Below are 57,197 nucleotides of genomic sequence, written 5' to 3'. Positions count from 1 at the left end.
ACCGCCCGCCACCACCCCTGCCCGCGCAGCTCGCACGCGTGACAGTCGGCCATGGAGTCACGGTCCGCCGCCAGCCACGCGCCGTACGCCCGCTCGGCGCGCTCCAGGTCGCCCAGATGCGAGGCGACGCTGAACTCGGCTCCACGCACGGCCCGTTCGGAGTGACCGGCGAGACGGTAGCGCCGCTCCATCTCGCCGAGCCACTTCTCGATGGAGGCGAGCGGGACGTGCGGCTGGTCGAGCATGCCCGCCGACATCCACTTGAAGACCCAGTGCAGGGAGTGGATCTCGAACTCGTCGAAGTCCTCGGGGTGTTCGTCCCACATGCGCAGCAGACGCGCGAAGGGAACGAACATCTTCCCTTTCTCGGAGCTGTAGTTGTAGACCTTCAGCTGGTGTCCGAGCGCCTCGACGACGGCGAGCGGGACGTCCAGCTTCTCCGCCTCCACGAGCAGCTGCTCCGCGCGCGCGTTGCGGCCGGGCCCCTCGGGCTGCTCGTAGTTGTCCGCCATCGCCCGGCGCAGCGTGTCGAAGTCCATGGCCGGGGTCATCGGCGGTCGTCCTTTCCGGGGTCGGTGTGGGTGGCCCACTCCAGCAGGCCGATGAAGGCGCGGTTGAGGAGCGCGGAGTCCGCGGGCCGCAGCGGGCGCTGCGCCATCAGCAGGGCCTGCCCGTACAGGGACTCCGTGGCGGTGCCGATCAGGTCCGCGTCGCCGAGCGAACTGATCCTGCGGATCAGCGGGTTGAGGTGGTTGAGGACCAGACGCGCGCGCGGGGCGGTGCCGCGCAGCGAGCCGAGAATGCCCGCCCACAGGTCGTCGGCCTGCTCCTCGGCCTCCGCGCGGGCCTGCTCGTGGCGGGCCGTCCGGTCGTCCAGATGCAGGGCGGGCACCGACAGGGGGTGGAAGGAACGCAGGACGACATCGCAGTTCAGCGGGTCGAGCCGGGCCCGCGCGGCCGCGAGGAAGCCCGACAGGGCCAGCTCCTCGGCCGGGTCGACGGTGTCCAGGTGGGCCGTCACGGTGTCCGCGTCCAGTTCCGAGACGGCCGTCCCCGGGCGCACGGCCGGCAATGCCTCGATCAGCTCGCTGTCGTACGTGTAGCCGCCGTTGACGACCCCGATGCCCTGCGCGGAGGCGATCGGCGCGACCTGCCGGTACTCCTCCACGGTCCGCGTGAAGTGCACCACCGGGTGCCGCTGCGCGAACTCCTCCAGGGACAGCCGTCCGTCGGTCGTCTCGAAGGGCAGCCAGGGCAGCATCGTGCGCAGCATCTCCGCGTCGTGCCGCGCCAGGGACTTCACGCCCAGGTGATGCACGGACAGGAACGCGGCGAGCCGCTGCGGATCGCCCGCCGCGAGCCCGGTCAGCCAGGACCGGATGCGCTCGCCCAGCGCATCCCGTACGGCGGCGAGGGTCTCGTCCTCGTACAGCGACTCGCGGGACGCGGTGGGCCGCAGACTGTCCGTGTCGAGGACACAGCGCACGAAGAACGCCCAGTCGGGCAGCAGCTGTTCGGCCCGCTCGGTGAGCAGCATGCCCTTCAGGTGCACGCGATGGCTCGCCCGCTGGGCGGGGGAGACCGCCGTCGGCAGGACGTAGGCCACGCCCCGGATCCCGGCGAGCGGCACGTCCAGGTCGATCGAGTCCAGCGGAGTGAACCCGAACAGCTCGTGGCAGTGCCGGGCCAGGGCGACGCGACGGCCGGCGGGACTCGGATACGGCCGGTCCCAGGGCGCGGGAAGGTCGGCGACCGCCTCGTCGCCGACCCGTACGTCGTACGGCAGCAGCGCCCCGAAGTCGCGCGCCAGCGACCGGACCCGCTCCGGGCTCAGCCACTCGCCGGCACCGGCCCGCGCCACCAGGTGCACGGTGGTGCCCGGTTCGGTGCGCGCCTCGTCGGGCAGGGTGCGCACGGTGTACGAGCCGTCGTCGGCGGCCGTCCACTCGACGGGCGGCGCGTCCGGTGTACGGGCGCTGCGGCTGACGACCCGGATGCGCTCGGCGACGACGAAGCACGCCAGCAGCCCGATGCCGAACTGGCCGAGGAAGTCCGAACGCGCCGACTCCAGGCCGTCGTTCCGCTTGGAACTGCGGCCGATCGTCGCCAGCAGGCTGTGCACGTCGGACTCGGTGAGTCCGACGCCCGAGTCCTCCACGCGCAGGGTGCCGCCCTCGGCGTACAGGCGCACGGTGGCCGGGGCGTCCGGCTGCTCCGCGCGTCGCGCGGTGATCGCGTCGACCGCGTTCTGCAGCAGTTCGCGCAGATAGACCTTGGGGCTGGAGTAGAGGTGATGGGAGAGGAGGTCGACCAGACCGCGCAGGTCGACCTGGAACGTATGAGGTGACGGGGAGGCCTGGGACGGCTGTGAGGTCTGGGAATCCATCGTCGCTGCGCCGGTCGGTGGGGGGACGGGCGACGGCGCGGGGTCGGGCGGTCCCGGGGGCGGTGACCGCGAAGAGGGCCGGGGCGCGTCATCCTAGGCCCGGAACCAGCCGTCTGACCAGCGGATTTCCAGGACGTATACGGCAATGTCAGTGCGGTGGTGTGCAATGGATCTCGTGCCCGTGCTCGAAGAACCACTGAAGAAGGCGCTCGGTCCCGCCACCGCGAAGGTGATGGCCGAGCACCTCGGCCTGCACACCGTCGGCGACCTGCTGCACCACTACCCCCGCAGATACGAGGAGCGCGGGCAGCTCACCCACCTCGCCGACCTGCCGCTGGACGAGCATGTGACGGTGGTCGCCCAGGTCGCCGACGCGCGCCTGCTCACCTTCGCCTCGTCCAAGGCGCCCCGCGGCAAGGGCCAGCGCCTCGAAGTCACCATCACGGACGGCAGCGGCCGCCTCCAGCTGGTCTTCTTCGGGCACGGCGTGCACAAGCCCCACAAGGAGCTGCTGCCCGGCACCCGCGCGATGTTCTCCGGCAAGGCCTCCGTCTTCAACCGCCGCCTCCAGCTTGCCCACCCGGCGTACGAGCTGCTGACCGGGGGCGGCGATGAGACCGTGGAGAGCGTCGACAGCTGGGCGGGCGCCCTCATCCCGATCTACCCGGCCACCGCCAAGCTGGAGTCCTGGAAGATCGCCAAGGCCGTGCAGACCGTGCTGCCGAGCGCCCAGGAGGCCCTCGATCCCCTCCCGGACTCGCTGCGGGACGGCCGTGGCCTGGTCACCCTCCCCGAGGCCCTCCTCAAGGTCCACCGCCCGCACACCAAGGCCGACATCCACGACGCCCGCGCCCGCCTCAAGTGGGACGAGGCCTTCGTCCTCCAGGTCGCCCTGGCCCGCCGCCGCCACGCCGACGCCCAGCTCCCGGCCGTCGCCCGCGTCCCCGCACCGGACGGCCTGCTGACCGCCTTCGACGCCAAGCTCCCCTTCACCCTCACCGACGGCCAGCGGAAGGTCTCCAAGGAGATCTTCGACGGCCTCGCCACCGAACACCCGATGCACCGGCTGCTCCAGGGGGAGGTAGGCAGCGGGAAGACGATGGTCGCGCTGCGCGCCATGCTCGCCGTGGTCGACGCGGGCGGGCAGGCCGCGATGCTCGCGCCCACCGAGGTGCTCGCCCAGCAGCACCACCGGTCGGTCACCGAGATGATGGGGGAGCTGGCCGAGGGAGGCATGCTCGGCGGCACCGAGCACTCGACGAAGGTCGTGCTGCTCACCGGCTCCATGGGGGCCGCGGGCCGCCGGAAGGCACTGCTCGACCTGGTCACCGGAGAAGCCGGGATCGTGATCGGCACGCACGCGCTGATCGAGGACAAGGTCCAGTTCCACGACCTGGGCCTGGTCGTGGTCGACGAGCAGCACCGCTTCGGTGTGGAGCAGCGCGACGCCCTGCGCGGCAAGGGCAAGCAGCCCCCGCACCTGCTGGTGATGACCGCCACCCCCATCCCGCGCACGGTCGCGATGACGGTCTTCGGCGACCTGGAGACCTCCGTCCTCGACCAGCTCCCCGCCGGACGCTCCCCGATCGCCAGCCATGTCGTCCCCGCCGCCGACAAACCGCACTTCCTTGCGCGCGCGTGGGAGCGCGTGCGCGAGGAAGTGGAGAAGGGCCATCAGGCGTACGTCGTCTGCCCACGCATCGGTGACGAGGAGGACGACCCGAAGAAGGGCGGGAAGAAGCCGTCCCCCGAGGACGACGCGGAGAAGCGCCCGCCGCTGGCCGTCCTGGACGTCGCCGCCCAGCTCGCCAAGGGCCCTCTCCAGGGGCTCAAGGTCGAGGTCCTGCACGGCCGTATGCACCCGGACGACAAGGACGCCGTCATGCGCCGCTTCGCCGCGGGCGAGACGCACGTCCTGGTCGCCACGACCGTGATCGAGGTCGGGGTGAACGTCCCGAACGCCACCGCCATGGTGATCATGGACGCCGACCGCTTCGGCGTCTCCCAGCTCCACCAGCTGCGCGGCCGCGTCGGCCGTGGCTCGGCGGCGGGGCTGTGCCTGCTGGTCTCCGAGATGCCGGAGGCGAGCCCGGCCCGTCAGCGGCTGAACGCGGTGGCCTCGACCCTGGACGGCTTCGAGCTCTCCCGCATCGACCTCGAACAGCGCCGCGAGGGAGACGTCCTCGGCCAGGCCCAGTCCGGCGTCCGCTCCTCGCTGCGCATGCTCGCCGTCATCGACGACGAGGAGATCATCGCGGAGGCCCGCGAGGAGGCGACCGCGGTCGTCGCCGCGGACCCGGACCTCGAGGGCCTGCCCGGCCTGCGCGTCGCCCTTGACGCCCTGCTGGACGAGGAACGGGAGCAGTACCTGGACAAGGGCTGAGCGGCGGCGACGGGCCGGACCCGGGCCGGGGTTGAGCGGCGGGGACGGGCCGGACCCGGGCCAGGGCCGAGTGGTGAGGACGGGCCGCACCTGGACCAGAGCCGAGCGGTGGGGACGGGCCGCACCTGGACCAGGGCTGAGCGGCGCCGACCGGCCCACGGCTGAGAGACTGGCAGGAACCGACACACCCCCAGCGCAAAGGACCCTCATGACCCGCGTGATCGCCGGCCGGGCCGGCGGACGCCGTCTGGCCGTCCCGCCGGGCACCGGCACCCGCCCCACCTCCGACCGGGCACGCGAGGGCCTCTTCTCCACCTGGCAGTCCCTGCTCGGCGGCCCCCTGGACGGCGAGCGCGTGCTCGACCTGTACGCCGGCTCGGGCGCCGTCGGCCTGGAGGCGCTCAGCCGCGGTGCCGGACACGCCCTGCTCGTGGAGGCGGAGGCCCGCGCGGCCAAGGTCATCCGCGACAACGTGAAGACGCTGGGCCTGCCGGGTGCCGAGGTCAGAGCGGGCAAAGCCGAACAGATCGTCCGGACGGTGGCGCCCGAGGAGCCGTACGACCTGGTCTTCCTCGACCCTCCGTACGCCGTCGAGGACGACGATCTTCGGGAGATTCTGCTCACACTCCGCACCGGGGGCTGGCTCGCGGAGGATGTGCTCGTCACCGTGGAGCGCAGCACCAGAGGCGGTGTGTTCGGCTGGCCCGAGGGTTTCGAGGCTCTCAGGGCCCGTCGTTACGGCGAGGGCACGTTTTGGTACGGTCGCGCCGCCTCTACGTGCGAAGACGCACGATGACCGGACCGGAGAGCGAGGGACCACTGTTGCGCCGCGCCGTCTGTCCGGGGTCATTCGACCCCATCACCAATGGACACCTCGACATCATCGCCCGCGCCTCCGCGCTGTACGACGTCGTGCACGTCGTCGTGATGATCAATCAGTCGAAGAAGGGCCTGTTCACGGTCGACGAGCGGATCGAGCTGATCCGCGAGGTCACGGCCGAGTTCGGCAACGTCCAGGTCGAGGCCTATCACGGCCTCCTGGTCGACTACTGCAAGCAGCGGGACATCCCGGCCATCGTCAAGGGCCTGCGCGCGGTCAGCGACTTCGACTACGAACTCCAGATGGCCCAGATGAACAACGGCCTCTCGGGCGTCGAGACCCTGTTCATCCCGACCAGCCCGACCTATAGCTTCCTCTCCTCGTCGCTGGTGAAGGAAGTCGCGAACTGGGGCGGCGACATCTCCCACCTGGTGCCGCCGGTGGTCCTGGAGGCGCTCACGGAGCGTCTCGGCAAGGGCTGAGCGACTGACTGTCCGTCACCCGGTGTCGGGCGGTACGGGAGTGGTCGTACAGTCGTCCCGTCCGTCTCCATCACGGCTGTAGAGAGTGGCGAGCACACGGTGGACGTACAGAAGAAGCTCGATGAGATCGTCTCGGCGGTCGGCAGCGCCCGTTCCATGCCCATGTCGGCATCGTGCGTGGTCAACCGCGCCGACCTGCTCTCGATGCTGGAGGAGGTCCGCCAGGCGCTGCCCGGCTCCCTCGCCCAGGCGCAGGAGCTGATCGGCGGACGCGAGGAGATGGTCGAGCGGGCCCGCCAGGAGGCCGAGCGGATCATCGAGACCGCGCACGCCGAGCGCGGTTCGCTCATCTCCGACACCGAGGTCGCCCGCCGCTCGCAGAACGAGGCCGACCGGATCCTCGCCGAGTCCCGCAAGGAGGCGGAGGAGGTCCGCGCGGAGGCCGACGACTACGTCGACTCCCAGCTCGCCAACTTCGAGGTCGTCCTCACCAAGACCCTCGGCTCCGTCGGCCGCGGCCGCGAGAAGCTCCTCGGCACCGGCCCGGGCCTGGACGAGCAGGGGTACGAGGACGAGGACGCCCCCGAGCGCAGCTACGACCCGGAGACCCTGCGCCGCAACGCCGACGACTACGTCGACGCCAAGCTCGGCGCCTTCGAGGCCGTCCTCGCCAAGACCCTGGAGGCCGTCGGCCGAGGCCGGGAGAAGCTCCAGGGCCGGATCGCCAGCGACGACCTCGGCGACCTGAGCTCCTTCGGGGACGACGGAACGCCCGGCGCGCACACCAGCGACGCCGACTACCTGGCCGGCCTCGCGGAGCTCGCCGACGAGCCCGAGCAGGGCGGCCAGAGCCGGGCCCAGGCCCCGGAGCAGGCCGCCCAGCCGTCCTACGGGCAGCAGGACGCGTACGCCTACCAGCAGCAGGCCGACCCGTACGGCTATCAGCAGCAGTACACCCAGCAGCAGGACGCCTACGGCTACCAGCAGGCCGACCCGTACGCCGCCTACCAGCAGCAGGGCTACGACCAGCAGGGCTACGACCAGAACCAGCAGGTCTACGCCCAGCAGCAGGCCCATGCCATGGACCAGCAGAACCACGCCCTCGAAGAGGCCAGCCTCTTCGACACCAGCATGATCAGCGCGGAGCAGCTGAGGGCGTACGAGCAGGGGCGCGGCGGCCACTGACCGCAGGGTCAGCAGGGGTCCGCGCCGCCGGCCGGGGCCCGGGCGCGCACCGGATTGGGCGGGGAGCGAAAGGTCCAGTATCCTGGCTCTTCGGTCGCGTCTACGTCCGCGATCAGCGCTGCCCGAGGAACTCCGAGGGTGGCGTTCCCCCGAGTTCGAAGATCGAAAGCAGGAATGGCTCTGAACGCCCGCCTCGACCACCGCAATCCTCTCGTGTTCGACACACACGAGCTGGGGCGGCGTCCTGGCGCGCTCCAGCGCCTGACTCGCACGATCGACGCTCCCGGGGATCTCGGGATCCAGGACGTCATCGGAGTACCGGAAGGTGCCCCGCTGGAGCTCGAACTCCGTCTGGAGTCGGTCATGGAAGGGGTGCTTGTCACAGGCACCGCCCGTGCATCGGCCAAGGGGGAGTGCGTAAGGTGTCTTGAGCCGCTCGAGCAGGTGCTCGAAGCGGACTTCCAGGAGATGTTCTCGTACCCTGACGCCGACGACCGGAGCCGCCCCAAGGCGGAACCGGCCGACGACGCCGAGGAAGACGAGGACATGCTCCCTCTCGAGGACGGATTGTTCGACCTCGAACCCGTGCTGCGTGATGCGGTGGTGCTCGCACTGCCGATGCAGCCGGTGTGCCAGGACGACTGCCCCGGCCTGTGCTCCGAATGCGGAGTACGGCTCGCGGACGACCCGGAACACCACCATGACGCCGTCGACATCCGTTGGGCGGCACTGCAGGGACTCGCCGGTTCACTCGAAGATGGCGAGAAGGACGATATGAGCGGCGGCGCGCTTCCATCAGCGCACGCCGACGAGAAGCAGGAGAAGTAGCCGTGGCTGTTCCGAAGCGGAAGATGTCGCGCAGCAACACGCGCCACCGCCGGTCGCAGTGGAAGGCTGCGGTCCCCACCCTGGTTGCGTGCGAGCGCTGCCACGAGCCCAAGCTGCAGCACATCGCGTGCCCGGCTTGTGGCACCTATAACAAGCGCCAGGTCCTCGAGGTCTGAGCGGCTGGTGAGAGGTCTGATGTCTGACGCCAAGGCGGATTCAACCGCCAAGAAAAAGGCGGACAACACAGCCTCGTCCCACACGCTTCTGGAAGGGCGGCTCGGCTACAAGCTCGAGTCCGCCCTTCTGGTGCGTGCACTGACCCACCGTTCCTACGCGTACGAGAACGGCGGTCTGCCGACCAACGAGCGTCTGGAGTTCCTCGGGGACTCCGTACTTGGCCTCGTGGTCACGGACACGCTGTACCGCACCCACCCCGACCTGCCCGAGGGCCAGCTGGCCAAACTGCGGGCCGCGGTGGTCAATTCTCGTGCACTGGCGGAGGTGGGCCGCGGGCTCGAACTCGGCTCCTTCATCCGGCTCGGCCGGGGCGAGGAAGGCACGGGAGGCCGGGACAAGGCGTCCATTCTCGCCGACACCCTTGAAGCGGTGATCGGCGCTGTGTATCTCGACCAGGGACTGGAGGTGGCGGGCGAACTCGTCCACCGGCTCTTCGACCCGCTGATCGAGAAGTCCTCGAATCTCGGTGCCGGCCTGGACTGGAAGACCAGTCTCCAGGAGCTCACCGCGACCGAGGGGCTCGGGGTTCCCGAGTACCTGGTCACGGAGACCGGCCCGGACCACGAGAAGGTCTTCACTGCTGCCGCCCGCGTCGGAGGCGTCTCGTACGGCACCGGCACCGGCCGCAGCAAGAAGGAGGCGGAGCAGCAGGCCGCGGAATCCGCGTGGCTCGCCATCCACTCCGCCGCGGACGAGCGTGCCAAGTCGGCCCAGGCCGCCGAACAGGCGGCTCATGCCGCCCGGCAGTCGGCCGAGGACATCGAGGAGAGCACCGACGCCTCCTCGGCGCCCACCACCGACACGGCCACGGCCTGAATCCTTCAGCCCGCTGACGTACCCCGGTACGCGCAGCACCCGAAGCAAGTCGCACCACAGGACCCCGTCACGGCGCACGCGCCGCGGCGGGGTCCGCGCGTTCTCCGGCCCGGGGACGAGTCGCTCCCCGACGGCCGCCGCCGGGTGCGATGTACCCTTCCGGCATCACCCGCCGAGCCCGCCCCTCAGGAGGAATCCCGTGCCCGAGCTGCCCGAAGTCGAAGTCGTGCGGCGGGGTTTGGAGCGCTGGGTCACCGGACGGGTCGTCGGATCGGTGGACGTCCGCCACCCCCGGGCCGTGCGGCGGCATCCGGCGGGGCCCGACGGCTTCGCGAAGACGCTCACCGGGCACCGGGTGGGGCAGGCGATGCGCCGCGGCAAGTACCTGTGGCTGCCGCTGGACGACTCGCCGTACTCCGTGCTCGCGCACCTCGGCATGAGCGGGCAGCTCCTCGTGCAGCCGGAGGACGCCGCGGAGGAGAAGCATCTGCGCATCCGCGTCCGCTTCGAGGACACGCAGGGCACCGAGCTGCGCTTCGTCGACCAGCGCACCTTCGGCGGGCTGTCGCTGCACGAGAACACCGCGGCCGGTCTCCCCGACGTCATCGCGCACATCGCCCGCGACCCGCTCGACCCCCTCTTCGACGACGCAGCGTTCCACACCGCGCTGCGGGCCCGCCGGACGACTCTCAAGCGCGCCCTGCTCGACCAGTCACTGATCAGCGGCGTCGGGAACATCTACGCGGACGAGGCGCTGTGGCGCTCCAAGCTGCACTACGAACGTCCCGCGGGGAGCATGACCCGGCCGCGTACCGCCGAACTCCTCGGTCACGTCCGCGATGTCATGAACGACGCCCTCGCCGTCGGAGGCACCAGCTTCGACAGCCTGTACGTCAACGTCAACGGCGAGTCGGGTTACTTCGACCGCTCGCTCGACGCGTACGGCCGTGAGGGCGAGCCCTGCCACCGCTGCGCGACCCCGATGCGGCGACGGCCCTGGATGAACCGCTCCAGCTACTTCTGCCCACGCTGCCAACGCGCACCGCGCCCGGCGGTCTGACGCCGAGGCTATGCCTGGTCCTGCCGGGCCTCGCGGGCCTCGTCGTAGTGCCCGCGGGCTGCCAGGACGTCGTCCATACGGCCCTCGACGAAGCCGATGAGGGACAGCAGACGTTCGGCGACCTCGCGGCCCAGCGGTGTGAGGGTGTAGTCGACGCGGGGCGGGTTCGTGGGCCGCGCGTCACGGTGCACCAGACCGTCGCGCTCCAGCGCGTGCAGGGTCTGCGAGAGCATTTTCTCGCTGACGCCGTCTACCCGGCGGCGCAGCTCGTTGAACCGGAACGTCCCGTCGTACAGTGCCCCCAGCGTGAGGGAGCCCCAGCGACCGGTGACGTGCTCCAGCGTGCCCCGGGACGGGCAGCCGCGGGCGAACACGTTGTACGCGAGGTCCTTGCCGCCGTCGCACACGGCACCCTCGTCGCTCCCGGAGCGCTCCATGATCCGCGCGGACGATTCCATACACCCAGCATACTCAGCCACAGCGCCAACCAAAGGGTTGCGCTGACTCCTGGTTAGCTCGGTGCGCCGGCGTTCCCGGGCCGACACACGACATGGCCGACCCCCCCGAGCGGGCCGGCCATGTGATCAGCGTTCAGCTCAGTAGCCGAAGTCCTGTGTCCACCAAGGGCCGCCCTCGGCGAAGTGGACTCCGACGCCGAGGGTCTTGAAGTCGCAGTTCAGGATGTTGGCCTTGTGGCCGGGGCTGTTCATCCACGCGTCCATGACGGCTGCCGCGTCGGCCTGGCCGCGGGCTATGTTCTCGCCGCCGAGGCTGGTGATGCCGGCCTTCGCCGCACGGTCCCAGGGGGTGAGCCCGCTCGGGTCGGTGTGGTCGAAGAAGGCCCGTGCCGCCATGTCCTCACTGAAGGTCTGGGCCAGGTCCGTCAGGGCGCTGTTCGCGGCGACCGGGCTGCAACCGACCTTGGAGCGCTCGTCGTTGACGAGCTTGAGCACCTCGGTCTCGGCGGCGGCCTGCGCGGACACGTTCACCGGGGCCTTGGCGACCGGCGCCTTGGTCGCGGTCTTCGAAGGCGCCGGAGCCGCGGGCTCCTTCGTCTTCACGTCCTTGGTGGGCTCGGCGCTCGGCTTCTTCGAGGGCGCCGTCGTGGTCGGAGCGGCCGACGGCGAGGTGGAGGTCGAGGGGGCGACGGTCGAGGGGGTGGTCGCGCGGCCGGAGCCACGGCTCGTCGACGTGCCCTCGCGGGCGTCGGCGCTGCCGGAGGTGCCGCCCTGCTGGGTGTCCACACTGGACGGCGAGCTCGCGGCCTGGATGCTGTCGGAGTTGTTGCTGCCACCGCCGAGCGCGTAGTTGTCGGCGCCCGGCACGACACCGGCCGCGACGGCCACGGTGCCGATGGCCACGGCCGCCGAGACGCCGAGCAGTCCCGTCTTGACGGGGCTCGGACCCCTCCGCTTGCGGTGCGAGCGGGCGGAGGCGGCGGACGGGAGATCGGCGACGGCCGCGTAGCCGTAAAGGTTCTCCGGGCCGTAGCTTTCCGTGTGGGTCCCGCTCGTTTCTGTGACTCCGGTGGCGCGCCCTGTGGCGGCGCGGCCGGCGTCGGAGCGTCGGTGGCGTCCCATCTCTTGGGCCTTCCTCGATCTTGAGTCAGCGATCCTCACCTGAAACTCACCCGGAAGAGTGAGTTTCTAATGAGACTCATTGGGTCGGGACGGTACCCCATGGCAAGAGAGGAGGATGTGCTCCACGAGACATTGTCCGGTTAGCGTGCAGCCATGAACGAGGTTTCACGGCTGGTCGTCTGGGTCCGCGGACGGGTTCAAGGTGTGGGTTTCCGCTGGTTTACGCGGGCGAGGGCATTGGAGATCGGCGGGCTGAGTGGTTTTGCTCTCAATCTCGACGACGGACGTGTCCAGGTGGTCGCGGAGGGCCCCCGGGCCGGCTGCCAGAGTCTGCTCGACTGGCTCCAGGGAGACGACACGCCCGGCCGGGTGGACGGAGTCACTGAGATCTGGGACACGCCCCGCGGAATCTACGACAGCTTCGCCATCCGCTGACGGAGGCGCCCGCGAGGCCTCCAAAAGGTGGCGTGGCGTATGCCAACGGCACCCGTCAGTAGTGGAAACTGCCTGGTGGTTGCCAAGAACGGCTCGAAGTGGCAGGCTCCCGAGATAACGATGATCCCGACGCCCCGAGGGTCCTACCGGAGTCGCAGTGCCGCCGTTTCACAAGCCGCGCGACAGTGGGTTGCCCGCCGATACGGGGCGTGATCGTGTTGACCGTCAAACTTTTTGGTGAGACGCTGAAAGCCCCGCGCACCCTAGCTGTTTGGCATGTGGAACGGCAGCAGGACATCAGCAGTGTCAAGCATCGCGGGTGCGATTCCCTCACGACCCACACCGCTTCGGTCGGTCACTCAGTGTGGAGGACCATCCATCATGGCAAAGGCGCTTCTCGGTTACGTCGGCGGTTCCGACCCGCGACTCATTGCCGAGATGCGACGGCTCCAGCAACGCGTCCAGGACCTCGAATCCGAGCTTGTACGGATCCAGGCCGAGAACGACGCGCTCGCGGCTGCCGCTTCTCACGACTCGCTTCTCGAGAGCATCGACGTACCCCAGGCGGAGCCTGCGCTCACCTGATCACTGCACCGCACCATGACAGCAGTGGTTGGGCAGCCCGAATCAACCGCTAAGTTGTCAGATTTGCAAGGGACGCCCTCCGGCGTCCCTTCTTTCTTTCCCCCGAGCACCCTTCCCCCCCTCTTCAACGTCTGGTGTGCCCTGCGTGTTCATGGGCGAAACCGCGCGTTCATGGAGTGAGACCGGCCCGAAAGGTAGAGTCCAGCGGCGTGCACCTCAAGGCCCTGACCCTGCGCGGGTTCAAGTCGTTCGCCTCCGCGACCACGCTGCGGTTCGAGCCGGGCATCACCTGTGTCGTGGGCCCCAACGGCTCGGGCAAGTCCAACGTCGTGGACGCGCTCAGCTGGGTCATGGGCGAGCAGGGCGCCAAGTCGCTGCGCGGCGGCAAGATGGAGGACGTCATCTTCGCCGGCACCACCGGGCGTCCGCCGCTCGGCCGTGCCGAGGTCTCCCTGACCATCGACAACTCCGACGGGGCGCTGCCCATCGAGTACGCCGAGGTCACCATCACGCGGATCATGTTCCGCAACGGCGGCAGCGAGTACCAGATCAACGGCGACACCTGCCGACTGCTCGACATCCAGGAGCTGTTGTCCGACTCCGGCATCGGCCGTGAGATGCACGTCATCGTCGGCCAGGGCCAGCTCGACTCCGTCCTGCACGCCGACCCGATGGGCCGGCGCGCCTTCATCGAGGAGGCGGCCGGCGTCCTCAAGCACCGCAAGCGCAAGGAGAAGGCGCTGCGGAAGCTGGACGCCATGCAGGCGAACCTCGCCCGCGTCCAGGACCTCACCGACGAACTGCGGCGCCAGCTCGCGCCGCTCGGCCGGCAGGCCGCCGTGGCCCGCCGCGCCGCCGTCATCCAGGCCGACCTGCGCGACGCCCGGCTGCGCCTCCTCGCCGACGATCTCGTACGTCTGCGCGGGGCGCTCCGGTCCGAGATCGCCGACGAGGCCGCGCTCAAGGACCGCAAGGACACCGCCGAGGCCGAGCTCAGGAAGGCGCTCCAGCGCGAGGCCCTGCTGGAGGACGAGGTACGGCAGCTGACGCCGCGTCTCCAGCGCGCACAGCAGACCTGGTACGAACTCTCCCAGCTCGCGGAGCGGGTGCGCGGCACGGTCTCACTGGCCGACGCGCGGGTCAAGAGCGCCACCTCGGTTCCAGCCGAGGAGCGGCGCGGGCGCGACCCCGAGGACATGGAGCGCGAGGCCGCCCGCGTCCGCGAGCAGGAGGCCGAGCTCGAAGCGGCCCTGGAGGCGGCCGAACGGGCCCTCGAGGACACGGTCGCGCACCGCGCCGAACTGGAACGCGAACTGGCGGTCGAGGAGCGCCGGCTCAAGGACGTGGCCCGCGCCATCGCCGACCGCCGCGAGGGCCTCGCCCGCCTGGGTGGCCAGGTCAACGCCGCCCGTTCACGCGCCGCCTCCGCACAGGCCGAGATCGACCGGCTCGCCGCCACCCGCGACGAGGCCCGGGAGCGCGCGGTCGCGGCCCAGGAGGAGTACGAGCAGCTGAAGGCCGAGGTCGACGGACTCGACGCGGGCGACGCCGACCTCGCCGAGCAGCACGAGGCGGCCAGGCGGGCCCTGTCCGACGCGGAGGCCGCGCTCGGCGCCGCCCGCGAGGGAGCCACCGCCGCCGAACGACGACGGGCCGCCACCCAGGCCCGCCGCGACGCACTCGCCCTCGGCCTGCGGCGCAAGGACGGCACGGGAGTGCTGCTCGGCGCCACGGACCGGCTCACCGGAGTACTCGGCCCCGCCGCCGGACTGCTGTCGGTCACCCCTGGTTTCGAGGTCGCGCTCGCCGCCGCGTTCGGCGTGGCCGCCGACGCCGTCGCGGTCACCACCCCCGCCTCGGCCGCGGAGGCCATCCGTCTGCTGCGCAAGCAGGACGCGGGCCGCGCGGCCCTGCTGCTCGCCGGAGCACCCGAGGAACCCGGCACCGGCACCGATACCGGCAGCGCACCGGCGAACGGCGCCTCCACCGGCGTACGCCTTCAGGACCACGGCCCGGACGGGGAAGGCGGCGACGGACCGTCGTACGCCGCCGATCTCGTCCGGGGTCCCACCGAGCTGATGCCCGCCGTACGGCGGCTGCTGCGCGGGATCGTCGTCGTCGGCACCCTGGAGGACGCCGAGGACCTGGTCTACGCACGCCCAGGACTCACCGCGGTGACCGCCGAGGGCGACCTGCTCGGGGCGCACTTCGCGCACGGCGGGTCCGCCGGGGCGCCCAGCCTGCTCGAGGTGCAGGCGGCCGTGGACGAGGCGACGGCCGAGATCGAGGAACTGGCCGTGCGCTGCGATGAGTTGGCCGAGGCGCAGCGACTGGCCACCGAGCTGCGCGGAGAACGGGCCGCGCTCGTCGAGGAGTTGGGGGAGCGGCGACGGGCCGCCGAGCGGGAGAAGTCGTCCGTCGCGCAGCAGCTCGGACGCCTCGCCGGGCAGGCGCGGGGCGCCGCTGGCGAGGCGGAGCGCGGCACCGCGGCCGCCGCCCGCGCGCAGGAAGCGCTCGACCGGGCCATGGCCGAGGCGGAGGAACTCGCCGAACGGCTCGCCGTGGCCGAGGAGATGCCGGTCGAGGAGGAACCCGACACCTCGGTACGGGACCGGCTCGCCGCGGACGGTGCCAACGCGCGGCAGACGGAGATGGAGGCCCGCCTCCAGGTCCGTACGCACGAGGAGCGGGTGAAGGGACTCGCCGGACGGGCCGACTCGCTGGACCGCGCCGCCCGGGCCGAACGCGAGGCACGCGCGCGTGCCGAACAACGGCGCGCCCGGCTGCGCCACGAGGCGGCCGTCGCTTCGGCCGTCGCCTCCGGCGCCCGGCAGCTGCTCGCGCACGTCGAGATCTCGCTGGCCCGTGCCGAGGAGGAGCGCACCGCCGCCGACACCGCCAAGGCCCGTCGTGAGCAGGAGCTCGTGACCGCGCGCGGCCAGGGCCGCGATCTCAAGGCGGAGCTGGACAAGCTCACCGACTCGGTGCACCGGGGCGAGGTCCTCGGCGCCGAGAAGCGGATGCGCATAGAGCAACTGGAGGCGAAGGCGCTGGACGAACTCGGCGTCGAGCCGGCGGGACTCGTCGCCGACTACGGCCCCGACCAGCTCGTACCGCCGTCGCTGCCCGCCGAGGGCGAGGAACTGCCCGAGGACCCCGAGCACCCGCGCAACCAGCCCCGCCGGTTCCACCGCGCCGAGCAGGAGAAGCGGCTCAAGTCGGCCGAACGGGCGTACCAGCAGCTCGGCAAGGTCAATCCGCTGGCCCTGGAGGAGTTCGCCGCGCTGGAGGAACGCCACAAGTTCCTCAGCGAGCAGCTGGAGGACCTCAAGAAGACGCGCACCGACCTTCTCCAGGTGGTGAAGGAGGTCGACGAGCGCGTCGAGCAGGTCTTCACCGAGGCGTACCGGGACACCGCCCGGGAGTTCGAGGGCGTCTTCAGCCGGCTGTTCCCGGGCGGGGACGGGCGGCTCATCCTGACCGACCCCGACAACATGCTCACCACGGGGGTCGACGTGGAGGCGAGGCCTCCGGGCAAGAAGGTCAAGCGGCTCAGTCTGCTCTCCGGCGGCGAGCGGTCGCTGACCGCCGTCGCGCTCCTCGTGTCGATCTTCAAGGCGCGCCCCAGCCCCTTCTATGTGATGGACGAGGTCGAGGCGGCGCTGGACGACACCAACCTCCAGCGGCTGATCATGATCATGCAGGAGCTCCAGGAGGCCTCCCAGCTGATCGTGATCACGCACCAGAAGCGCACGATGGAGGTCGCCGACGCGCTGTACGGCGTCTCCATGCAGGGCGACGGCGTCTCCAAGGTCATCAGCCAGCGCCTGCGCTGACCGCCACCCGAACCCACCCCCGGCCCTGCATCCGCATCCGGAACCGGACCGGGATCGGGACTCGCATCCGCACCCGGACCCGCACCCGGACCCGCACCCGGACCCGCACCCGGACCCGCACCCGCATCCGCGCCGGGAGTTCTCCGGCCGGCTCTGCCCCGCTCACGGCCATCCGGGTCATCGGCCGACGGAGCCCGGGGCGACGCCCAAGGCTTCGTGTCCGCCCATGCGTTCGGCTCCGGGTCCGGGTCCGGCTATGAGTCCGGGTCCGGGTTCGGCTATGAGTCCGGCTCCGGGTTCGGCTATGAGTCCGGCTACTCGTCCGGCTCCGGAAGGTCCGCGCCCACGCCCTCGTCCGCGAGTTCGGCGAGCACCTCGGCGTGGCAGCGCTCGGGGACGCACCAGCAGCCGAGGCGGTGGCCGCGCAGGGCCGGGAGCCGGGCCAGCAGCTCCGGGCGCCCCAGCAGATAGGCGCGGTACATCTCGACGACCTCCTCCCGGGTGCCGTCGTGACCCGGGCGGAACGGGCTCGCCAGCGGGGAGCCGGCCAGATGCCAGCCGCCCCGGTGCATGGCGCGGCCGACATACACCACATCGGCGTACGCGGGATCGTCGCGGTGACCCTTGAGGTTGACGACCGTGGTCTGCGGCATGACCGGATCCTCGTCGCTCGGGCCGCCGCGGGCAACGCGAACACGCCCTGGACCGCGCCTCTCCCACCCTCCGTCCGGACCCACCGTGTGCGGAGCGTCACACCCCGCTCGCCTCGCCCCGTACGCCCCCGACGGAACAGCCCTCGCGGCCGCCGACCGAACGGCGATTTCGGCGGGCCAGATCGCCCGAACGCCCGAACGGCCGGGCCGCGGGCACGCCGCCGTGCTGCGCATTCCGCGGTTCTCACCGGGCGGAACGAGACCGCGGCCGAGCGCGCCCGACAGCTCTCGTTGGTCCATTCAGTGCACTTGATGTTCAAGTCTTGAACACAACTGCGTCACTAGAACCGGGAGAAATTCACAACTACCCCAAGTTTGACTTCGAAACTTGAAGGCATAGTCTCTGCGACGTTGCTTTTACCTTCAGGTGGTGGCCCGCGTGAACCTGTGCGCCACTGGTAACCACCATCGAAGGCTTTCGCCCCCCACCCCCGGCAGCGAGGCCGGTGGCCCGAGGAGTCTTACGTGACCAGCGCATCGCAGGCACCTGTGCCAGGAGCCAGGCCGGCTCCTCCCGAGCATCTCGGGCATGTCATCTTCATCGCGGCGGCGGCCGCGATGGGCGGCTTCCTGTTCGGCTACGACAGCGCTGTGATCAATGGCGCGGTCGAGGCCATCCGCGACCGTTACAACATCGGCTCCGCGGCCCTGGCCCAGGTCATCGCCATCGCACTGATCGGCTGTGCCATCGGCGCCGCGGCCGCCGGCCGCATGGCCGACCGCATCGGACGCATCCGCTGCATGCAGATCTCCGCGAGTCTCTTCACCATCAGCGCCGTCGGCTCGGCACTGCCCTTCGCGCTGTGGGACCTCGCCTTCTGGCGCATCATCGGCGGATTCGCCATCGGTATGGCCTCCGTCATCGGCCCCGCCTACATCGCCGAGGTCTCCCCGCCCGCGTACCGCGGCCGGCTCGGCTCGTTCCAGCAGGCCGCGATCGTCGTCGGCATCGCCATCTCGCAGCTCGTCAACTACGCCATCCTCCAGGCCGCCGACGGTGACCAGCGGGGTACAGTGTTCGGCCTGGAAGCCTGGCAGGTCATGCTCGGCGTCATGGTCGTCCCGGCCGTCCTCTACGGTCTGCTGTCCTTCGCCATTCCCGAGTCCCCGCGCTTCCTGCTCGAGGTCGGCCGCAGGGGCCAGGCCCGCGAGGTGCTCAAGGAGGTCGAGGGCGACAAGATCGACCTGGACGCCCGGGTCGTCGAGATCGAGACCGCCATGAAGCGCGAGCACAAGTCGACCTTCAAGGACCTGCTCGGCGGCGGTTTCCTCTTCCTGCCGATCGTCTGGGTCGGTATCGGCCTCTCGGTCTTCCAGCAGTTCGTCGGCATCAACGTCGCGTTCTACTACTCCTCGACGCTGTGGCAGTCGGTCGGCGTCGACCCGACGGACTCGTTCTTCTACTCGTTCACGACGTCGATCATCAACATCATCGGCACCGTGATCGCCATGATCTTCGTGGACCGTGTCGGCCGTAAGCCGCTCGCCCTCATCGGCTCGGTGGGTATGGCCATCGGTCTCGGCCTGGAGGCCTGGGCCTTCTCCTACGACCTGGTCGACGGCAAGCTGCCGGCCACCCAGGGCTGGGTCGCCCTGGTCGCCGCCCATGTCTTCGTCCTCTTCTTCGCCCTCTCCTGGGGTGTCGTGGTCTGGGTGTTCCTCGGCGAGATGTTCCCGAACCACATCCGGGCGGCCGCGCTCGGTGTCGCCGCCTCCGCGCAGTGGATGGCCAACTGGGCCATCACCGCGAGCTTCCCGTCGCTGGCCGACTGGAACCTCTCCGCGACCTATGTGATCTACACCTGCTTCGCCGTGCTCTCCATCCCCTTCGTCCTCAAGTTCGTCAAGGAGACGAAGGGCAAGGCGCTGGAGGAGATGGGCTGACCGCCCTTGTCACCGGTGGCTCCCCACGGCCGCCGGTGACTCCCCCTGACTCGAGGAGAAGGGCCAAGTCCCCGCTGCCCCTCTCCTCGTACTCGTGAAGAGGGCGTACTGCCCCGGCTCGGACCGTCAGGTCACGCGAGCCGGGGCAGCACGCTTTCGCAGAACAGATGGAGGCTCCGCCAGCCCTCGTCCAGGGGCATCCCGCCGGACAGCGGATGCAGGACCAGGTTGTCCAGGCCCTGCTCCACGCACTGGTCGGGGGTGAGGACGCGGTAGACGCCCTCGGCCCGCAGCTCCCCGACCGTCGTGGCCGCCGACTTCACCGCGGAGCGGATCTCGCCGGACTGCCAGGAGGCGTACGTCCGCGCCTCGTGCAGGAAGTGGCGGCCGTACTCGGCCCAGGCCCGGTCCGGGTCCTCGGCGATGTGCAGCAGTGGCGTCTCGGCGCCGGGCATCATGGTCCAGCCCTCGGTGCCGTACTCGATGAGCCGCTCCTTGTAATAGGCCTCCAGCTCGGGCAGGTGCGCGCTCGGGAAGAAGGGCAGCCCGAGCCGGGCGGCGCGCCGGGCCGCGGCCCTGGAGGAGCCGCCCACCAGCAGCAGGGGGTGCGGGTCGGAGAACGGACGCGGGGTGACCCGTACCGTGCGGCCCCGGTAGGTGAACTCCTCGCCGGTCCACGCCTTCAGCACCGTCTCCAGGAGCTCGTCCTGGAGCTTGCCGCGCCGCTTCCAGTCCACGTCGAACTGCGCGTACTCCTCGGGCCGGTAGCCGATGCCGGCCACCGTCACCAGGCGGCCGCCGCTGAGCAGGTCGAGCACGGCGATGTCCTCGGCGAGACGCAGCGGGTCGTGCAGCGGGCCGATGACCGCCGAGACGGTGACCGCCACACGCCGGGTCGCTCCGAAGACGGCGCCCGCGAACGCGAAGGGCGAGGGCAGCCAGTTGTTGGCGACGCCGTGGTGTTCCTCCGTCTGCACCGTGGTGATCCCGCGGTCGTCGGCGTACGTGGCCATCTCGACGGCGGCCCGGTAGCGGGCGCTGAGCGAGGCGGGGGTGGCGTCGGGTTCGACGAGGTTGAAGCGCACGACCGTCACGGGCATGGGGAGTCCCCCTTCGTGTGTGGAGAGGGACGGTAGCTGACGGAGCGTCAGACAGCCAGAGGCGTGACAGGTGCCACGAAACGCCGGGCCGGGCGTCCCGCGGTTCGTGCGTGGCGCCACGACGGGCATCACCCGGCGCGCACGGACCGGACGACAGCGCGCGCACCGTCATGCCCCGGACGCGAAGACAGTCCCGGGCACACAGGGTCCGGACGACTCGCGCGCCCTCGCTCCGGACGCGAAGGCAGTGCGGGGCGGGCGCGGGCCGGACGAGTCCGCGCTCACCTTCGCCCATGCCCTGGACGCGAAGGCGGTGCCGGGCACACAGGGACCGGCACCACCTCGCGCGCACCCCCGCCCACGCCCTGGACGCGAAGGTGGTGCCGGGTGCGTCACGACTCGGCTTTCCAGGGCTTCCGGCGGAGCGTGTCCGGTCGGCGGGGCGGTGGGCCCCCGTGGGGGCGCGCAGCGCGCGCGGACAGCGGCCCGCGAGCCGGGGCTCACGCATACTGGACCCGTTATGGAAACCATCATCCTTGCTGTAGTCATCGCCGTGGTGGTGATCGGCGCACTCGGTGGGCTCGTCGTCGGCAGTCGCAAGCGGAAGCAGCTGCCCCCGCCGCCCCCCGCCGCCCCCGACATCACCGCCCCTCCGGCCGAACCGCACGTCGGCGACGAGGCCGAGACGCCGCGCGACGAACCGCGCCGCACCCTGGAGGAGGTGGATCTCCCCGACGGCTCGGCCGCCCCGTCGGTCGTCGTCGAGGAACCTCCGGCCGCCCCCCAGATCGAGATCCCGGAGCCGACCGCCGGCCGGCTGGTGCGCCTGCGCACCCGGCTCTCCCGCTCGCAGAACGCGCTCGGCAAGGGGCTGCTCACGCTGCTCTCGCGCGAGCACCTCGACGACGACACCTGGGAGGAGATCGAGGACACACTGCTCGTCGCCGACGTCGGTGTGCAGCCCACCCAGGAACTGGTCGAGCGGCTGCGCGAGCGCGTGAAGGTCCTCGGCACGCGCACGCCGGACGAGCTGCGCGGCCTGCTGCGCGAGGAGCTTGTCCAGCTGCTCGTCCCGGAGTTCGACCGCGAGGTCAAGACGGACTCGAACCTCGACACCCCGGGCATCGTGATGGTCGTCGGAGTCAACGGCACCGGCAAGACCACCACCACAGGCAAGCTCGCGCGCGTGCTCGTCGCCGACGGCAAGAACGTCGTGCTCGGCGCGGCCGACACCTTCCGTGCCGCCGCGGCCGACCAGCTCCAGACCTGGGGCGACCGCGTGGGCGCCCGTACCGTCCGCGGCCCCGAGGGCGGCGACCCCGCCTCGATCGCGTTCGACGCGGTCAAGGAAGGCATCGAGGAGGGCGCGGACGTCGTCCTCATCGACACGGCGGGCCGGCTCCACACCAAGACCGGCCTCATGGACGAGCTCGGCAAGGTCAAGCGCGTCGTGGAGAAGCACGCCCCGCTCGACGAGGTGCTGCTCGTCCTCGACGCGACCACCGGCCAGAACGGTCTGGTGCAGGCGCGTGTGTTCGCCGAGGTCGTGGAGATCACCGGCATCGTGCTGACCAAGCTCGACGGCACGGCGAAGGGCGGCATCGTCATCGCGGTGCAGCGCGAGCTGGGCGTCCCGGTCAAGCTCGTCGGGCTCGGCGAGGGCGCGGACGACCTGGCGCCGTTCGAGCCGGAGGCGTTCGTTGACGCCCTTATCGGCGACTGACCACCCGCGTGAACGCGTAGGTGAACGAAGAAGCGCCCGCCCCCGCGGCACTGCCGGGGGGACGGGCGCTTCGTCGTGTACGGCGTGTGCCGGTGGCTCAGGCCCGTGAACGGTGCGCCACGTAGGCGAGCGTGCCCAGCAGCAGCCTGGCCGGCGGCGGCTTCGTGGCGGAGTCGAGGACGGGGGAGCGCAGCCAGCGGACCGGGCCGAGCCCCCCGCGGTCGGAGGGCGGGGCGGTGATGAACGTGCCAGGGCCGAGGCCGTGCAGGTCGAGGGAGGCGTCGTCCCAGCCCATGCGGTAGAGCAGCTCGGGAAGTTCGGCGGCGGAACCGGGGGAGACGAAGAAATGGGCGCGGCCGTCCGCGGTGGCCGTGACGGGACCGAGCGGCAGCCCCATGCGCTCCAGCCGGACGAGTGCGCGGCGCCCCGCAGGCTCGGCCACCTCGATCACGTCGAAAGCCCGGCCGACCGGCAGCATCACCGCGGCCCCCGGGAAGCCGGCCCAGAGGCCGGTCGCCTCGTCCAGTGTCGTGCCCGCCGGGATCGTCGGGGCGAAGGAGAGGGGATGCGCGCCCGGAGCCGGGCAGTCGGCCCGGCCGCACGAGCACGCCCCCGCGGCGGCTCGGGCACCCGGGACCACGTCCCATCCCCACAGTCCGGTGAACGCGGCGACGGCGGTGCCCTCCGACGAGCGGCCGCGGCGACGAGCACCGGTCCGGATGTCGCGCATCGCCCGACTACTGCCGATCGTGAAGCCCATGCCCCCTCCAACGGGTTCGATGCGCCCGTGGTTACGTGACGGAACCGGATTGTCACCCTCTGTTCCTGGCTGCCCGGTATCGCGCGATCCAGGCGGCGCCTTGTCGTGCATGGGGTGGTGCGCCCGGCTCGACGCGCCCTGGAGTGCGCCTCTTCGCCCACCCTCGGTCGTTCCGTGTCAAGTGAATCGCGAGCAGGGCGACTGGAGTTCATTCGAAGGGGTGGCGAATGGTGGCGATTCATCGATCGCCATGGCCGGACGCGTGATCGTAGGATTACTTTGTGTGCACGAGCCCTTGGGCTTGTTTACTCGTGAGTATGCCAAGGGCAAGCCGGGTTCCCGTTCGAAGGGTGACAACTACCGGACGCGCGGCCGCGTTTACGGGCATTCTGATAGGGCTTGGCGCAGAGCGGCGACAAGTGGTCTCGGGGAGTGGGGGCGTTCCAGTGGGCGGCAACGGCGGAGGCGGGACGAACGCTGACAAGCGCCCCAACGAGCTGCTCGGCTCGTGGTTCGTGCGCAGTGGCTGGTCGAAGGGCGAGCTGGCGCGCCAGGTGAACCGCAGGGCCCGCCAGTTGGGGGCCAACCACATTTCGACGGACACCTCGCGGGTGCGCCGCTGGCTGGACGGGGAGAACCCGCGCGAGCCCATTCCGCGGATCCTGTCGGAGCTGTTCTCCGAGCGGTTCGGCTGTGTCGTCGCGGTGGAGGACCTCGGTCTGCGCACGGCCCACCAGGCACCCTCCGTGTCCGGCGTCGACCTGCCGTGGACCGGCCCCCAGACCGTCGCCCTGATCAGTGAGTACTCGCGCAGCGACCTGATGCTGGCGCGGCGCGGCTTCCTCGGCAGTTCGCTGGGCCTCGCCGCGGGCCCGGCGCTCATCGAGCCCATGCAGCGCTGGCTCGTCCCCACGCCCGGGGGGCAGTACGAGGCGACCGAGCCGCCGGCCTCGACGCGCCGCGGCGGCAGGCTCTCCCAGCCGGAGCTCGACCTCCTGGAATCAACCACCGTGATGTTCCGTCAGTGGGACGCGAAGTGCGGCGGCGGACTGCGCCGCAAGGCCGTCGTCGGCCAGCTGCACGAGGTGACGGACCTCCTCCAGGAGCCGCAGCCCGCCGCCACCCAGAAGCGGCTGTTCAAGGTCGCCGCCGAACTGGCCGAGCTGGCGGGCTGGATGAGCTACGACGTGGGCCTCCAGCCCACCGCCCAGAAGTACTTCGTGCTCGCGCTGCACGCCTCGAAGGAGGCGGGCGACAAGCCGCTCGGCTCGTACATCCTCTCCAGCATGAGCCGTCAGATGATCCACCTCGGGCGGCCCGACGACGCGCTGGAGCTGATCCACCTCGCCCAGTACGGCAGCCGGGACTGCGCCGGCCCGCGCACCCAGTCGATGCTGTATGCGATGGAGGCCCGCTCCTACGCCAACATGGGCCAGCCCGGAAAGTGCAAGCGGGCCGTGCGCATGGCCGAGGACACCTTCGCCGACGTGCACGAGTGGGACGAGCCGGACCCCGACTGGATCCGCTTCTTCTCCCGGGCCGAGCTGTACGGCGAGAACTCGCACTCCTACCGCGATCTCGCCTACGTCGCCGGACGCAGCCCCACGTACGCCTCCATGGCCGAGCCCCTGATGCAGCAGGCGGTCGACCGTTTCGGCAAGGACTCCGAGCACCAGCGGTCGTACGCGCTCAACCTCATCGGCATGGCCACCGTGCACCTTCTCCAGCGCGAGCCCGAGCAGAGTGCGGTCCTGGCCAAGGAAGCCCTCAGGATCGGCAAGAAAGTGCGCTCCGAGCGCGTCAACACTCGTATCCGAAAGACGGTCGACACCGCGGTACGCGAGTTCGGGGATCTCGCCGAGATCATCGACCTCACCGACCAGCTCGCCGTCGACCTGCCCGAGACCGCCGAGGCGGTCTGACCCCCGGCCGCCGCGGCGGCCCCGCCCAGAACCCCGGCTGCGGCCGGCCGTCCCGAACTGACCGACTCGGCTCCCCCATGCCAGGTCATCGGACGGCCCGCCGTGGCCGGTTCCGCTGTGTGCGGCCCCGGCCCGCGCCGCTCCCGCGAAAGCGGCCGGCCGCGGGCGGGACGTTCCCCACGGCTGCTCCCGCCCCGGACGCCGTGAGCGCCCTGCCGGGGATTGCGTCACGATAACGATCGCTTCGACCGCAATGGGGCAGTTCATGAACGTGTAACACACGGAGCGCCTTCGTCACGGGCGCGAAACATCGAGGGGCGTCGACGGAAACCGCGCTGCGTCAATCTCATGGCGCATAACCGGCCCACCCCTCACGACCCACTCAGGCTTCGCCCGCACGGGGCCGTACCAACGACGAGGAGACGCCGATGGCACCAGCCATCACCCTTGCCGCAGAGGCACCCAAGCTCTCTGCCGCCAACACAGGGTTCATGCTCATCTGTTCCGCCCTGGTGCTCATCATGACGCCCGGCCTCGCCTTCTTCTACGGAGGCATGGTCCGCGTCAAGAGCACCCTCAACATGCTGATGATGAGCTTCATCAGCATGGGGATCATCACCATCCTGTGGGTGCTGTACGGCTTCTCCCTCGCCTTCGGCACGGACAAGGGATCGTTCATCGGCTGGACCTCGGACTGGGTCGGCCTGAGCAACATCGGCCTGACGGAGCTGTGGCCCGGCTACACCATCCCGGTGTTCGTCTTCATGGTCTTCCAGCTCATGTTCGCGATCATCACGCCCGCGCTGATAAGCGGTGCTCTCGCGGACCGCGTGAAGTTCGGCGCGTGGTCGCTCTTCATCACTCTGTGGGCCACGCTCGTCTACTTCCCGGTAGCCCACTGGGTGTGGGGCACCGGCGGCTGGGCCTTCGACCTCGGTGTGATCGACTTCGCCGGTGGAACGGCAGTCCACATCAACGCGGGCGCCGCGGCGCTCGGCGTGATCCTGGTCATCGGCAAGCGCGTCGGCTTCAAGAAGGACCCGATGCGCCCGCACAGCCTTCCGCTGGTGATGCTCGGCTCCGGTCTGCTGTGGTTCGGCTGGTTCGGATTCAACGCCGGCTCGTGGCTCGGCAACGACGACGGCGTCGGCGCGCTGATGTTCGTCAACACGCAGGTCGCCACCGCGGCCGCCATGCTGGCTTGGCTCGTCTACGAGAAGATCCGGCACGGCGCGTTCACCACACTGGGCGCCGCCTCCGGCGCGGTCGCCGGTCTGGTCGCCATCACCCCCTCCGGCGGAGCGGTCTCCCCGCTCGGCGCCATCGCGGTCGGTGCCATCGCCGGTGTCCTGTGCGCCATGGCCGTGGGCCTGAAGTACAAGTTCGGCTACGACGACTCCCTGGACGTCGTCGGTGTCCACCTCGTCGGCGGTGTCATCGGCTCCCTGCTGATCGGCCTCTTCGCCAGCGGCAAGGGCCAGTCGACGGTCGAGGGCCTCTTCTACGGCGGCGGCCTGACCCAGTTCTGGAAGCAGTGCGCCGGCGTGTTCGCCGTCCTCGGCTACTCCCTGGTCGTCTCCGCGATCCTCGCCTTCCTCATCGACAGGACCATGGGCATGCGGGTCACCGAGGACGAGGAGATCGCCGGCATCGACCAGGCCGAGCACGCCGAGACCGCATACGACTTCAGCGGCGCCGGCGGCGGCGCCGTCCGGACCGCCGTGCCCGCCCCGGCCGACACGGACGCCAAGAAGGTGGACGCATGAAGCTCATCACCGCCGTCGTGAAGCCTCACCGGCTCGACGAGATCAAAGAGGCGCTCCAGGCCTTCGGGGTCCACGGACTGACGGTCACCGAGGCGAGCGGCTACGGTCGGCAGCGGGGACACACCGAGGTGTACCGCGGCGCCGAGTACACGGTCGACCTCGTCCCCAAGATCCGCATCGAGGTGCTGGTCGAGGACGACGACGCCGAACAGCTCATCGACGTCGTCGTGAAGGCGGCCCGTACAGGCAAGATCGGTGACGGCAAGGTGTGGTCCGTACCGGTCGACACGGCGGTCCGGGTCCGGACCGGCGAGCGCGGCCCGGACGCACTCTGACCGGATCGGCCCGCACGAAAAGAAAGACAGGAGTCGCTGGGTGACGAGCACGGACACGCGAGTGGAAGCAGAGGACTCGGGACCCAGCGGCTACGCGGCGGCCCGGCTGCGCCTCCTCCAGGAGGGGGCGCGGTCCGGGCCGCCGCGCCGTGCCGCCCTCGCGGAACTGACGGACGACTGGCTGAGCGGCCTGTTCACCGCCGGATCGAAGGGCCTGCGCGGGGTCTCCCTCGTCGCCGTCGGCGGCTACGGCCGCGGCGAGCTCTCACCCCGCAGCGATCTCGACCTGCTCCTCCTGCACGACGGCACCGACTCCGGCGCCGTCGCCGCCCTCGCCGACCGCGTCTGGTACCCCGTATGGGACCTCGGCCTCGATCTCGACCACTCGGTCCGCACTCCCGCCGAGGCCCGCAAGACCGCCGCCGACGACCTCAAGGTCCAGCTCGGCCTGCTCGACGCCCGCCACATCGCCGGCGACCTCGGCCTCACCGCCGGACTGCGCACCGCCGTCCTCGCCGACTGGCGCAACCAGGCACCGAAGCGGCTGCCCGAACTCCAGGAACTGTGCGCGGAGCGCGCCGAACGCCAGGGCGAACTCCAGTACCTCCTCGAACCCGACCTGAAGGAGGCCCGCGGCGGACTGCGCGACGCCACCGCGCTGCGCGCCGTCGCCGCGTCCTGGCTCGCGGACGCACCCCGCGAGGGCCTCTCCGACGCCCGGCGCAGGCTTCTGGACGTCCGTGACGCCCTCCACCTCGCCACCGGCCGCGCCACCGACCGTCTCGCCCTCCAGGAACAGGACCAGGTCGCCGCCGAACTCGGGCTGCTCGACGCCGACACCCTGCTGCGCCAGGTGTACGAGGCCGCCCGCGTCGTCTCGTACGCCAGCGACGTCACCTGGCGCGAGGTCGGACGCGTCCTGCGCTCACGCGCCGTACGCCCGCGGCTGCGCGCCATGCTCGGCGGCGGCAAACCCGTCGCCGAACGGTCCCCCCTCGCCGAGGGCGTCGTCGAACAGGACGGCGAGGTCGGGCTCGCCCGCGCCGCCCGGCCCGAGCGCGACCCCGTGCTCCCGCTGCGTGCCGCCGCCGCCGCCGCGCAGGCGGACCTCCCGCTCTCCCTGCACGCCGTACGGCGCATGGCCGCCGCCGTACGTCCCCTCCCCACGCCCTGGCCCGCCGAGGCCCGCGAACAGCTGGTCACCCTGCTCGGCTCGGGCCGCCCGACCATCGAGGTCTGGGAGGCGCTGGAGGCGGAGGGGCTGATCACCCGGCTGCTGCCCGACTGGGAGCGGGTGCGCTGCCGGCCGCAGCGCAACGCCGTCCACATCTGGACCGTCGACCGCCACCTCATCGAGACGGCCGTCCGCGCCTCCGAACTGACCCGCCGTGTCGGCCGCCCCGACCTCCTCCTCGTCGCCGCCCTGCTCCACGACATCGGCAAGGGCTGGCCCGGCGACCACTCCGTGGCCGGCGAGATCATCGCCCGTGACGTGGCCGCCCGCATCGGCTTCGACCGCGTGGACGTGGCCGTGCTCGCCACCCTCGTACGCCACCATCTGCTGCTCGTCGACACCGCGACCAGGCGTGACCTGGAGGACCCGGCCACCGTCCGCTCGGTCGCCGAGGCCGTCGGATCCCAGGGCACCCTGGAACTGCTGCACGCGCTCACCGAGGCGGACGCGCTGGCCACCGGGCCGGCGGCCTGGTCCTCCTGGCGCGGCTCCCTCGTCGCCGACCTGGTCAAACGGGTCTCGGCGGTGCTCTCCGGCGACGCTCCCGAGGAACCGGAGGCCGCCGCCCCGACCGCCGAGATGGAACGCCTCGCGATCGAGGCGTGCCGCACGGGCGGACCCGTGCTGTCCCTGCGCGCCCAGACGGAAGCCCTCGACACCGAGGCCGAATCCGACGGCGACCAGGACGACCCGGAGCCGCTCGGTGTGGAGCTCCTCATCGCCGTCCCCGACCAGCCGGGCGTGCTCCCCTCGGTGGCCGGCGTCCTCGCCATGCACCGGCTGACCGTCCGCACCGCGGAACTGCGCGCCCTTGACCTGCCCGACGGTGTCGAGGGCTCCGTCCTGCTCCTCAACTGGCGGGTCGCCGCCGAGTACGGCTCCCTGCCGCAGGCCGCCCGGCTGCGCGCCGACCTCGTACGCGCCCTCGACGGCTCCCTCGACATCACCGCCCGCCTCGCCGAGCGCGACGCCGCCTATCCGCGCCGCCGGGGCGTCGTCGCGCCCCCCGCGCGGGTCACCGTCGCGCCCGCGGCCTCCCGGCTGGCCACGGTCATCGAGGTCCGCGCCCACGACGCCCCTGGCCTGCTGCACCGCATCGGACGGGCCCTGGAGAACGCGCGGGTGCGGGTACGGAGCATGCACGTCTCCACGCTCGGCGCGAACGCCGTGGACGCCTTCTATGTGACAGGCGCGAAGGGGGAACCCCTGCCGGGGGAGGAGGCGGCCTCGGTGGCCCGCGCCCTGGAGGAGGCGCTGCGGGCCTGATTTCGGGGCCGTCGGGGCCGTGCTGCTGCCGTCAGCCGTCAGCCGTCAGCCATCTGCCATCGCCGTCGGCCCCGCGCTCGTTCCGTGCTGCGGTCTGCGGTCTGCCGGGTGCGGTCCGCCTTTCTGCCGTCCGGCCGCTGTCGAGTGCCGGGCGGATATGTGATCTCCGCGACCCGGGGAGCCGTCCGATGGCCGAAAGCCGGTCCGGCAGGGGCCGCGGACCGCTTCCGAGGCGCTGCGGACCTCGTCCTCGCACGCCGAATGCGGTGTGCGGGGACGAATCGCTTGCGGGGACAGATACCCTGGAGGGCAGCCCGAAACGACCCCGACTCCGAGGACCGAAGCCACCGTGTTCGATACCCTCTCCGACCGCCTCAGCGCGACGTTCAAAAACCTCCGCGGCAAGGGGCGCCTCAGTGAGGCGGACATCGACGCCACGGCCCGCGAGATCCGCATCGCGCTCCTTGAAGCCGACGTCGCCCTGCCCGTCGTCCGGACGTTCATCAAGAACGTCAAGGAGCGGGCCATGGGCATCGAGGTCTCCAGGGCCCTCAACCCCGCCCAGCAGGTCCTGAAGATCGTCAACGACGAGCTCGTCACGATCCTCGGCGGTGAGACCCGTCGTCTCCGGTTCGCCAAGAACCCGCCCACCGTGATCATGCTCGCGGGCCTCCAGGGCTCGGGAAAGACCACGCTCGCCGGAAAGCTCGGCAAGTGGCTCAAGGACCAGGGACACTCCCCGATCCTCGTCGCCGCCGACCTCCAGCGCCCGAACGCGGTGAACCAGCTCAGCGTCGTCGCCGAGCGCGCGGGCGTCGCCGTGTACGCCCCCGAGCCCGGCAACGGTGTCGGCGACCCGGTCAAGGTCGCCAAGGACTCCATCGAGTTCGCCAAGGCCAAGGTCCACGACATCGTGATCGTGGACACCGCCGGCCGCCTCGGCATCGACCAGGAGCTGATGCAGCAGGCCGCGGACATCCGCGACGCCGTCAGCCCCGACGAGATCCTCTTCGTCGTCGACGCGATGATCGGTCAGGACGCGGTCAACACGGCCGAGTCCTTCCGCGACGGCGTCGGCTTCGACGGCGTGGTGCTCTCCAAGCTCGACGGTGACGCCCGCGGTGGTGCCGCCCTGTCGATCCGGCAGATCACCGGCAAGCCGATCATGTTCGCCTCCAACGGAGAGAAGCTCGACGACTTCGACGCCTTCCACCCGGACCGGATGGCTTCCCGCATCCTCGACATGGGTGACCTCCTCACCCTGATCGAGCAGGCGGAGAAGACGTTCAGTCAGGAAGAGGCCGAGAAGATGGCCTCCAAGCTGGCGTCCAAGAAGGGCCAGGACTTCACCCTGGACGACTTCCTGGCCCAGATGGAGCAGGTCCGGAAGATGGGCAGCATCAGCAAGCTGCTCGGCATGCTCCCGGGCATGGGCCAGATCAAGGACCAGATCAACAACCTGGACGAGCGGGACGTCGACCGCGTCGGCGCGATCATCAAGTCGATGACCCCGGGTGAGCGCCACGACCCGACGATCATCAACGGCTCGCGCCGCGCCCGTATCGCCAAGGGCTCGGGCGTCGAGGTCAGCGCGGTCAAGGGCCTGGTCGAGCGCTTCTTCGAGGCCCGCAAGATGATGTCCCGCATGGCCCAGGGCGGCGGGATGCCGGGCATGCCCGGGATGCCGGGCATGGGCGGCGGCCCCGGCCGCGCCAAGAAGAAGCCGAAGCAGGCCAAGGGCAAGCAGCGCTCCGGCAACCCGATGAAGCGCAAGCAGCAGGAGGACGAGGAGGCCGCTCGCCGCGAGGCGGGCGCGCAGGGCGGCAACGCCTTCGGCCTCCCGCAGCAGGGCGCCCAGGAGGACTTCGAGCTGCCGGACGAGTTCAAGAAGTTCATGGGCTGACGCCCGTGGCCTGACCTCCCGTCCCGTACGGGAGCGCATTCGTGACGCCCGCTGGGGGCGCCCCTCACCGCGAGGGGCGCCCCCAGCGGCATGAGCGCGGGTGCCGCTGTCCGCCATCTGTCGTAACGTCCCCTTATGAGCAATCCCGTGCCGCCGCGCAAGGCACCGGACCAGCCGTGGCGTACCGAGGGCACTCCGCCCGAGCCGACACCGCCGCCGGGCGGCCGGCGGAAGCTGCCCGGCGGCTGGTGGAGCCTGGCCCTCGCCGCGCTCATCGTGTTCCTCGTCGCCAACCTGGTGCTGTCCTTCTACAACCAGGGCAACGAGCCGACGATCTCGTACACGGAGTTCAGCCGGCAGGTCGGCGACGGCAACGTCACCAAGATCTACGCCAAGGGCGACGCGATCCAGGGGCAGCTCAAGAACTCCCAGGAGAAGCCCGGCGGCGACGGGAAATACACCAAGTTCAAGACCCAGCGCCCGGTCTTCGCCGACGACAAGCTCTGGGAGAACCTCCAGAAGCACGACGTCACGGTGACCGCCTCGCCGGTGGTCCAGGAACGCAGCTTCCTGTTCAACCTGCTGATCTCGCTCGCCCCGATGATCCTGCTCGTCGTCCTGTGGATCTTCATCGCCCGGCGGATGGGCTCCGGCATGGGCGGCGCGGGTGGCATGCTCGGCCGCAAGACGCCCCCGAAGCCCGTCGAACTCGTGCCGGGCGGCAAGCGCACGACCTTCGCCGACGTGGCCGGCATCGACGAGGTGGCCGGCGAGGTCGACGACGTCGTGGACTTCCTCAAGAACCCCGACGCGTACCGCCGGATGGGCGCGAAGATGCCGCGCGGGGTGCTGCTGGCGGGCCCGCCGGGCACCGGAAAGACCTTGCTGGCCCGGGCGGTCGCGGGGGAGGCGGGTGTCCCCTTCTTCTCCGCCTCCGCCTCCGAGTTCATCGAGATGATCGTCGGCGTCGGTGCCTCACGCGTCCGCGAACTGTTCGCCGAGGCCCGCAAGGTGGCCCCGTCCATCATCTTCATCGACGAGATCGACACCATCGGACGGTCACGGTCGGGCGGCTCCGCCATGGGCGGCCACGACGAGCGCGAGCAGACGCTCAACCAGATCCTCACCGAGATGGACGGCTTCTCCGGCGCGGAGGGCGTCATCGTCATCGCGGCCACCAACCGCGCGGACGTCCTGGACCCGGCGCTCACCCGTCCCGGCCGCTTCGACCGCGTCGTCAGCGTCTCGCCCCCCGACCGCGGCGGCCGGGAGGCGATCCTGGAGATCCACACCCGCGAGATCCCCCTGGCCCCGAACGTGGACCTGACCCAGGTGGCCCGTACGACCCCGGGCATGACCGGCGCGGACCTCGCCAACCTCGCCAACGAGGCGGCCCTCCTCGCCGTGAAGCGCAAGCAGGACCAGGTGACACAGAGCGACCTCTCCGAAGCGCTCGAAAAGGTCCAGCTCGGTGCCGAACGCTCCCTGGTCATGCCCTACGAGGAACGACGCCGCACCGCGTACCACGAGAGCGGCCACGCCCTCCTCGGGATGCTGCGGCCCGGCGCCGACCCGGTCCGCAAGATCACCATCGTCCCGCGCGGCCGCGCCCTCGGCGTCACCCTCTCGACGCCGGACGCGGACCGGTACGCGTACACCGAGGAGTATCTGCGCGGCCGGATCATCGGCGCCCTCGGCGGCATGGCCGCCGAGCACGTCGTCTACGACGTCGTCACCACGGGCTCGGAGAACGACCTGGAACAGGTCACGAACCTGGCCCGCGGCATGGTGGCCCGCTGGGGCATGAGCGAACGCGTCGGCAGGCTCTCCGCACTGCCGGGCGACGCCCAGCAGGCGTACGGCCTCTCGGCTGCCCCGGGCACCCTCGACTCCATCGACCACGAGATGCGCCGCATCGTCGACGAGTGCTACGAGGAAGCCTGCCGCAAGCTCCGCGACCACCGAGGACAGCTGGACGCCCTCGCGGAGGCGCTACTCGCGAACGAGACCCTGGAGGAGGCCGAGGCCTACCGGATCGCCGGGGTGCCCCGGACGGTCAAGGAGGACTGAACGCCCGGCCCGGGACCGGCCCCCGTGTGTCCGACTGGTCCGGGGGCCGCCTCAGGGCGTACGGGCGATCAGATACCGGAACACGTTGGGCATCCAGACGGTCCCGTCCCGCCGCAGATGAGGATGCAGCGCCTCGGCCACTTCCTTGTCGACCTGGGCCTGGTCGGTGGCCTGGACCGCGGCGTCGAAGAGCCCCGTGGAGAGCAGCCCTCGTACGGCACTGTCCACATCGGCGTAGCCGAACGGGCAGGCCACCCGCCCCGAGCCGTCCGGCCGCAGCCCGGCCCGCTCGGCGACCTCCTCCAGGTCGTCCCGGCAGGCGGCGCGCCAGCTCGCCGCACCGCGCAGGGGATCGGCCAGCTTGGTGGCCACCCGCAGCACGGCCGAGGTGGCGCACCGCTCCGGCGGCCCCCACCCGACCAGCACCACGGGCGTTCCCCGGCCGGCGAGCGGTGCCGCCTCCGCGAGCAGCGAACCGAGCCCCTCGGAGTCGCCGGCCGCGCAGCCGATCGGCTCGAACGCGGTCACCAGGGTGTAGTCCGGTGCCGCCCCGGCCGCCGTGTCCCGGGGGGACCCGGCCACGATCCGGGCCTCGGCGCGCGGGCCGGTGTCCCCGTCCCGCGGCCCCAGACGTTCCCGTGCCAGGGCCAGCCGTTCGGGCGACGAGGAGTCGACACCCGTGACCGCGGCGCCGCGGGAGGCCGCCATCAGCAGGGCGAGCCCCGACCCGCAGCCGAGCCCGAGCAGCCGTGTCCCGCCGCCCACTTCGAGCCGGTCGTAGACCGCCTCGTAGAGCGGCACCAGCATCCGCTCCTGGATCTCGGCCCAGTCACGCGCGCGTGCACCCCGGTCCGCGCGGGGCGATGGGCCCGCATGAGGAAGGTGCTGCCGCACGAGCGTAGGTGTCATCGAAAGTGCCCCAATCCGCCGAGAGTTGCCGCCGGGCCTCCTTTCCTCCGCCCCCGCGCGAAAGGCCCGCACTCCCCCCGTATGTCAGGTAACTCCGCCCTCGACGTGCCGTCCAGGGGTTGCGGGGGCCCGTTTGTGCCCCGGCCGCGAAAGGCGCAAGAATTCACATACCGGCAACGTGTGCCCGTAGCATCACCCGCATGGCAAAGGCACCCGTTCTCACGCCCAGGGCGGACGATTTCCCGCGCTGGTACCAGGACTTGATCAACAAGGCCGAGCTCGCCGACAACGGGCCGGTGCGCGGCACCATGGTCATCCGGCCCTACGGGTACGGGCTGTGGGAGCGGATGCAGCAGGAGATGGACGCCCGCATCAAGGAAGCGGGTGCCCAGAACGCCTACTTCCCGCTGTTCATCCCGCAGTCGTACCTGACCCGGGAGGCGGAGCACGTCGAGGGCTTCGCGCCCGAACTCGCGGTCGTCACGCACGGCGGCGGCAAGGAGCTGGAGGAGCCGGTCGTCGTCCGCCCCACCTCCGAGACGATCATCAACGCCTCCTTCTCCAAGTGGGTGCAGAGCTACCGCGATCTGCCGCTGCTCATCAACCAGTGGGCGAACGTGGTCCGTTGGGAGATGCGCCCCCGGGTGTTCCTGCGGACGACCGAATTCCTCTGGCAGGAGGGCCACACCGCGCACGCCACGTACGAGGACGCCCGGGACTACGCCGCGTACATCCACAAGGAGGTGTACGCCGACTTCATGGTGAACGTCCTCGGCATCGATGTCGTCCTTGGCCGGAAGACGGCGAGCGAGCGGTTCGCGGGTGCCGTCAACACCCTCACCCTCGAAGGGATGATGGGCGACGGCAAGGCACTCCAGCTGGGCACCAGCCACGAGCTGGGCCAGAACTTCGCGAAGGCGTTCAACACGCGGTACCTGTCGAAGGACGGGAAGCAGGAGCTCGTCTGGCAGACCTCCTGGGGGTCCTCGACCCGCATGGTGGGTGGCCTGATCATGTCGCACGGCGATGACAGTGGGTTGCGGGTGCCGCCCCGGCTCGCCCCTGTACAGGTCGTCGTCCTCGCGATCAAGGGCGACGAGGCGGTTCTGGCCAAGGTCCACGAGATCGGCGACCGGCTGACCGCGGCGGGTGTGAGGGTTCGCGTCGACGACCGTACGGACACGCCGTTCGGGCGCCGCGCCGTCGACTGGGAGCTCAAGGGCGTCCCCGTACGGGTCGAGGTCGGCCCCCGTGACCTGGAGAACGGCACGGCGATGCTGGCCCGGCGCATCCCCGGGGGCAAGGAGCCGGTGGCCGTCGACGCGCTGGCGGCCCTGATCCCCGCCGTCCTCGAAGAGGACCAGGCGCTGCTCCTGAAGCAGTCCCGCGAGCGCCGCGAGTCGCGTACGTCGGACGTCTCGACGGTAGAGGCTGCCGTGGAGGCGGCCGTCGCGGGTGGCTGGGCGCGCATTCCCTGGGCCGACCTCGGCGAAGAGGGCGAGGCCCGGCTCGCCGAGCACGCGGTGACCGTACGGTGTCTGGTCGCCGAGGACGGGTCGGTGCCCGACGCCGACGACGCACCCGGTAACGTCGCCGTCGTCGCCCGCGCCTACTGAGCGGAACACGAGGGCGGCCGAAAGACCTCTTGCGCATCTGCCCGCCACAGGTGCCCCGGCGTGCTGATCCCGCCTACGCGCCGGGGCGTACGTGTGCCTACGTACCGCCTTGGTATGAGCTGTGACGCTTCTCCGCAGATCAGCGCACCCGCCCTCGTCGGGACGCATCAGTGCCAACTGACGGGTACGTGCAAATTATTTGGGATGCCCCGTAATAGGAACACGGAGGCACTCCCGCTCGTTCTCATTACGTGAGCACGACACCACCTGTTCTCGCCGCAGAGCTGGCAGGCGCGTGGGCCGACATTCAGCGGCACCACCCCGAACTGCCCGATCTTGCCGCGCCAGAGTCCCTGATCGGGGAGTCGTCGTCCGCCTGCGGACACGAACTCTCCTTCGAACGACTGCTTCACGAAGCAGTCCACGGCATCGCCGCCGCCCGCGGAGTCCGCGACACCTCGCGCGCCGGCCGGTATCACAACCGCAGATTCCTCGCGATCGCCGAGGAGCTGGGCCTCGACCACCCCGAGGAGCCGCATCCCAGCAGTGGCTTCTCGCTGGTCACGCTCAACCCCGAGGCGAAGCGCCGCTACCGCCCGACCATCGAGCGGCTCCAGCGCGCGCTGAAGGCGCACACGGCCGCCACGTCCGCTGACACCGCCCGCTCGTTCCGCGGCCCCGCCGCACGCCACGGCTCCTCAGGAGGAGGTGTCCGCGTCAAGGCTGTCTGTGACTGCGGGCGCAACGTGCGCGTGGTCCCGTCCGTCCTCGCGCAGGCGCCGATCGTCTGCGGAGGGTGCGGCAAACCCTTCCGGATTCCGGAGGTGGTCGGAGCGGCCGCCGGCTGAGGTCCGTGCTCCGCCGGCGTCTCGTGGGTGCCGGAAGAGTTCGCGTGGCCCGTGAGCAGTCGTGCCTCCCTCACCGTCTTTCGGCGCGTGGGGGAATTCAGGAGGCACGAGTGCGCACGGGCGGCACCTCTCCCGCGCCCCGGCGGCCGGTCCGAGCCGTCCCGTTCCTGACGGGCACCCGGAACGCCGGGTGCCCGTCAGGCATGGGCTCGTCCCGGCGCCCCGCCGGTCCGGGCGCCCGCTCGTCCAGGGTGGGCACGTCCAGGTGCGGGCTCGTCCGGATGTGGGCCCGGGCACCCTCGGTCCGTGCGGACCGCAAGATGTGGCAGAATGGTGCGCTGTACTCGACAGCCGCATAGGACCCCTCTCTCCTCCGGCTGACGCGTCCATCGGGCACTCGGGTACCGCAATCCCCACGCGGCCATCTCTGCGTGCCCAACCCCGTCAAGACCAGGAGACACCACTTCCGTGGCAGTCAAGATCAAGCTGAAGCGTCTGGGCAAGATCCGTTCGCCTCACTACCGCATCGTCGTCGCCGACTCCCGTACCCGCCGTGACGGCAGGGCCATCGAGGAGATCGGTCTGTACCACCCGGTGCAGAACCCTTCGCGCATCGAGGTCGACTCGGACCGTGCGCAGTACTGGCTGGGTGTAGGCGCGCAGCCGACCGAGCCCGTGCTCGCCATCCTGAAGCTGACCGGTGACTGGCAGAAGTTCAAGGGCCTGCCGGCCCCGGCTCCGCTGCTCGTCGCCGAGCCGAAGGCCGCGCGCCCGCTGTTCGACGCCCTCGGTGGCGACGACTCGGGCAAGGGTGAGGCCATCACCCAGAAGAAGAAGGCTGAGAAGAAGGACGAGGCTTCGGCCGAGTCCGAGTCGACCGAGGCCTGAGCATGCTCGAGGAGGCTCTCGAGCACCTCGTGAAGGGCATCGTCGACAACCCCGACGACGTGCAGGTCGCCTCGCGCAACCTGCGCCGCGGGCGCGTTCTCGAGGTCCGGGTCCACCCGGACGACCTCGGAAAGGTGATCGGCCGCAACGGCCGCACCGCGCGCGCTCTGCGTACCGTCGTGGGCGCCATCGGCGGCCGCGGTGTCCGCGTCGACCTCGTCGACGTGGATCACGTCCGCTGAGGTAACAGGCAGCACCGGCTCGGGCCGGGGAGGGCTTACGAGCCGTCCCCGGCCCGTAGTCGTCTGCGAACCCCTCCGGGCGGCGCCGGACCAGGCCGTCCGCGCACCCTCGCCGACGGCCCAGGACCGCGCGGACATCCGCGCCCCCCGGACGCCCGCGCCCCGCGGTCGTCCATGAAGCATTGCCGTCGGTACACGACAGGAGATCAAGCACAGTGCAGCTGGTAGTCGCTCGCGTCGGCCGTGCCCACGGCATCAAGGGCGAGGTCACCGTGGAGGTCCGCACCGACGAGCCGGAGCTGCGGCTCGGCCCCGGTGCCGTCTTGCTCACCGATCCGGCCTCCACCGGACCACTGACCATCGAGACGGGCCGCGTCCACAGCGGCCGTCTCCTGCTGCGCTTCGCGGGCGTGCGGGACCGCAACGCCGCCGAGGCCCTGCGCAACACCCTGCTGATCGCCGAGGTCGACCCGGACGCGACGCCCGAGGACCCGGAGGAGTACTACGACCACCAGCTCATGGACCTGGACGTGGTCACCACGGACGGCACCGAGGTCGGACGCATCACGGAGATCTCGCACCTGCCCTCGCAGGACCTGTTCGTGGTCGAGCGGGAGGACGGCACCGAGGTGCTGATCCCGTTCGTCGAGGAGATCGTCGTCGAGATCGACCTGGAGGAGCAGCGGGCCGTCATCGACCCGCCGCCCGGACTGATCGACGACCAGGCCGAGATCGTCTCCACCAGGGACGCCGAGAACGGTTCCGCCGAGGCCGGCGAGGACGCCACGGGAGCCGACGCCTGATGCGGCTCGACGTGGTCACGATCTTCCCCGAGTACCTGGAACCCCTGAACGTCTCGCTCGTCGGCAAGGCCCGCGCGCGCGGGCAGCTGAACGTGCACGTGCACGACCTCCGGGACTGGACGTACGACCGTCACAACACGGTCGACGACACGCCCTACGGCGGCGGCCCCGGCATGGTCATGAAGACGGAGCCCTGGGGCGAGGCCCTGGACTCCGCCCTGGCGGACGGATACGAGACGGGCGCCCACGGCCCCGCCCTCGTGGTCCCCACCCCCAGCGGGCGCCCGTTCACCCAGCAGCTCGCCGTCGAGCTGTCCGAGCGTCCTTGGCTCGTCTTCGCGCCCGCGCGCTACGAGGGCATCGACCGCCGTGTCATCGACGAGTACGCGACGCGGATGCCGGTCTACGAGGTGTCCATCGGCGACTACGTGCTCGCCGGCGGCGAGGCGGCCGTCCTCGTCGTCACCGAGGCCGTGGCCAGGCTGCTGCCGGGCGTCCTCGGCAACGCCGAGTCCCACCGGGACGACTCCTTCGCCCCCGGCGCCATGGCCAACCTCCTGGAGGGCCCGGTGTACACCAAGCCCCCCGAGTGGCGCGGCCGTGAGATCCCCGACGTGCTGGTCAGCGGCCACCATGGGAAGATCGCCCGCTGGCGCCGCGACGAGGCCCTGCGCCGCACCGCGGCCAACAGGCCCGACCTCATCGAGCGCTGTGAGGCCTCCGCCTTCGACAAGAAGGACCGTGAGATGCTCTCGATCCTCGGCTGGCAGCCGGAGCCCGGCGGCCGATTTTGGCGCAGACCCGAGGCCGTGGAAGAATAGGCCGCTGCTCTACGTCGTCCGGCGTGCGCCCCTGCCACGGGGGGACACGACGCCCGTCCCGACGAGGCAGCATCATCTTCGAACCTCTCTCCCGTTGATGACCTGTGGCATCAGCGAAGAAAGCAGACAAAATGACCCACCTTCTCGACTCCGTCGACGGCGCGTCGCTGCGCACCGACATCCCGGCCTTCCGCCCGGGTGACACCGTCAACGTCCACGTCCGCGTCATCGAGGGCAACCGCTCCCGTGTGCAGCAGTTCAAGGGCGTAGTCATCCGCCGCCAGGGCGCCGGTGTCCGCGAGACCTTCTCGGTCCGCAAGGTCTCGTTCTCCGTCGGCGTCGAGCGCACCTTCCCGGTGCACACCCCGATCGTCGAGAAGATCGAGATCGTCACCCGCGGTGACGTGCGTCGCGCCAAGCTGTACTACCTCCGTGAGCTGCGCGGCAAGGCCGCGAAGATCAAGGAGAAGCGCGACCGCTGAGCCCGTGCCGCCGCGGTGATCCGTCGGCGACCGAGCCGGTAGGACGGTGTCTCAGGAGGGCCGGATAGCATCTGGCCCCGATGGACACCGAAGCACAGCCTGTGGAGCGCGACCGCTCCTCCCGCCCTTCCGCTTCCGAGGAGATCTCGGACACAGCGGGGCCGGAGGGGCGGTCGCGTTCTGCGTTCGCCGACAAGGTCGCCGAGTGGCTCCCCGGGGGGCGGATCACCCTGACCGTGCTGATCTGTCTGGTATTTCTGCTGCTGTTCAGCCGCTTCGTGATGCAACCGTTCGAAATTCCCAGCGGCTCCATGGAGTCGGGATTGAGGATCGGGGACCGCGTTCTCGTAAACAAGTTGGCGTACCGTTTCGGTTCCGAGCCGCAGCGGGGCGATGTCGTCGTCTTCGACGGCACCGGTTATTTCGGGAACGCGGACTACGTCAAACGCGTCGTCGGAGTAGGGGGAGACCACGTGGTCTGCTGCGACAAGGAGGGGAGACTCGAAGTGAACGGCCGATCGGTCGACGAGTCGACATTTCTCTATCGGGGCGACAGCCCGTCCGAGGTGCCCTTCGACATCGTCGTACCCGAGCGGTCCCTGTTCCTCCTGGGCGATCACCGCAGCCGCTCCCGCGACTCCCGTGATCATCTGGGCTCGCCCGGCGGTGGCATGGTCCCCGTCGGCGATGTCATCGGCAGGGCCGACTGGATCGCCTGGCCCGCGGGCCGCTGGACCCGTCTGACACGTCCCGACGCCTACGCGGGTGTGCCTGCCGCCGGAGGTGCCCGTGGGTAACCGTGGGCGGGCACGCGGGGTCTCCGCCGAGGCCGCAGACAATCCGCTGCCCACCGGGGCCCGGCGCGCCTCCGGAGGGGCCGCGAGGCCCAGCCGGGTCGAGCGGCGCAAGCTCGCTCGCAAGATCAAGCGGCGCAGACGGCGCTCGGCGGTCAAGGAGATACCTCTCCTCGTCGGCGTCGCCGTGCTGATAGCGCTCGTCCTCAAGACCTTCCTCGTCCAGGCCTTCGTGATCCCGTCGGGCTCCATGGAGAACACGATCCAGATCGGCGACCGCGTCCTGGTGGACAAGTTCACCCCCTGGTTCGGCTCCCAGCCCAAGCGTGGTGACGTCGTCGTCTTCAAGGATCCCGGAGGCTGGCTCACCGCCGAGGACACCCAGAAGAAGAACGACCCCGTGGTCGTCAAGCAGTTCAAGGAGGGGCTGACCTTCATCGGACTGCTGCCCTCCGACAACGAGAAGGACCTGATCAAGCGCGTCGTCGGGCTCGGCGGGGACACGGTGAAGTGCTGCGACGCACAGGGCCGCGTGACCGTGAACGGCACCCCGTTGACCGAGCCGTACATCTACGCCGGGGACAAACCGTCGGAGTTCTCCTTCGAGGTGAAGGTGCCGGCGGGCCGCCTGTTCGTGCTGGGTGACCACCGGGGCAACTCGGCGGACTCCCGCTATCACCGCAGCGACAAGTTCAGCGGCACCGTCTCCGAGAAGTCGATCGTGGGCCGGGCGATGGTCATCGGTTGGCCCATCGGACACTGGACCCGGCTACAGGAGCCGAACACGTTCTCGACGGTGGCCGACGCGCCTGGAGGGTCGGCCTCCGCTCTGTCGCTGTCGCATAGGGTGGCCTCTGCGGATCCAGATGGATTGATCCCGCTCCCGAGCCCTGCGGAACTCCCGCTCGTTATGGGAGTGGTGGGCCTGCGCCGAATACGGCGCGGGCGGCGGCACGGAGTGAGGAGTGGATGTGGGGGATGTGGCGGTCGGCGCGCGGTCTGGGCACGAAGGTCCCGAGGGACAGCCGGAACGGCCCGAGGATGCGGCTGCCCCGGCCGTAGAGCCCGACTCGGGCTCTGGGAGCGGCTCCGAGGACGGTGACGCCTCGACCGGGCGTTCCGGACGGGACCCGAAGTCCACGAAGCAGCGCTCCTTCTGGAAGGAGCTGCCGATCCTGATCGGCATCGCTCTGGTACTCGCGCTGATCATCAAGACTTTCCTGGTGCAGGCGTTCTCGATTCCCTCGGACTCGATGCAGAACACCCTTCAGCAGGGTGACCGCGTCCTGGTCGACAAGCTGACTCCGTGGTTCGGCTCGGAGCCGCAGCGTGGCGAGGTGGTCGTCTTCCACGACCCGGACAACTGGCTGGCGGGCGAGCCCACGGTCAACCCGAACGCCCTTCAGACGGTCCTCAGCTGGATCGGCCTGATGCCGTCCGCGGAGGAGAAGGACCTCATCAAGCGGGTCATCGGCGTCGGCGGCGACACGATCGAGTGCAAGAACACCGGTCCGCTGAAGGTCAACGGCAAGGCGCTGAACGAGTCTTCGTACGTGTACGCCGGGAACACCCCGTGCAGCCAGGACGAGGACGGCGGCCAGTTCAAGGTCAAGGTTCCCAAGGGCATGATCTGGGTGATGGGCGACCACCGCCAGAACTCGCGGGACTCGCGCTACAACCAGACGGACAAGCACCACGGCATGGTGCCCGTGAACGATGTGGTCGGCCGTGCCATCGTCAAGGCCTGGCCCATCAACCGCTGGGGCACCCTCCCGGTCCCGGACACCTTCGGCCAGCCCGGCCTGAGCGACCATGCGGCCGCGGCGGTCACCTCGCCGGGCTCCGTGGCCCTTCTGGGTGCGGTGCCGCTCGTGCTGGTGCGCCGCAGGCGCAGGACGTCCAAGGACGACTGAGCCGTCCTACGGCTTTTGGGGCCGGCCTCCTCGGACACGTCCGGGGCGGCCGGCCCCGCTCGTTGTCGGCGCGGGCGGATCCGGTCCGCTCCGGCGATCGTGATCCGGAGGGGGCTGACCCCGGACCGTACCCCCGGGTAAGGTGCGGGCCCATGGGTGGCGAGAGCGCAACACGTACGGCCCCGCGCAGCGGCGGCACAGGCAAGGCCCCGGTGGGGAGCAGGACAGGACAGCGGCTTTCCGGGCTCGCTGTCGCGCTGGGTCTGGTGCTGTTCCTCGGCGGCTTCGGCTGGGCGGCGGTCGTCTACCGGCCGTACACCGTCCCCACGAGTTCGATGGCACCGACGATCAAGATCGGCGACCGGGTGCTGGCGCAGCGCGTCGACGGCACCGAGGTCCGACGCGGTGACGTCGTCGTCTTCGACGACAAGACCTGGGTCACGGGCTCGTCCGTGGTCAAGCGTGTGGTCGCCGTCGGCGGCGACACCGTCTCCTGCTGCACCGAAGGCAAGCTGACCGTCAACGGCAAGCGGATCGACGAATCGTATCTGCCCGAGGGAAGCCTCGCCGAGCTCACGGACTTCCCGACGGTGAAGGTCCCCGCGGGGCGACTGTTCCTGCTCGGCGACGAGCGGCGGGGCTCCCTGGACTCCACCGCGCATCTGACGGACGCGGCGCGCGGCACCGTGGCGCGCGACGCAGTGAGGGCCCGGGTGGATGCCATCGCGTGGCCGATGAACGGCATGCTCGCCCGCCCCGACGGCTTCAAGACGCTCGGTGCCCTGTCCCGGCCGGGACCGCTCTCCACGATGATCGCGCTGGTGATCGCCGGTGCCGTCCTCGTGCTGGGCGGAGCGGCGTACGGACCCGTCGCCAAGCTGGCCGGGCGGTCCCGGAGGCGCACGGAGTCCGCCGGTGCCCGCTGAGGCGGCCGAATCGGACGAGGCGCCCGGCCGGGGCAGGCTGCGCAAGGTGGCCCGGGTCGTACTGCTCGACCCGCGGGACCGCGTACTGCTGCTGCACGGCCACGAGCCGGACGATCCCTCCGACGACTGGTGGTTCACGCCCGGCGGGGGTGTGGAGGGCGACGAGACCCGGGAGCAGGCGGCCCTGCGGGAACTCGTGGAGGAGACCGGTATCACCGAGGTCGAACTGGGCCCCGTGCTGTGGCGGCGGGTCTGCTCGTTCCCGTTCGCCGGGAGGCGCTGGGACCAGGACGAGTGGTATTTCCTGGCCCGTACGACCCAGACCGCGACCGCCGCCACGGGGCTGACGGAGCTGGAGCGGCGCAGCGTCGCCGGAGCACGCTGGTGGACGTGCCGGGAACTGACCGAGGCACATGAGACGGTGTATCCGACCAAGCTCGCCGGGCTGCTGCGCAGGGTGCTCGACGAGGGTCCCCCGGCCACGCCCGAGGTCCTCGACACGGAAATCGTCTAGGGGCTCCCGGTGCTGGCGCACAATAGGGGAACGCACGGCTGAAGGGGAACATGCCATGAGCGCCGAGGACCTCGAGAAGTACGAGACCGAGATGGAGCTGAAGCTCTATCGGGAGTACCGCGATGTCGTCGGTCTGTTCAAATATGTGATCGAGACCGAACGGCGCTTCTATCTCACCAACGACTACGAGATGCAGGTGCACTCGGTCCAGGGTGAGGTGTTTTTCGAGGTGTCCATGGCGGATGCCTGGGTGTGGGACATGTACCGGCCCGCCCGATTCGTGAAGCAGGTGCGCGTCCTGACATTCAAGGACGTGAACATCGAGGAGCTGAACAAGAGCGATCTCGAGCTGCCGGGCGGCTGAGGCCCGGGCGGCCGGCCCGCCGTGGACGAGGGGTGACCGGGGCGGCCCCGGGGCGGTGACTCGTTCGGGTGACCGGGTTCTCCACAGTCACCCGCCCGTCCACCAAGATCCAACAGCTGGGCGGGATGGCCTCAGTGTCGGTGCCGGAGGTGGTGCCGACATGAAGACATCCGAGGCACGCAACGCACTGGGCGCCTACGGCGAGGAACTGGCCGCGCGAGGGCTGACCGAGGCCGGCATGACGGTCCTGGCACGCAACTGGCGCTGCGACAGGACCGGCGAGATCGACATCGTGGCCCGGGACGGCGACGCACTGGTCGTCTGCGAGGTCAAGACCCGCAGGGCGGGCTCGTTCCAGCATCCGATGGAGGCCGTCACACCGGCCAAGGCCCGCCGGCTGCGCGGCCTGGCCGAACGCTGGCTCCAGGCACACGGCGGAGCCCCACCCGGCGGCGTCCGCATCGACCTGGTCGGCGTCCTGCTCCCCGAACGCGGCGCGCCCGCGGTCGAGCACGCGCGGGGGGTGGCCTGAGATGGGATTCGCGCGTACGTGTTCGGTGGCCCTGGTGGGCGTGGAGGGCGTCGTCGTCGAGGTCCAGGCGGACCTGGAGCCGGGCATTGCCGCCTTCACGCTGGTCGGGCTCCCCGACAAGAGCCTGACGGAGAGCCGGGACCGGGTCAGGGCGGCGGTGGTCAACTCCGGCGCGGCCTGGCCGCAGAAGAAACTGACGGTGGGCCTCAGCCCCGCCTCCGTGCCCAAGGGGGGCTCAGGCTTCGACCTCGCCGTCGCGATCGCCGTACTGGGCGCGGCCGAGCGGATCGACCCGCGTGTGCTCGCCGACATCGTGATGATCGGGGAGCTCGGGCTCGACGGCAGGGTCCGGCCGGTCCGGGGCATCCTGCCGGCCGTCCTCGCCGCGGCCGGGGCCGGTTACGAACAGGTGGTCGTGCCGGAGTGCGCGGCCGCAGAGGCCTCACTCGTGCCGGGAGTCTCGGTGCTGGGCGTCCGCAGCCTGCGCCAGCTGATCGCGATCCTGGCCGACGAACCGGTGCCCGAGGAGGACCCGGACGAGCGGGGCCGCCCGGACCCGCTGACGGCCGGACTGCGCCTGCCCGGCACGGGCGAGGCCACCGGCCTGTGCGGCGTCGCGGTGCCGGAGCACGACCGGGGCCACGACCTCGGGGACGTCGTCGGCCAGCTGTCGGCACGCACCGCCATCGAGGTGGCGGCTGCCGGCGGCCACCACCTCTTCCTCCAGGGACCGCCGGGCGCGGGCAAGACCATGCTGGCCGAGCGGATGCCGCTGATCATGCCGCGCCTCACCCGGCAGGAATCCCTCGAGGTGACGGCGGTCCACTCCGTCGCGGGCCTGCTGCCGCCCGGCAAACCGCTGGTGGACGTCGCGCCCTACTGCGCGCCGCATCACTCCGCGACCATGCAGGCGCTCGTCGGCGGCGGCAAGGGGCTCGCCCGGCCCGGCGCGGTCTCCCTGTCGCACCGCGGCGTGCTCTTCCTGGACGAGGCACCCGAGTTCAGCGGCTTCGCGCTGGACGCCCTCAGGCAGCCGCTGGAGGCCGGACACGTCGTGATCGCGCGCAGCGCCGGTGTCGTACGGTTCCCCGCGAAGTTCCTGATGGTGCTGGCCGCCAACCCCTGCCCCTGCGGGCGCTTCAGCACGGCGAACGACTTCTGCGAATGCCCGCCCTCCGTCATCCGGCGCTATCAGGCGAGGCTCTCCGGGCCGCTGCTCGACCGGGTCGATCTGCGGGTGAACGTCGAGCCGGTCACCCGGGCCGAACTGACCGCGGTCGGTGCGCGGGGCGAGTCGACGAAGGCGGTCGCGGACCGGGTGCTCGCCGGCCGCGAGCGGGCCGCCGAGCGGCTGAAGGGAACGCCCTGGCACACCAATAGCGAGGTGCCGGGACGCGAGCTGCGCGGGCGCTGGCAGGCGCGGGCCGGAGCGATGGACGAGGCCGAGCGGGGCCTGGAGCGCGGGCTGCTGACGGCCCGCGGGCTGGACCGGGTGCTGCGGGTCGCGTGGACGGTCGCCGACCTGTCCGGACACGACCGGCCGGACGCCGGGGACGTCGCCCTGGCCCTCCAACTGCGCACCGGCGTCCCGCGCGGGGTACCGATGGCGATCGGCTCACCGGCATGACGGCCGCCGAGCGCGGGGCCCGTGTCACGCTGTCCCGGGTCGTCGAACCGGGTGACGAGGTCTGCGGGCGCTGGATCCGGGAGGTCGGGGCGCCGGAAGCGGTGCGATGGCTGCACGGGGACCGGGGGCAGCCTCGGGGGATGACCGACGGAAGATGGGCCGGGCTGAGGGCCAGGGCCGCCCGGGCCGACCCGGAGCACGATCTCGCCCTCGCCAGGGACACCGGGGTGAGGTTCGTCTGTCCCGGTGAATCCGAATGGCCCGCCCAGCTGGACGACCTGGGGGACGCCCGGCCCGTCGGACTCTGGGTGCGGGGGCGGATGGGGCTGCGGCTGTGGGCACTGAGGTCGGTCGCCGTCGTCGGCGCCCGCGCCTGCACGGAGTACGGCGCGCACATGGCGGCCACCCTCGGCGCCGGGCTCGCGGAACGGGGCTGGGTGGTGGTGTCCGGCGGCGCCTACGGCATCGACGGCGCCGCTCATCGGGGCGCCCTCGGGGCGGGCGGCGCCACCGTCGCGGTGCTCGCCTGCGGCGTCGATCGCCCCTATCCGCGCGGACACGTCCAGCTGATCAGCAGAATCGCGGAACAGGGACTTGTCGTGGGGGAGTTGCCGCCGGGCGAGCATCCGACACCGAGCAGATTCATCCTCCGCAACCGGGTCATCGCGGCGCTCACCCGGGGCACGGTGGTGGTCGAGGCGGCGTACCGCAGCGGAGCGCTCGTCACCGCGCGCGCGGCACAGCGGCTGGGCCGGTTCACGATGGGCGTGCCGGGCCCCGCCACCAGCGCGCTGTCCGCAGGCGTGCACGAACTGCTGCGCGGGGAGGCCGTCCTGGTGTCCGATGCCGCGGAAGTCGCCGAACTGGTGGGCGACATGGGGGAACTGGCCCCGGACCGGCGCGGCCCCGTGCTGCCGCGCGATCTGCTGGACCCGGGTGCGGGGCGGGTCCTGGACGCTCTGCCGGCGCGGGATCCGGCCGGGGCCGAGGAGGTCGCCCGGCGGGCGGCGACCAGCACGGACGACGCGGTCGGGAGACTGTACGAACTCCGAGCACTTGGATTCGTCGAACGACACGGCGATGGCTGGAAGTTGACACGCCAGGCGACGGCCCCCGTCCGAAGCGATCGGGAGGGACGCTGACGGAGCGTGTTCGGCCGTCCGGGGGAACGCCGACACGCCTGCGAATCAGCACAGTTGGCGCCCCTGACGGTCACGCAGGGCGACCGTCGTGACTCCGGGAGACGTCCCGGGGAAAGGTTGCGCGTGCGGGTGACAGCCTGCTCTTCGCGCACTGCGACAGCTCAGTCACGCTACGCTCACAAGAATCCGAAGCACGCACGCGATCTCGGCATGACGCCGACAGGACGCCCGGGTAATCCCAGTTCACGGCAGAACGGCACAAGGCGACGAATGCCCCAGCACACCTCCGGGTCCGACCGGACGGCGATCCCGCCAGCCGCCCGCGACGGCGGCAGCGTGCGCCCGCCCGCGCCCTCGACAGTCGACGAGCTGTGGCGGTCGTACAAGTCGACCGGTGACGAACGGCTGCGGGAGCAGCTGATCCTGCACTACTCACCGCTGGTGAAGTACGTCGCGGGCCGCGTCAGCGTGGGTCTGCCGGCCAATGTCGAGCAGGCCGACTTCGTCTCGTCGGGGGTGTTCGGGCTGATCGACGCGATCGAGAAGTTCGACATCGAACGGGAGATCAAGTTCGAGACGTACGCGATCACCCGCATTCGCGGCGCGATGATCGACGAACTGCGGGCGCTGGACTGGATCCCGCGGTCGGTGCGGCAGAAGGCGCGCAATGTGGAGCGCGCCTACGCGACGCTGGAGGCGCGGCTGCGGCGCACCCCGTCGGAGGGCGAGGTCGCCGCCGAGATGGGCATCGGTGTGGAAGAACTCCACGCGGTGTTCAGCCAGTTGTCGCTGGCCAACGTGGTCGCACTGGAGGAGCTGCTGCATGCCGGCGGCGAGGGTGGCGACCGGCTGAGTCTCATGGACACGCTGGAGGACACCGCCGCCGACAATCCGGTCGAGGTGGCTGAGGGCCGGGAGCTGCGAAGACTGCTGGCGCGGGCGATCAACACCCTGCCCGACCGGGAGAAGACCGTGGTCACGCTGTACTACTACGAAGGCCTCACGCTCGCGGAGATCGGCAATGTGCTCGGGGTGACCGAGAGCCGGGTGAGCCAGATCCACACCAAGTCGGTGCTTCAGCTGCGCGCCAAGCTGGCCAGTTTCGGACGCTGAGCCGGTTCCTCTCCTGGCGCCCGGCGGTGCCGCCGTGCCGTCCCGGCGACGCGGGCGGTGCGGCGCACGCCACCTGGGCGGGCTCGCCGGAGTGGTTCCCGTTGTCGGCACCGCGTCCGTACAGTGGTTGACGTGCCAAGGATTCGAGCGGCCTCCGTGGCCGAGCACCGGTCGATGCAGCGAGCCGCCCTGCTGGACGCGGCGCGGTCCCTGTTGTCCGAGGGCGGGACGGAGGCGCTGACCTTCCCCGCGCTCGCCGAGCGCACGGGCCTCGCGCGATCGTCCGTGTACGAGTACTTCCGGTCCAGGGCGGCCGTCGTCGAGGAACTGTGCGAGGTCGACTTCCCCGTCTGGGCGGCCGAGGTCTCGGCCGCGATGGGCGCCGCGGACGGCCCCGAGGCCACGGTCGAGGCCTATGTGCGCCGCCAGCTGGCTCTGGTCGGGGACCGCAGGCACCGTGCCGTGGTCGCCATCTCCGCCGGCGAACTCGACGCGGGGGCCCGGGAGAAGATCCGGGCGGCGCACGGCGGGCTGGTCACCATGATCGGCGAGGCGCTCACGGAGATGGGGCACGCCGAGCCGAGGCTGGCCGCGATGCTCCTCCAGGGCGTGGTGGACGCCGCGGCGCGGCGCATCGAGCTGGGCGCCGCCGAGGACCCGACCGCGATCACGGAGGCGGCCGTGGCGATGGCCCTCCGAGGCGTCGGAGGCTGAGCTCGCCTCCGCACGCTGGCCCGGCCTCCTTCGGCTGGGGCCTCATTACCCGCTGGACCGTCGCCTTCGGCCGGGGTCCCTCGCCTGCCGGACCCGTTTCCTTCGGCCGGGGCCTCTTGTCCGCCGGACCTGTCTCCTTCGACCGGGGCCCCTTGCCTGCCGGGACCGTCTCCTTCGGCCAGGGTCCCTCGCCCGCCGGACCCGTTTCCTTCGGTCGGGGCCCTTTGCCTGCCGGACCTGTCTCCTTCGCTCTGCCGGACCGCCGGCCTCGGCACGGGATCTCGCCTCACTCGGTGTGGGTTCCCCGCTACCCCGGATCGCCGTCCTCGGTATGGCTCCTCGTTCGCCGGACCGCCGCCCCGCCCGTCGCTCTTCGGCCTGTCAGGGGCGTATGCCCGGTGCCGCCGTCGGGTCGAGCGGGAGCAGGCGGGACGGGCCCGAGTTCAGGAGCCAGGGGGGAAGCAGTGACAGCGGGTTCAGATAGACCGTGCCTCTGAGCAGGCCCCAGTGCAGACAGGACGTCGGCCCGCAGTGCGCCCCCGCCGCTTCCAGGGTGCCGAGGACCGCCCCCGCGAGGACGTCGTCGCCCTTGTGCACCGAGGCCCGCACCGGGCCGTACGTCGTCCGCAGAGGGGGCGCCCCCGTGTCCGACAGCTCCACCGAGACGACCCCGCGACCCGCGACCCGGCCCGCGAAGGACACCCGGCCGGGTGCGACGGCCCGCACCGGGGTGCCGGGCAGGGCCGCGAGGTCGACCCCGCGATGCCCCCGGGAGTAGGCCGTCGCCGGCGGTTCCCAGCCTCGTAGGACGAAGGGCCTGACACCCACGGGCCAGGCGCGGGCGAGGGCGGGCACGGAGGGATCGGCCGCCGGCGGGGACACCGGGGCTCTCGGTGGGCCCGCCCCACGGGCCGGCGCCGCCGGGGCCGGGGCGCCGAGAAGGGTCAGGGCCAGGCCCAGCAGGATCCCCTGCCACATACGCGCACATCGGTTCACTCGCATGCGGGAACCGTCCCGCATCGAGCGGATCATGGCCGGGATCTGTGGAGTACCGGCCGGTTGTGGACAGCGGCGTCACCTGGCCCCTCTCGGGTCCCGTACACTTCTGATGGCGACCCGGGTCATCGGGTCGACTTCGCACGCCCCGACATCTGGTCACCACGGTGTCAGCGCCTCTCGGTCCTTTGTGGCAAGGCGCGTCGCGGGCGTCAGGCGCGGGTGCCGTCCGGCACACGCGGTACAACCGAGAAACCGAGGAGAACGGCCATGGCCGTCGTCACGATGCGGGAGCTGCTGGAAAGCGGCGTCCACTTCGGTCACCAGACCCGTCGCTGGAACCCGAAGATGAAGCGCTTCATCTTCACCGAGCGCAACGGCATCTACATCATCGACCTGCTCCAGTCGCTGTCGTACATCGACCGCGCCTACGAGTTCGTCAAGGAGACCGTCGCCCACGGCGGCACGGTCATGTTCGTCGGCACGAAGAAGCAGGCGCAGGAGGCCATCGCCGAGCAGGCCACCCGCGTCGGCATGCCCTTCGTCAACCAGCGCTGGCTGGGCGGCATGCTCACCAACTTCTCCACCGTCTACAAGCGTCTGCAGCGCCTCAAGGAGCTCGAGCAGATCGACTTCGAGGACGTCGCGGCCTCGGGTCTCACCAAGAAGGAGCTTCTCGTGCTCTCGCGCGAGAAGGCCAAGCTGGAGAAGACCCTCGGTGGTATCCGCGAGATGCAGAAGGTGCCCAGCGCCGTCTGGATCGTGGACACCAAGAAGGAGCACATCGCGGTCGGCGAGGCCCGGAAGCTCAACATCCCGGTCGTCGCCATCCTCGACACCAACTGTGACCCCGACGAGGTCGACTACAAGATCCCGGGCAACGACGACGCGATCCGCTCCGTCACCCTGCTCACCCGCGTGATCGCCGACGCCGTCGCCGAGGGCCTCATCTCCCGCTCCGGCGCCGGCAAGGCCGCGGGCGACAAGGCCGCCGGCGAGCCGCTGGCCGCGTGGGAGCGCGACCTGCTCGAGGGCGAGAAGAAGGCCGACGACGCCGAGGTCCAGACCTCCGCCGAGACGGAGAAGGTCGCCGACGCCGAGCAGGCCGAGGTTCCGGCCGCCGAGGCCGAGGCTGTGGAGGCGCCTGCCGCCGAGACGGAGGCCGTCGAGGCCCCCGCCGCCGAGACGGAGGCCGTCGAGGCCCCCGCCGCCGAGGCTCCGGCCGCGGACGCCGAGCAGGCCTGACCCCTCACCCCTTCGGGTTTGTGAACGGCGGGGGCCCACAAAGCCCCCGCCGTTCGTCCCGTAGATCTTCAGACTTCGAGAGAGACTCCAGAAATCATGGCGAACTACACCGCCGCCGACGTCAAGAAGCTCCGTGAGCTCACGGGCGCCGGCATGATGGACTGCAAGAAGGCGCTGGACGAGTCCGACGGCCACGTCGACAAGGCCGTCGAGGCGCTGCGGATCAAGGGCCAGAAGGGCGTCGCCAAGCGCGAGGGCCGCTCCGCCGAGAACGGCGCCGTGGTCTCCATCATCGCTGACGACAACACCTCCGGTGTCCTGGTCGAGCTGAAGTGCGAGACGGACTTCGTCGCCAAGGGCGAGAAGTTCCAGGCCGTCGCCAACGAGATCGCCCAGCACGTCGTCAAGACGTCGCCGGCCGACATCGAGGCGCTCCTCGCCTCCGAGATCGAGCCCGGCAAGACGGTTCAGGCGTTCGTCGACGAGGCCAACGCCAACCTGGGTGAGAAGATCGTCCTGGACCGCTTCGCCCAGTTCTCCGGCGCGTTCGTGTCCGCGTACATGCACCGCACCATGCCCGACCTGCCCCCGCAGATCGGTGTTCTGGTCGAGCTGGACAAGGCCGACGCCGACGTCGCCAAGGGCATCGCGCAGCACATCGCCGCCTTCGCGCCGAAGTACCTCTCCCGTGAGGACGTTCCGGCCGAGGTCGTCGAGACCGAGCGTCGCGTCGCCGAGGAGACCACCCGCGCCGAGGGCAAGCCCGAGGCCGCGCTCCCGAAGATCGTCGAGGGTCGCGTGAACGGCTTCTTCAAGGAGGCCACGCTCCTCGGCCAGCCGTACGCGCTCGACAACAAGAAGTCCGTCCAGAAGGTTCTGGACGAGGCCGGTGTCACCCTGAAGCGCTTCTCGCGCATCAAGGTCGGCATCTGAGTCCGTACCGCGATCGACGCGCGACCCCTATAGGGTCGACAGCAGTCGTCCGCGTACGCCGGCATCCACGCGTGTGTGCCGGACGACAGCAGATCTGACGAGGAGGCCATTGCCGAGCATGGGATGCGAACACACCCCACCGGCAATGGCCTTCTTCGTATGTGCACCATGAGGAGATCTCCATGACCACCACCCAGGCCGACAAGGGCGAGAAGAGCGACGACGGCAAAGGCGCGGGCCGCTTTCTGCTGAAGCTTTCAGGTGAGGCGTTCGCCGGTGGCGGCGGACTGGGCGTCGACCCCGACGTGGTGCACAAGATCGCCCGCGAGATCGCGGCCGTCGTGCGCGGCGGTGCCCAGATCGCCGTCGTCATCGGCGGCGGCAACTTCTTCCGCGGGGCCGAACTCCAGCAGCGCGGCATGGACCGGGCCCGCTCCGACTACATGGGCATGCTCGGCACCGTCATGAACTGCCTCGCCCTCCAGGACTTCCTGGAGAAGGAAGGCATCGACAGCCGCGTCCAGACCGCCATCACCATGGGCCAGGTCGCGGAGCCGTACATCCCGCTGCGCGGCGTACGGCACCTGGAGAAGGGCCGTGTGGTCATCTTCGGCGCCGGTATGGGCATGCCGTACTTCTCCACCGACACCACCGCCGCCCAGCGGGCCCTGGAGATCGACGCCGAGGCGCTTCTCATGGGCAAGAACGGCGTGGACGGTGTCTACGACTCCGACCCGAAGACCAACCCCGAGGCGGTCAAGTTCGACGCGCTCAGCTACGGCGAGGTCATCACCCGGGACCTCAAGGTCGCCGACATGACCGCGATCACGCTGTGCCGTGACAACAAGCTGCCGATCCTGGTCTTCGAACTCCTGGCGGAGGGCAATATCGCGCGGGCGGTCAAGGGTGAGAAGATCGGCACACTCGTGGGCGACCACAGCGGCCGAGCCTGACGGGGAACGCTCCGGACCGGGCAGGACTCCCGGTCCAGGACGGACCCCGACCGGGGGATGGACAATGCCCTGCCGGTCCGGAACCGTGCAGGAACAAGACGCGACGCAGCCGGCTGCCGAAACCCGACGAGGAAACAGCTGCCGGGCCTACTCAAGACACGCAGGAGCAAGTGGTGATCGAAGAGACCCTCCTCGAGGCCGAGGAGAAGATGGAGAAGGCCGTCGTGGTCGCCAAGGAGGACTTCGCCGCGATCCGCACCGGCCGTGCGCACCCGGCGATGTTCAACAAGATCGTGGCCGACTACTACGGCGCGCTGACGCCGATCAACCAGTTGGCCTCGTTCTCCGTTCCGGAGCCGCGCATGGCCGTGGTGACCCCGTTCGACAAGAGCGCGCTGCGCAACATCGAAACGGCGATCCGCGACTCCGACCTGGGCGTCAACCCCAGCAATGACGGCAGCATCATCCGGGTGACGTTCCCCGAGCTGACGCAGGAGCGCCGCAAGGAGTACATCAAGGTCGCGCGGACCAAGGGCGAGGACGCCAAGGTCTCGATCCGCGCCGTGCGCCGCAAGGCAAAGGACGCTCTCGACAAGCTCGTCAAGGACAAGGAGTCCGGCGAGGACGAGGTCCGCCGTGCGGAGAAGGAACTCGACGACACCACGGCGAAGTACGTCGCCCAGGTGGACGAGCTCCTGAAGCACAAGGAAGCGGAACTGCTCGAGGTCTGATGAACGACTCTTCCTGGGGGGCGCCGCCACAAGCCGGGTACTGGGGGCCGCCAGAGCAGGGGCCTGTCCAGGGGGCGGCCCCGGCGGGTCCCACGTACGATGCGCATGACGCGCAGCACACTCGGCCCATGCCCACCGCGCCCGACGTACCCGCACATGGCGGAGACCAGGATGACGACAGGGGGGCCGCTCGGCTGAGCGGTCCCTCGGTCCGAAACGACACGCCGCCGGCGGCGCCCTTCGGGGATCCGTCGCACGACCCGCAGAGCCCGCAGGAGCCCATGCCCAGCACCGCACCCGAGCCCGCCCCCGCACCCCAGAAGAAGAGTGCGGGACGCGACCTGGGCGCGGCCATAGGAGTGGGCGTCGGGCTCGGCGCGGTGATCGTCGCGTCGCTGTTCGTCGTCAAGGCCGTCTTCGTCGGCGTCATAGCGGTCGCCGTGGTGGTCGGGCTCTGGGAGCTCACCTCACGGCTGGAGGAGCGCAAGGGCATCAAGGCGCCCCTCGTGCCGCTCGCGCTCGGAGGGGCCGCCATGGTCGTCTCCGGGTACGTGCGCGGCGCCGAGGGTGCCTGGGTGGCCATGGCGCTCACCGCGCTGGCCGTTCTGGTCTGGCGGATGACGGAACCGCCCGAGGGCTACCTCAGGGACGTCACGGCGGGGGTCTTCGCGGCCTTCTACGTGCCGTTCCTGGCGACCTTCGTGGCCATGATGCTCACGGCCGACGACGGCCCGCGCCGCGTGCTGACCTTCCTGCTCCTGACGGTCGTCAGCGACACGGGGGCGTACGCCGTCGGCTGGCGCTTCGGCAAGAACAAGCTGGCACCGCGGATCAGCCCCGGAAAGACCCGCGAGGGTCTGTTCGGAGCGGTCACCTTCGCGATGGCGGCGGGTGCGCTGTGCATGCAGTACCTGATCGACGACGGCGCCTGGTGGCAGGGTCTGATCCTCGGCCTCGCGGTCGCGGCCAGTGCCACGCTCGGCGACCTCGGCGAGTCCATGATCAAGCGGGACCTCGGCATCAAGGACATGGGCACCTTGCTTCCGGGCCACGGCGGGATCATGGACCGGCTGGACTCCCTGCTCCCGACGGCTCCGGTCGTCTGGCTGCTGCTCGTGCTCTTCGTCGGATCCGGCTGATCGTTTTTTCGCACGCGTTTACGGCGCACGTATCCGCGAAACGCATTCACCACGCACATCCACGACACCACCCCTTCGGGTCATCCGATCACCTCACCGTGATCCCCGTGACCCGGAGGGGTGGTGTCGTAGGTGCGGGGCCGGCCGTCCTGCCACTCCACCCAGTGCGGATCGTCCAGGTACTCCCACGCGTCGGGCAGGCCCGCGCGGCGCAGGAACTCGACCACGTCGGCGTCACTGTGGGCGAGGCCGGCGCTCCGGCCGCGGATCGTCACGCGGCGGCCTCCGGTACCGGCCGGGCGGCCTACGGTGATCGGTGCGACGGGTGCCTGCGCGCCGTCGGGCGGTGTCCCTTCACGACCGGCCCGCTCCGCGTCCTCGTCGGGCTGTGTGTGCTCGTGGTTCGGCTTGTGCTCGTGGTTCACAGGACACCCAGATCCGTGTCGGGGCGGCAGTACGGACATGCCGTGACGCCGTCTTCGGTGATCGCCCGGAGAGCCTGCTCGCGGGCGAGCGGCTTCGTGTTCTTCCCGGCCATGCCGCAGTCGCCCATGTGGACGGCGTCGGGGCTCGCGCCGGTACCGCCACCGCCGGCCCGCCGCATCGCGAGCTTCCACCCGCGCGGCGGCGGGGGCGAGGTGCGGGCCGCGCGGGTGGCGGCGACCTCCTGGCGTTCCAGCTCGGCGATGGTGTCGTCGGTGCGGCGCAGTTGCCAGAGCAGCCAGGCGCGGACGGTGCGCAGATGCTCCAGGCGGGACACTTTTTCGTACACGCATTCGATTCTAGGCCTTGGGGTCAGGTCGTGACAGCACCGGAGCGTGTCCGTCCGCGTCCGGGACCCTCTCGGCGGGTTCTCACCGGGTTCTCCCGGAGTGCCGAGCGAAGGCGTCGCTCCCCGCCGCCGCCCTTGCTGCCTCCTCCGGGGGAGGCGCAGGCGAGGGAGACGCAGGTCACTTTCACGTCGGTCACATCGTGCCGGGCTGTTCCGTCATCCAGGTGTAGCCACGAACACGACACAGGGAGCGCACCGTGGAAGCTCGTCTCAACCTCTTCGCCGGCCGGACGTCGGCCAAGTTCCTCAAGCACATCGTCGCCGCGGGCAGGCCCCTCGCGGAATCGACGCTGCCGCTCGCGACGCAGGAACTCGTGAAGCTTCGCGCCAGCCAGATCAACGGCTGCGGATTCTGCACCGACATGCACAGCAAGGACGCGGAGGCCGCGGGTGAGACCTCCGTGCGCCTCAACCTGGTCGCGGCCTGGCGGGAGGCGACCGTGTTCACCGACGCCGAGCGTGCCGCCCTGGAGCTGACGGAGCAGGGCACGCGCATCGCCGACGCGGCCGGCGGCGTCACCGACGAGTGCTGGGCGAATGCCGCCAAGTACTACGACGAGGAGGAGCTGGCCGCCCTGGTGTGCTGTATCGCGCTCATCAACGCCTTCAACCGTATGAACGTCATGGTCCAGCAGCCCGCGGGCGACTACCGGCCCGGCCAGTTCGCGTAACCGGCCGTAGCCGGCGGCAAGGCGGGTACGGCGGGTGCGTCCGGGGTCACGAGGCGTGGGTGCCGGTCCCTTTCGAAAGGGACCGGCACAGTGACGGTCTCCAGCCCATCCCGCTGTCGGGCGTGAAGGGGAAGATCGGC

The 57,197-nt window shown here is 70.7% G+C and carries 53 protein-coding genes and 1 pseudogene (1 of these 54 only partly in view); 43 read left to right on the top strand and 11 right to left on the bottom strand.

What is annotated here, in order from left to right; genetic code table 11:
• Positions 1–551, bottom strand: the 5' end (the start) of a protein-coding gene (locus ABZV42_RS25160) for a tetratricopeptide repeat protein (protein WP_356053633.1). It extends 2,530 nt beyond the left edge of the window; 551 of the gene's 3,081 nt are visible here — the first part of the coding sequence; it begins with the start codon at positions 549–551; its stop codon lies off the left edge, out of view.
• Complete coding sequence (locus ABZV42_RS25155; RefSeq protein WP_356053631.1) at positions 548–2,386, bottom strand: HSP90 family protein; 1,839 nt, start codon at positions 2,384–2,386, stop codon at positions 548–550. Before ABZV42_RS25155 ends, ABZV42_RS25160 begins: the two co-directional genes overlap by 4 nt.
• Positions 2,387–2,552: 166 nt before the next feature.
• Between ABZV42_RS25155 and recG the strand changes: the two genes are divergently transcribed.
• From recG to mutM, 8 genes are all read left to right on the top strand, one after another.
• On the top strand, positions 2,553–4,769 hold the full coding sequence (gene recG / locus ABZV42_RS25150; protein WP_355986651.1) for an ATP-dependent DNA helicase RecG: 2,217 nt from the start codon (positions 2,553–2,555) through the stop codon (positions 4,767–4,769).
• A 169-nt stretch (positions 4,770–4,938) separates the two neighbouring features.
• On the top strand, positions 4,939–5,565 hold the full coding sequence (rsmD, locus tag ABZV42_RS25145) for a 16S rRNA (guanine(966)-N(2))-methyltransferase RsmD (RefSeq protein WP_355986753.1): 627 nt from the start codon (positions 4,939–4,941) through the stop codon (positions 5,563–5,565).
• A gap of 26 nt (positions 5,566–5,591) precedes the next feature.
• Positions 5,592–6,071 carry a pantetheine-phosphate adenylyltransferase gene (coaD, locus tag ABZV42_RS25140; RefSeq protein WP_355986750.1) on the top strand — a complete coding sequence of 160 codons (480 nt, stop codon included), beginning with the start codon at positions 5,592–5,594 and terminating at the stop codon, positions 6,069–6,071.
• A gap of 99 nt (positions 6,072–6,170) precedes the next feature.
• Positions 6,171–7,256 carry an ATP synthase F0 subunit B gene (locus ABZV42_RS25135; RefSeq protein ID WP_356053629.1) on the top strand — a complete coding sequence of 362 codons (1,086 nt, stop codon included), beginning with the start codon at positions 6,171–6,173 and terminating at the stop codon, positions 7,254–7,256.
• A 174-nt stretch (positions 7,257–7,430) separates the two neighbouring features.
• Positions 7,431–8,084 (top strand): DUF177 domain-containing protein, encoded by a 654-nt coding sequence (locus tag ABZV42_RS25130; protein ID WP_355986645.1) that lies wholly within the window; start codon positions 7,431–7,433, stop codon positions 8,082–8,084.
• Between the two features lie 2 nt (positions 8,085–8,086).
• Entirely contained in the window at positions 8,087–8,260 is a 174-nt protein-coding gene (gene rpmF, locus ABZV42_RS25125; protein WP_006139588.1) for a 50S ribosomal protein L32, read from the top strand.
• Between the two features lie 19 nt (positions 8,261–8,279).
• On the top strand, positions 8,280–9,137 hold the full coding sequence (gene rnc / locus ABZV42_RS25120; protein WP_355986642.1) for a ribonuclease III: 858 nt from the start codon (positions 8,280–8,282) through the stop codon (positions 9,135–9,137).
• Positions 9,138–9,336: 199 nt separating this feature from the next.
• Entirely contained in the window at positions 9,337–10,197 is an 861-nt protein-coding gene (mutM, locus tag ABZV42_RS25115) for a bifunctional DNA-formamidopyrimidine glycosylase/DNA-(apurinic or apyrimidinic site) lyase (protein WP_356053627.1), read from the top strand.
• A gap of 8 nt (positions 10,198–10,205) precedes the next feature.
• Here the strand turns inward: mutM and ABZV42_RS25110 are convergent, their stop codons facing one another.
• Positions 10,206–10,634 carry a helix-turn-helix domain-containing protein gene (locus ABZV42_RS25110; protein WP_355986746.1) on the bottom strand — a complete coding sequence of 143 codons (429 nt, stop codon included), beginning with the start codon at positions 10,632–10,634 and terminating at the stop codon, positions 10,206–10,208.
• Between the two features lie 159 nt (positions 10,635–10,793).
• Positions 10,794–11,777: a CAP domain-containing protein gene (locus ABZV42_RS25105; protein WP_355986638.1), complete on the bottom strand. Its 984-nt coding sequence runs from the start codon at positions 11,775–11,777 to the stop codon at positions 10,794–10,796.
• Between the two features lie 153 nt (positions 11,778–11,930).
• Between ABZV42_RS25105 and ABZV42_RS25100 the strand changes: the two genes are divergently transcribed.
• From ABZV42_RS25100 to smc, 3 genes are all read left to right on the top strand, one after another.
• On the top strand, positions 11,931–12,212 hold the full coding sequence (locus tag ABZV42_RS25100) for an acylphosphatase (protein WP_328671683.1): 282 nt from the start codon (positions 11,931–11,933) through the stop codon (positions 12,210–12,212).
• Positions 12,213–12,593: 381 nt separating this feature from the next.
• On the top strand, positions 12,594–12,797 hold the full coding sequence (locus ABZV42_RS25095; RefSeq protein ID WP_028802434.1) for a hypothetical protein: 204 nt from the start codon (positions 12,594–12,596) through the stop codon (positions 12,795–12,797).
• 209 nt (positions 12,798–13,006) lie between these two features.
• Positions 13,007–16,633 carry a chromosome segregation protein SMC gene (smc, locus tag ABZV42_RS25090; RefSeq protein ID WP_355986636.1) on the top strand — a complete coding sequence of 1,209 codons (3,627 nt, stop codon included), beginning with the start codon at positions 13,007–13,009 and terminating at the stop codon, positions 16,631–16,633.
• A gap of 314 nt (positions 16,634–16,947) precedes the next feature.
• Here the strand turns inward: smc and ABZV42_RS25085 are convergent, their stop codons facing one another.
• Complete coding sequence (locus ABZV42_RS25085) at positions 16,948–17,286, bottom strand: DUF4326 domain-containing protein (protein WP_355986634.1); 339 nt, start codon at positions 17,284–17,286, stop codon at positions 16,948–16,950.
• A gap of 525 nt (positions 17,287–17,811) precedes the next feature.
• Here ABZV42_RS25085 and ABZV42_RS25080 point away from each other — a divergent pair.
• Entirely contained in the window at positions 17,812–19,230 is a 1,419-nt protein-coding gene (locus tag ABZV42_RS25080) for a sugar porter family MFS transporter (RefSeq protein ID WP_356053625.1), read from the top strand.
• 131 nt (positions 19,231–19,361) lie between these two features.
• Here the strand turns inward: ABZV42_RS25080 and ABZV42_RS25075 are convergent, their stop codons facing one another.
• A complete protein-coding gene (locus tag ABZV42_RS25075) occupies positions 19,362–20,330 on the bottom strand; it encodes an LLM class flavin-dependent oxidoreductase (protein WP_355986630.1) in 969 nt (322 codons plus the stop codon).
• A gap of 520 nt (positions 20,331–20,850) precedes the next feature.
• On the opposite strand from ABZV42_RS25075, the gene ftsY reads away from it, so the two are divergent.
• Positions 20,851–22,053: a signal recognition particle-docking protein FtsY gene (gene ftsY / locus ABZV42_RS25070; protein ID WP_355986628.1), complete on the top strand. Its 1,203-nt coding sequence runs from the start codon at positions 20,851–20,853 to the stop codon at positions 22,051–22,053.
• 97 nt (positions 22,054–22,150) lie between these two features.
• Here the strand turns inward: ftsY and ABZV42_RS25065 are convergent, their stop codons facing one another.
• Positions 22,151–22,813: a bifunctional DNA primase/polymerase gene (locus ABZV42_RS25065; RefSeq protein WP_355986625.1), complete on the bottom strand. Its 663-nt coding sequence runs from the start codon at positions 22,811–22,813 to the stop codon at positions 22,151–22,153.
• Positions 22,814–23,259: 446 nt separating this feature from the next.
• Between ABZV42_RS25065 and ABZV42_RS25060 the strand changes: the two genes are divergently transcribed.
• The 6 genes from ABZV42_RS25060 to ftsH all read left to right on the top strand — a co-directional run bounded on the left by ABZV42_RS25060 (position 23,260) and on the right by ftsH (position 33,309).
• Positions 23,260–24,735: a hypothetical protein gene (locus tag ABZV42_RS25060; RefSeq protein WP_355986623.1), complete on the top strand. Its 1,476-nt coding sequence runs from the start codon at positions 23,260–23,262 to the stop codon at positions 24,733–24,735.
• Between the two features lie 428 nt (positions 24,736–25,163).
• Positions 25,164–26,501 (top strand): ammonium transporter, encoded by a 1,338-nt coding sequence (locus ABZV42_RS25055; RefSeq protein ID WP_355986621.1) that lies wholly within the window; start codon positions 25,164–25,166, stop codon positions 26,499–26,501.
• Positions 26,498–26,836: a P-II family nitrogen regulator gene (locus tag ABZV42_RS25050; protein WP_142192909.1), complete on the top strand. Its 339-nt coding sequence runs from the start codon at positions 26,498–26,500 to the stop codon at positions 26,834–26,836. Before ABZV42_RS25055 ends, ABZV42_RS25050 begins: the two co-directional genes overlap by 4 nt.
• 40 nt (positions 26,837–26,876) lie before the next feature.
• The gene (locus ABZV42_RS25045) at positions 26,877–29,336 is read left to right on the top strand and encodes a [protein-PII] uridylyltransferase (RefSeq protein WP_356053623.1); all 2,460 of its coding nucleotides are present in this window, start codon (positions 26,877–26,879) and stop codon (positions 29,334–29,336) included.
• Between the two features lie 349 nt (positions 29,337–29,685).
• Complete coding sequence (gene ffh, locus ABZV42_RS25040) at positions 29,686–31,239, top strand: signal recognition particle protein (protein ID WP_355986617.1); 1,554 nt, start codon at positions 29,686–29,688, stop codon at positions 31,237–31,239.
• Between the two features lie 135 nt (positions 31,240–31,374).
• Complete coding sequence (ftsH, locus tag ABZV42_RS25035; protein ID WP_355986615.1) at positions 31,375–33,309, top strand: ATP-dependent zinc metalloprotease FtsH; 1,935 nt, start codon at positions 31,375–31,377, stop codon at positions 33,307–33,309.
• Positions 33,310–33,360: 51 nt separating this feature from the next.
• Here the strand turns inward: ftsH and ABZV42_RS25030 are convergent, their stop codons facing one another.
• On the bottom strand, positions 33,361–34,218 hold the full coding sequence (locus tag ABZV42_RS25030; RefSeq protein ID WP_355986613.1) for an SAM-dependent methyltransferase: 858 nt from the start codon (positions 34,216–34,218) through the stop codon (positions 33,361–33,363).
• A gap of 200 nt (positions 34,219–34,418) precedes the next feature.
• Between ABZV42_RS25030 and proS the strand changes: the two genes are divergently transcribed.
• The 18 genes and pseudogenes from proS to ABZV42_RS24940 all read left to right on the top strand — a co-directional run bounded on the left by proS (position 34,419) and on the right by ABZV42_RS24940 (position 49,557).
• Positions 34,419–35,834 (top strand): proline--tRNA ligase, encoded by a 1,416-nt coding sequence (gene proS / locus ABZV42_RS25025; protein WP_355986611.1) that lies wholly within the window; start codon positions 34,419–34,421, stop codon positions 35,832–35,834.
• A gap of 251 nt (positions 35,835–36,085) precedes the next feature.
• Positions 36,086–36,682, top strand: a complete 597-nt coding sequence (locus ABZV42_RS25020; RefSeq protein ID WP_037625093.1) for a hypothetical protein — start codon at positions 36,086–36,088, stop codon at positions 36,680–36,682.
• A gap of 468 nt (positions 36,683–37,150) precedes the next feature.
• Positions 37,151–37,570: a 30S ribosomal protein S16 gene (gene rpsP / locus ABZV42_RS25015; protein ID WP_355986609.1), complete on the top strand. Its 420-nt coding sequence runs from the start codon at positions 37,151–37,153 to the stop codon at positions 37,568–37,570.
• A gap of 2 nt (positions 37,571–37,572) precedes the next feature.
• Positions 37,573–37,812 (top strand): RNA-binding protein, encoded by a 240-nt coding sequence (locus ABZV42_RS25010; protein ID WP_003973401.1) that lies wholly within the window; start codon positions 37,573–37,575, stop codon positions 37,810–37,812.
• A 215-nt stretch (positions 37,813–38,027) separates the two neighbouring features.
• A complete protein-coding gene (gene rimM / locus ABZV42_RS25005) occupies positions 38,028–38,615 on the top strand; it encodes a ribosome maturation factor RimM (RefSeq protein ID WP_355986608.1) in 588 nt (195 codons plus the stop codon).
• A complete protein-coding gene (gene trmD, locus ABZV42_RS25000) occupies positions 38,615–39,436 on the top strand; it encodes a tRNA (guanosine(37)-N1)-methyltransferase TrmD (protein ID WP_356053621.1) in 822 nt (273 codons plus the stop codon). Before rimM ends, trmD begins: the two co-directional genes overlap by 1 nt.
• A gap of 131 nt (positions 39,437–39,567) precedes the next feature.
• Positions 39,568–39,918, top strand: coding sequence for a 50S ribosomal protein L19 (rplS, locus tag ABZV42_RS24995; RefSeq protein ID WP_355986604.1), 351 nt, complete (start codon positions 39,568–39,570; stop codon positions 39,916–39,918).
• Positions 39,919–39,998: 80 nt separating this feature from the next.
• Entirely contained in the window at positions 39,999–40,715 is a 717-nt protein-coding gene (gene lepB, locus ABZV42_RS24990) for a signal peptidase I (protein ID WP_355986602.1), read from the top strand.
• Positions 40,708–41,733, top strand: a pseudogene (gene lepB, locus ABZV42_RS24985) (signal peptidase I); the annotation flags it as partial. The gene lepB (ABZV42_RS24990) and the pseudogene lepB (ABZV42_RS24985), both read left to right, overlap by 8 nt.
• The gene (gene lepB / locus ABZV42_RS24980) at positions 41,684–42,625 is read left to right on the top strand and encodes a signal peptidase I (protein WP_355986600.1); all 942 of its coding nucleotides are present in this window, start codon (positions 41,684–41,686) and stop codon (positions 42,623–42,625) included. The pseudogene lepB (ABZV42_RS24985) and the gene lepB (ABZV42_RS24980), both read left to right, overlap by 50 nt.
• Positions 42,626–42,777: 152 nt before the next feature.
• The gene (lepB, locus tag ABZV42_RS24975; protein WP_355986598.1) at positions 42,778–43,551 is read left to right on the top strand and encodes a signal peptidase I; all 774 of its coding nucleotides are present in this window, start codon (positions 42,778–42,780) and stop codon (positions 43,549–43,551) included.
• Positions 43,541–44,065, top strand: coding sequence for an NUDIX hydrolase (locus ABZV42_RS24970; protein ID WP_355986596.1), 525 nt, complete (start codon positions 43,541–43,543; stop codon positions 44,063–44,065). The genes lepB (ABZV42_RS24975) and ABZV42_RS24970 overlap by 11 nt, the downstream gene beginning before the upstream one ends.
• A 55-nt stretch (positions 44,066–44,120) precedes the next feature.
• The gene (locus tag ABZV42_RS24965; protein ID WP_003965949.1) at positions 44,121–44,429 is read left to right on the top strand and encodes a DUF2469 domain-containing protein; all 309 of its coding nucleotides are present in this window, start codon (positions 44,121–44,123) and stop codon (positions 44,427–44,429) included.
• A 160-nt stretch (positions 44,430–44,589) separates the two neighbouring features.
• Positions 44,590–44,961 (top strand): YraN family protein, encoded by a 372-nt coding sequence (locus ABZV42_RS24960; RefSeq protein WP_356053619.1) that lies wholly within the window; start codon positions 44,590–44,592, stop codon positions 44,959–44,961.
• Position 44,962: 1 nt separating this feature from the next.
• A complete protein-coding gene (locus ABZV42_RS24955) occupies positions 44,963–46,588 on the top strand; it encodes a YifB family Mg chelatase-like AAA ATPase (RefSeq protein ID WP_355986592.1) in 1,626 nt (541 codons plus the stop codon).
• A complete protein-coding gene (gene dprA, locus ABZV42_RS24950) occupies positions 46,585–47,730 on the top strand; it encodes a DNA-processing protein DprA (protein WP_355986590.1) in 1,146 nt (381 codons plus the stop codon). The genes ABZV42_RS24955 and dprA overlap by 4 nt, the downstream gene beginning before the upstream one ends.
• 270 nt (positions 47,731–48,000) lie before the next feature.
• Positions 48,001–48,843, top strand: coding sequence for an RNA polymerase sigma factor WhiG (gene whiG / locus ABZV42_RS24945; RefSeq protein ID WP_355986588.1), 843 nt, complete (start codon positions 48,001–48,003; stop codon positions 48,841–48,843).
• 156 nt (positions 48,844–48,999) lie between these two features.
• Complete coding sequence (locus ABZV42_RS24940) at positions 49,000–49,557, top strand: helix-turn-helix domain-containing protein (RefSeq protein ID WP_355986743.1); 558 nt, start codon at positions 49,000–49,002, stop codon at positions 49,555–49,557.
• A gap of 381 nt (positions 49,558–49,938) precedes the next feature.
• Here ABZV42_RS24940 and ABZV42_RS24935 read toward each other — a convergent pair whose 3' ends face one another.
• Complete coding sequence (locus ABZV42_RS24935; RefSeq protein WP_356053617.1) at positions 49,939–50,559, bottom strand: M23 family metallopeptidase; 621 nt, start codon at positions 50,557–50,559, stop codon at positions 49,939–49,941.
• A 264-nt stretch (positions 50,560–50,823) separates the two neighbouring features.
• On the opposite strand from ABZV42_RS24935, the gene rpsB reads away from it, so the two are divergent.
• The 5 genes from rpsB (at position 50,824) to ABZV42_RS24910 (ending at position 55,554) form a co-directional block, all read left to right on the top strand.
• Positions 50,824–51,798, top strand: a complete 975-nt coding sequence (gene rpsB, locus ABZV42_RS24930; RefSeq protein ID WP_355986584.1) for a 30S ribosomal protein S2 — start codon at positions 50,824–50,826, stop codon at positions 51,796–51,798.
• Between the two features lie 96 nt (positions 51,799–51,894).
• A complete protein-coding gene (tsf, locus tag ABZV42_RS24925; protein WP_355986581.1) occupies positions 51,895–52,731 on the top strand; it encodes a translation elongation factor Ts in 837 nt (278 codons plus the stop codon).
• 182 nt (positions 52,732–52,913) lie between these two features.
• Complete coding sequence (pyrH, locus tag ABZV42_RS24920; RefSeq protein WP_355986579.1) at positions 52,914–53,684, top strand: UMP kinase; 771 nt, start codon at positions 52,914–52,916, stop codon at positions 53,682–53,684.
• 173 nt (positions 53,685–53,857) lie between these two features.
• Entirely contained in the window at positions 53,858–54,415 is a 558-nt protein-coding gene (gene frr, locus ABZV42_RS24915) for a ribosome recycling factor (RefSeq protein WP_355986577.1), read from the top strand.
• Positions 54,415–55,554, top strand: a complete 1,140-nt coding sequence (locus ABZV42_RS24910) for a phosphatidate cytidylyltransferase (protein WP_356053616.1) — start codon at positions 54,415–54,417, stop codon at positions 55,552–55,554. Before frr ends, ABZV42_RS24910 begins: the two co-directional genes overlap by 1 nt.
• A gap of 80 nt (positions 55,555–55,634) precedes the next feature.
• Here the strand turns inward: ABZV42_RS24910 and ABZV42_RS24905 are convergent, their stop codons facing one another.
• Positions 55,635–55,868, bottom strand: a complete 234-nt coding sequence (locus tag ABZV42_RS24905; RefSeq protein ID WP_355986740.1) for a hypothetical protein — start codon at positions 55,866–55,868, stop codon at positions 55,635–55,637.
• 107 nt (positions 55,869–55,975) lie between these two features.
• Complete coding sequence (locus ABZV42_RS24900) at positions 55,976–56,326, bottom strand: DUF6233 domain-containing protein (protein ID WP_355986573.1); 351 nt, start codon at positions 56,324–56,326, stop codon at positions 55,976–55,978.
• Between the two features lie 257 nt (positions 56,327–56,583).
• On the opposite strand from ABZV42_RS24900, the gene ABZV42_RS24895 reads away from it, so the two are divergent.
• Positions 56,584–57,057 (top strand): carboxymuconolactone decarboxylase family protein, encoded by a 474-nt coding sequence (locus ABZV42_RS24895; RefSeq protein ID WP_355986571.1) that lies wholly within the window; start codon positions 56,584–56,586, stop codon positions 57,055–57,057.
• Positions 57,058–57,197: the final 140 nt, after the last annotated feature.

It is taken from the genome of Streptomyces sp. NPDC005281 (assembly GCF_040607495.1).
Lineage (GTDB): Bacteria > Actinomycetota > Actinomycetes > Streptomycetales > Streptomycetaceae > Streptomyces.
This window is presented reverse-complemented; position numbering and strand designations above follow the sequence as displayed.

Excerpts from the sequence above, each read along its gene's own strand:
- rpsB (WP_355986584.1), top strand. The coding sequence starts at position 50,824 with ATGGCCGTCGTCACGATGCGGGAGCTGCTGGAAAGCGGCGTCCACTTC.
- whiG (WP_355986588.1), top strand. The coding sequence starts at position 48,001 with ATGCCCCAGCACACCTCCGGGTCCGACCGGACGGCGATCCCGCCAGCC.
- recG (WP_355986651.1), top strand. The coding sequence starts at position 2,553 with ATGGATCTCGTGCCCGTGCTCGAAGAACCACTGAAGAAGGCGCTCGGT.
- rnc (WP_355986642.1), top strand. The coding sequence starts at position 8,280 with ATGTCTGACGCCAAGGCGGATTCAACCGCCAAGAAAAAGGCGGACAAC.
- trmD (WP_356053621.1), top strand. The coding sequence starts at position 38,615 with ATGCGGCTCGACGTGGTCACGATCTTCCCCGAGTACCTGGAACCCCTG.
- tsf (WP_355986581.1), top strand. The coding sequence starts at position 51,895 with ATGGCGAACTACACCGCCGCCGACGTCAAGAAGCTCCGTGAGCTCACG.
- ABZV42_RS25065 (WP_355986625.1), bottom strand. The coding sequence starts at position 22,813 with ATGGGCTTCACGATCGGCAGTAGTCGGGCGATGCGCGACATCCGGACC.
- ftsY (WP_355986628.1), top strand. The coding sequence starts at position 20,851 with ATGGAAACCATCATCCTTGCTGTAGTCATCGCCGTGGTGGTGATCGGC.
- ABZV42_RS24960 (WP_356053619.1), top strand. The coding sequence starts at position 44,590 with ATGAAGACATCCGAGGCACGCAACGCACTGGGCGCCTACGGCGAGGAA.
- ABZV42_RS25050 (WP_142192909.1), top strand. The coding sequence starts at position 26,498 with ATGAAGCTCATCACCGCCGTCGTGAAGCCTCACCGGCTCGACGAGATC.
- ABZV42_RS25130 (WP_355986645.1), top strand. The coding sequence starts at position 7,431 with ATGGCTCTGAACGCCCGCCTCGACCACCGCAATCCTCTCGTGTTCGAC.
- ABZV42_RS25055 (WP_355986621.1), top strand. The coding sequence starts at position 25,164 with ATGGCACCAGCCATCACCCTTGCCGCAGAGGCACCCAAGCTCTCTGCC.
- ABZV42_RS25085 (WP_355986634.1), bottom strand. The coding sequence starts at position 17,286 with ATGCCGCAGACCACGGTCGTCAACCTCAAGGGTCACCGCGACGATCCC.
- lepB (WP_355986598.1), top strand. The coding sequence starts at position 42,778 with ATGGGTGGCGAGAGCGCAACACGTACGGCCCCGCGCAGCGGCGGCACA.
- ABZV42_RS25095 (WP_028802434.1), top strand. The coding sequence starts at position 12,594 with ATGGCAAAGGCGCTTCTCGGTTACGTCGGCGGTTCCGACCCGCGACTC.
- ABZV42_RS25155 (WP_356053631.1), bottom strand. The coding sequence starts at position 2,386 with ATGGATTCCCAGACCTCACAGCCGTCCCAGGCCTCCCCGTCACCTCAT.
- rplS (WP_355986604.1), top strand. The coding sequence starts at position 39,568 with ATGACCCACCTTCTCGACTCCGTCGACGGCGCGTCGCTGCGCACCGAC.
- lepB (WP_355986602.1), top strand. The coding sequence starts at position 39,999 with ATGGACACCGAAGCACAGCCTGTGGAGCGCGACCGCTCCTCCCGCCCT.
- dprA (WP_355986590.1), top strand. The coding sequence starts at position 46,585 with ATGACGGCCGCCGAGCGCGGGGCCCGTGTCACGCTGTCCCGGGTCGTC.
- ABZV42_RS24955 (WP_355986592.1), top strand. The coding sequence starts at position 44,963 with ATGGGATTCGCGCGTACGTGTTCGGTGGCCCTGGTGGGCGTGGAGGGC.
- ABZV42_RS25010 (WP_003973401.1), top strand. The coding sequence starts at position 37,573 with ATGCTCGAGGAGGCTCTCGAGCACCTCGTGAAGGGCATCGTCGACAAC.
- ABZV42_RS25105 (WP_355986638.1), bottom strand. The coding sequence starts at position 11,777 with ATGGGACGCCACCGACGCTCCGACGCCGGCCGCGCCGCCACAGGGCGC.
- pyrH (WP_355986579.1), top strand. The coding sequence starts at position 52,914 with ATGACCACCACCCAGGCCGACAAGGGCGAGAAGAGCGACGACGGCAAA.
- ABZV42_RS25110 (WP_355986746.1), bottom strand. The coding sequence starts at position 10,634 with ATGGAGCGCTCCGGGAGCGACGAGGGTGCCGTGTGCGACGGCGGCAAG.
- proS (WP_355986611.1), top strand. The coding sequence starts at position 34,419 with ATGGCAAAGGCACCCGTTCTCACGCCCAGGGCGGACGATTTCCCGCGC.
- ABZV42_RS24910 (WP_356053616.1), top strand. The coding sequence starts at position 54,415 with ATGAACGACTCTTCCTGGGGGGCGCCGCCACAAGCCGGGTACTGGGGG.
- ABZV42_RS24965 (WP_003965949.1), top strand. The coding sequence starts at position 44,121 with ATGAGCGCCGAGGACCTCGAGAAGTACGAGACCGAGATGGAGCTGAAG.
- ABZV42_RS25030 (WP_355986613.1), bottom strand. The coding sequence starts at position 34,218 with ATGACACCTACGCTCGTGCGGCAGCACCTTCCTCATGCGGGCCCATCG.
- ABZV42_RS25075 (WP_355986630.1), bottom strand. The coding sequence starts at position 20,330 with ATGCCCGTGACGGTCGTGCGCTTCAACCTCGTCGAACCCGACGCCACC.
- ABZV42_RS24935 (WP_356053617.1), bottom strand. The coding sequence starts at position 50,559 with ATGCGAGTGAACCGATGTGCGCGTATGTGGCAGGGGATCCTGCTGGGC.
- ABZV42_RS25100 (WP_328671683.1), top strand. The coding sequence starts at position 11,931 with ATGAACGAGGTTTCACGGCTGGTCGTCTGGGTCCGCGGACGGGTTCAA.
- ftsH (WP_355986615.1), top strand. The coding sequence starts at position 31,375 with ATGAGCAATCCCGTGCCGCCGCGCAAGGCACCGGACCAGCCGTGGCGT.